At 48.6% G+C, this 56,500-nt stretch carries 60 protein-coding genes, 2 tRNA genes, 1 pseudogene and 1 other annotated feature (1 of these 64 cut by a window edge); of the genes and pseudogenes, 32 read left to right on the top strand and 31 right to left on the bottom strand.

Translation table 11 applies throughout. The features are described from left to right. Positions 1 to 1,845: the 3' portion of a cyclic di-GMP phosphodiesterase gene (pdeR, locus tag AACU19_RS21465; protein WP_000859969.1), read on the top strand. Its footprint begins 141 nt before the window's first position; only the last 1,845 of its 1,986 coding nucleotides appear in the window; its start codon lies off the left edge, out of view; it ends in the stop codon at positions 1,843 to 1,845. On the opposite strand, the gene ymiD is transcribed toward pdeR, so the two are convergent. Then, on the bottom strand, positions 1,827 to 1,955 hold the full coding sequence (gene ymiD, locus AACU19_RS21460; RefSeq protein WP_241957769.1) for a protein YmiD: 129 nt from the start codon (positions 1,953 to 1,955) through the stop codon (positions 1,827 to 1,829). The genes pdeR and ymiD overlap by 19 nt on opposite strands. Positions 1,956 to 1,992: 37 nt before the next feature. Between ymiD and AACU19_RS21455 the strand changes: the two genes are divergently transcribed. The 3 genes from AACU19_RS21455 (at position 1,993) to osmB (ending at position 3,492) form a co-directional block, all read left to right on the top strand. After that, the gene (locus AACU19_RS21455) at positions 1,993 to 2,166 is read left to right on the top strand and encodes a YciZ family protein (RefSeq protein ID WP_001288368.1); all 174 of its coding nucleotides are present in this window, start codon (positions 1,993 to 1,995) and stop codon (positions 2,164 to 2,166) included. Positions 2,167 to 2,255: 89 nt separating this feature from the next. Continuing rightward, on the top strand, positions 2,256 to 3,005 hold the full coding sequence (gene yciT / locus AACU19_RS21450) for a DNA-binding transcriptional regulator YciT (RefSeq protein WP_001088621.1): 750 nt from the start codon (positions 2,256 to 2,258) through the stop codon (positions 3,003 to 3,005). Between the two features lie 268 nt (positions 3,006 to 3,273). Next, the gene (gene osmB / locus AACU19_RS21445; RefSeq protein ID WP_000498253.1) at positions 3,274 to 3,492 is read left to right on the top strand and encodes an osmotically-inducible lipoprotein OsmB; all 219 of its coding nucleotides are present in this window, start codon (positions 3,274 to 3,276) and stop codon (positions 3,490 to 3,492) included. Between the two features lie 125 nt (positions 3,493 to 3,617). On the opposite strand, the gene yciH is transcribed toward osmB, so the two are convergent. From yciH to pgpB, 5 genes are all read right to left on the bottom strand, one after another. Then, on the bottom strand, positions 3,618 to 3,944 hold the full coding sequence (gene yciH / locus AACU19_RS21440) for a stress response translation initiation inhibitor YciH (protein WP_001353236.1): 327 nt from the start codon (positions 3,942 to 3,944) through the stop codon (positions 3,618 to 3,620). Beyond that, on the bottom strand, positions 3,944 to 4,681 hold the full coding sequence (pyrF, locus tag AACU19_RS21435) for an orotidine-5'-phosphate decarboxylase (RefSeq protein WP_024218644.1): 738 nt from the start codon (positions 4,679 to 4,681) through the stop codon (positions 3,944 to 3,946). Before pyrF ends, yciH begins: the two co-directional genes overlap by 1 nt. A 191-nt stretch (positions 4,682 to 4,872) precedes the next feature. Next, positions 4,873 to 6,042: a lipopolysaccharide assembly protein LapB gene (lapB, locus tag AACU19_RS21430; RefSeq protein ID WP_000891336.1), complete on the bottom strand. Its 1,170-nt coding sequence runs from the start codon at positions 6,040 to 6,042 to the stop codon at positions 4,873 to 4,875. A gap of 6 nt (positions 6,043 to 6,048) precedes the next feature. Then, the gene (lapA, locus tag AACU19_RS21425) at positions 6,049 to 6,357 is read right to left on the bottom strand and encodes a lipopolysaccharide assembly protein LapA (RefSeq protein WP_000876284.1); all 309 of its coding nucleotides are present in this window, start codon (positions 6,355 to 6,357) and stop codon (positions 6,049 to 6,051) included. A gap of 148 nt (positions 6,358 to 6,505) precedes the next feature. After that, positions 6,506 to 7,270, bottom strand: coding sequence for a phosphatidylglycerophosphatase B (pgpB, locus tag AACU19_RS21420; RefSeq protein WP_001256529.1), 765 nt, complete (start codon positions 7,268 to 7,270; stop codon positions 6,506 to 6,508). Positions 7,271 to 7,439: 169 nt separating this feature from the next. Between pgpB and ribA the strand changes: the two genes are divergently transcribed. Next, positions 7,440 to 8,030: a GTP cyclohydrolase II gene (gene ribA, locus AACU19_RS21415; RefSeq protein WP_001176295.1), complete on the top strand. Its 591-nt coding sequence runs from the start codon at positions 7,440 to 7,442 to the stop codon at positions 8,028 to 8,030. A gap of 63 nt (positions 8,031 to 8,093) precedes the next feature. Here ribA and acnA read toward each other — a convergent pair whose 3' ends face one another. The 6 genes from acnA to topA form a co-directional block, all read right to left on the bottom strand. Next, complete coding sequence (gene acnA, locus AACU19_RS21410) at positions 8,094 to 10,769, bottom strand: aconitate hydratase AcnA (protein WP_105278509.1); 2,676 nt, start codon at positions 10,767 to 10,769, stop codon at positions 8,094 to 8,096. A 163-nt stretch (positions 10,770 to 10,932) separates the two neighbouring features. Then, positions 10,933 to 11,028, bottom strand: a complete 96-nt coding sequence (ymiC, locus tag AACU19_RS21405; RefSeq protein WP_001310756.1) for a small membrane protein YmiC — start codon at positions 11,026 to 11,028, stop codon at positions 10,933 to 10,935. A 113-nt stretch (positions 11,029 to 11,141) separates the two neighbouring features. Further along, positions 11,142 to 11,309 (bottom strand): protein YciX, encoded by a 168-nt coding sequence (gene yciX, locus AACU19_RS21400; RefSeq protein ID WP_001353237.1) that lies wholly within the window; start codon positions 11,307 to 11,309, stop codon positions 11,142 to 11,144. Positions 11,310 to 11,311: 2 nt separating this feature from the next. After that, positions 11,312 to 11,452: a YmiA family putative membrane protein gene (locus tag AACU19_RS21395; protein ID WP_241957768.1), complete on the bottom strand. Its 141-nt coding sequence runs from the start codon at positions 11,450 to 11,452 to the stop codon at positions 11,312 to 11,314. Positions 11,453 to 11,770: 318 nt separating this feature from the next. Continuing rightward, positions 11,771 to 12,745 carry an HTH-type transcriptional regulator CysB gene (gene cysB, locus AACU19_RS21390; protein WP_000776253.1) on the bottom strand — a complete coding sequence of 325 codons (975 nt, stop codon included), beginning with the start codon at positions 12,743 to 12,745 and terminating at the stop codon, positions 11,771 to 11,773. 209 nt (positions 12,746 to 12,954) lie between these two features. Then, positions 12,955 to 15,552, bottom strand: a complete 2,598-nt coding sequence (topA, locus tag AACU19_RS21385) for a type I DNA topoisomerase (protein ID WP_001309471.1) — start codon at positions 15,550 to 15,552, stop codon at positions 12,955 to 12,957. A 379-nt stretch (positions 15,553 to 15,931) separates the two neighbouring features. Here topA and AACU19_RS21380 point away from each other — a divergent pair, with 379 nt between their 5' ends. Next, positions 15,932 to 16,183 (top strand): YciN family protein, encoded by a 252-nt coding sequence (locus AACU19_RS21380; RefSeq protein WP_001031530.1) that lies wholly within the window; start codon positions 15,932 to 15,934, stop codon positions 16,181 to 16,183. A gap of 35 nt (positions 16,184 to 16,218) precedes the next feature. Here AACU19_RS21380 and sohB read toward each other — a convergent pair whose 3' ends face one another. After that, a complete protein-coding gene (gene sohB / locus AACU19_RS21375) occupies positions 16,219 to 17,268 on the bottom strand; it encodes a protease SohB (protein ID WP_000422059.1) in 1,050 nt (349 codons plus the stop codon). Between the two features lie 219 nt (positions 17,269 to 17,487). Here sohB and AACU19_RS21370 point away from each other — a divergent pair, with 219 nt between their 5' ends. Both AACU19_RS21370 and cobO read left to right on the top strand, forming a co-directional pair. After that, positions 17,488 to 18,246: a YciK family oxidoreductase gene (locus AACU19_RS21370; RefSeq protein ID WP_000559303.1), complete on the top strand. Its 759-nt coding sequence runs from the start codon at positions 17,488 to 17,490 to the stop codon at positions 18,244 to 18,246. Beyond that, positions 18,243 to 18,833 carry a cob(I)yrinic acid a,c-diamide adenosyltransferase gene (gene cobO, locus AACU19_RS21365; protein WP_039020810.1) on the top strand — a complete coding sequence of 197 codons (591 nt, stop codon included), beginning with the start codon at positions 18,243 to 18,245 and terminating at the stop codon, positions 18,831 to 18,833. The genes AACU19_RS21370 and cobO overlap by 4 nt, the downstream gene beginning before the upstream one ends. A gap of 56 nt (positions 18,834 to 18,889) precedes the next feature. Here cobO and AACU19_RS21360 read toward each other — a convergent pair whose 3' ends face one another. From AACU19_RS21360 to rnm, 5 genes are all read right to left on the bottom strand, one after another. Then, a complete protein-coding gene (locus AACU19_RS21360) occupies positions 18,890 to 19,198 on the bottom strand; it encodes a hypothetical protein (RefSeq protein WP_105278507.1) in 309 nt (102 codons plus the stop codon). Positions 19,199 to 19,207: 9 nt separating this feature from the next. Beyond that, on the bottom strand, positions 19,208 to 20,230 hold the full coding sequence (locus AACU19_RS21355; RefSeq protein ID WP_198599084.1) for a hypothetical protein: 1,023 nt from the start codon (positions 20,228 to 20,230) through the stop codon (positions 19,208 to 19,210). A 169-nt stretch (positions 20,231 to 20,399) separates the two neighbouring features. Next, a complete protein-coding gene (gene rluB, locus AACU19_RS21350; RefSeq protein ID WP_001291206.1) occupies positions 20,400 to 21,275 on the bottom strand; it encodes a 23S rRNA pseudouridine(2605) synthase RluB in 876 nt (291 codons plus the stop codon). Positions 21,276 to 21,375: 100 nt separating this feature from the next. Continuing rightward, entirely contained in the window at positions 21,376 to 21,996 is a 621-nt protein-coding gene (locus AACU19_RS21345; protein ID WP_001295575.1) for an L-threonylcarbamoyladenylate synthase, read from the bottom strand. Then, positions 21,993 to 22,874, bottom strand: coding sequence for an RNase RNM (gene rnm / locus AACU19_RS21340; protein WP_105278537.1), 882 nt, complete (start codon positions 22,872 to 22,874; stop codon positions 21,993 to 21,995). The genes AACU19_RS21345 and rnm overlap by 4 nt, the downstream gene beginning before the upstream one ends. Before the next feature lie 136 nt (positions 22,875 to 23,010). On the opposite strand from rnm, the gene trpL reads away from it, so the two are divergent. The 9 genes from trpL (at position 23,011) to AACU19_RS21295 (ending at position 31,375) form a co-directional block, all read left to right on the top strand. Beyond that, positions 23,011 to 23,055 (top strand): trp operon leader peptide, encoded by a 45-nt coding sequence (gene trpL, locus AACU19_RS21335; protein ID WP_001700591.1) that lies wholly within the window; start codon positions 23,011 to 23,013, stop codon positions 23,053 to 23,055. Then, positions 23,032 to 23,125 (top strand) — a sequence feature (Trp leader region). It overlaps the preceding gene by 24 nt. Before the next feature lie 21 nt (positions 23,126 to 23,146). Continuing rightward, positions 23,147 to 24,709: an anthranilate synthase component I gene (gene trpE, locus AACU19_RS21330; protein WP_105278506.1), complete on the top strand. Its 1,563-nt coding sequence runs from the start codon at positions 23,147 to 23,149 to the stop codon at positions 24,707 to 24,709. Beyond that, entirely contained in the window at positions 24,709 to 26,304 is a 1,596-nt protein-coding gene (gene trpD / locus AACU19_RS21325) for a bifunctional anthranilate synthase glutamate amidotransferase component TrpG/anthranilate phosphoribosyltransferase TrpD (RefSeq protein ID WP_000763525.1), read from the top strand. The genes trpE and trpD overlap by 1 nt, the downstream gene beginning before the upstream one ends. Then, on the top strand, positions 26,305 to 27,666 hold the full coding sequence (trpCF, locus tag AACU19_RS21320) for a bifunctional indole-3-glycerol-phosphate synthase TrpC/phosphoribosylanthranilate isomerase TrpF (RefSeq protein ID WP_198599083.1): 1,362 nt from the start codon (positions 26,305 to 26,307) through the stop codon (positions 27,664 to 27,666). 11 nt (positions 27,667 to 27,677) lie between these two features. Beyond that, on the top strand, positions 27,678 to 28,871 hold the full coding sequence (gene trpB / locus AACU19_RS21315; RefSeq protein ID WP_000209509.1) for a tryptophan synthase subunit beta: 1,194 nt from the start codon (positions 27,678 to 27,680) through the stop codon (positions 28,869 to 28,871). Further along, positions 28,871 to 29,677: a tryptophan synthase subunit alpha gene (gene trpA, locus AACU19_RS21310; RefSeq protein ID WP_105278505.1), complete on the top strand. Its 807-nt coding sequence runs from the start codon at positions 28,871 to 28,873 to the stop codon at positions 29,675 to 29,677. Before trpB ends, trpA begins: the two co-directional genes overlap by 1 nt. A 380-nt stretch (positions 29,678 to 30,057) precedes the next feature. Continuing rightward, complete coding sequence (locus tag AACU19_RS21305) at positions 30,058 to 30,237, top strand: general stress protein (RefSeq protein ID WP_000807647.1); 180 nt, start codon at positions 30,058 to 30,060, stop codon at positions 30,235 to 30,237. An 85-nt stretch (positions 30,238 to 30,322) separates the two neighbouring features. Beyond that, positions 30,323 to 30,823 carry a YciE/YciF ferroxidase family protein gene (locus AACU19_RS21300; protein WP_001056440.1) on the top strand — a complete coding sequence of 167 codons (501 nt, stop codon included), beginning with the start codon at positions 30,323 to 30,325 and terminating at the stop codon, positions 30,821 to 30,823. Positions 30,824 to 30,868: 45 nt separating this feature from the next. Further along, a complete protein-coding gene (locus AACU19_RS21295; RefSeq protein WP_105278504.1) occupies positions 30,869 to 31,375 on the top strand; it encodes a ferritin-like domain-containing protein in 507 nt (168 codons plus the stop codon). 59 nt (positions 31,376 to 31,434) lie between these two features. Here AACU19_RS21295 and ompW read toward each other — a convergent pair whose 3' ends face one another. Then, on the bottom strand, positions 31,435 to 32,073 hold the full coding sequence (ompW, locus tag AACU19_RS21290) for an outer membrane protein OmpW (protein WP_000737226.1): 639 nt from the start codon (positions 32,071 to 32,073) through the stop codon (positions 31,435 to 31,437). Positions 32,074 to 32,312: 239 nt separating this feature from the next. Between ompW and AACU19_RS21285 the strand changes: the two are divergent. The 4 genes and pseudogenes from AACU19_RS21285 to yciA all read left to right on the top strand — a co-directional run. Next, positions 32,313 to 32,402, top strand: a pseudogene (locus AACU19_RS21285) (YkgJ family cysteine cluster protein); the annotation flags it as partial. A 27-nt stretch (positions 32,403 to 32,429) separates the two neighbouring features. After that, complete coding sequence (locus AACU19_RS21280; RefSeq protein WP_000028541.1) at positions 32,430 to 33,173, top strand: YciC family protein; 744 nt, start codon at positions 32,430 to 32,432, stop codon at positions 33,171 to 33,173. A 29-nt stretch (positions 33,174 to 33,202) separates the two neighbouring features. Then, on the top strand, positions 33,203 to 33,742 hold the full coding sequence (locus AACU19_RS21275; RefSeq protein ID WP_000808667.1) for a septation protein A: 540 nt from the start codon (positions 33,203 to 33,205) through the stop codon (positions 33,740 to 33,742). Positions 33,743 to 33,846: 104 nt separating this feature from the next. Further along, complete coding sequence (gene yciA / locus AACU19_RS21270) at positions 33,847 to 34,245, top strand: acyl-CoA thioester hydrolase YciA (protein WP_000108160.1); 399 nt, start codon at positions 33,847 to 33,849, stop codon at positions 34,243 to 34,245. Positions 34,246 to 34,284: 39 nt separating this feature from the next. Here yciA and tonB read toward each other — a convergent pair whose 3' ends face one another. Next, positions 34,285 to 35,004: a TonB system transport protein TonB gene (tonB, locus tag AACU19_RS21265; RefSeq protein ID WP_000171276.1), complete on the bottom strand. Its 720-nt coding sequence runs from the start codon at positions 35,002 to 35,004 to the stop codon at positions 34,285 to 34,287. A gap of 223 nt (positions 35,005 to 35,227) precedes the next feature. Between tonB and AACU19_RS21260 the strand changes: the two genes are divergently transcribed. Next, on the top strand, positions 35,228 to 35,524 hold the full coding sequence (locus tag AACU19_RS21260) for a YciI family protein (RefSeq protein ID WP_000967595.1): 297 nt from the start codon (positions 35,228 to 35,230) through the stop codon (positions 35,522 to 35,524). Between the two features lie 300 nt (positions 35,525 to 35,824). Beyond that, positions 35,825 to 37,078 (top strand): voltage-gated potassium channel protein, encoded by a 1,254-nt coding sequence (gene kch, locus AACU19_RS21255; protein ID WP_105278503.1) that lies wholly within the window; start codon positions 35,825 to 35,827, stop codon positions 37,076 to 37,078. Between the two features lie 54 nt (positions 37,079 to 37,132). Here kch and AACU19_RS21250 read toward each other — a convergent pair whose 3' ends face one another. Further along, positions 37,133 to 37,306, bottom strand: a complete 174-nt coding sequence (locus tag AACU19_RS21250) for a YciY family protein (protein ID WP_001309467.1) — start codon at positions 37,304 to 37,306, stop codon at positions 37,133 to 37,135. Positions 37,307 to 37,448: 142 nt separating this feature from the next. Here AACU19_RS21250 and cls point away from each other — a divergent pair, with 142 nt between their 5' ends. Continuing rightward, complete coding sequence (gene cls, locus AACU19_RS21245; RefSeq protein ID WP_000214516.1) at positions 37,449 to 38,909, top strand: cardiolipin synthase; 1,461 nt, start codon at positions 37,449 to 37,451, stop codon at positions 38,907 to 38,909. Between the two features lie 34 nt (positions 38,910 to 38,943). Further along, on the top strand, positions 38,944 to 39,273 hold the full coding sequence (locus AACU19_RS21240; protein WP_000366959.1) for an HI1450 family dsDNA-mimic protein: 330 nt from the start codon (positions 38,944 to 38,946) through the stop codon (positions 39,271 to 39,273). A 52-nt stretch (positions 39,274 to 39,325) separates the two neighbouring features. On the opposite strand, the gene oppF is transcribed toward AACU19_RS21240, so the two are convergent. The 5 genes from oppF to oppA all read right to left on the bottom strand — a co-directional run bounded on the left by oppF (position 39,326) and on the right by oppA (position 44,912). After that, positions 39,326 to 40,330 (bottom strand): murein tripeptide/oligopeptide ABC transporter ATP-binding protein OppF, encoded by a 1,005-nt coding sequence (oppF, locus tag AACU19_RS21235; RefSeq protein ID WP_000994905.1) that lies wholly within the window; start codon positions 40,328 to 40,330, stop codon positions 39,326 to 39,328. After that, a complete protein-coding gene (gene oppD, locus AACU19_RS21230) occupies positions 40,327 to 41,340 on the bottom strand; it encodes a murein tripeptide/oligopeptide ABC transporter ATP-binding protein OppD (protein ID WP_032184011.1) in 1,014 nt (337 codons plus the stop codon). The genes oppF and oppD overlap by 4 nt, the downstream gene beginning before the upstream one ends. 11 nt (positions 41,341 to 41,351) lie before the next feature. Continuing rightward, the gene (oppC, locus tag AACU19_RS21225) at positions 41,352 to 42,260 is read right to left on the bottom strand and encodes an oligopeptide ABC transporter permease OppC (protein ID WP_000979659.1); all 909 of its coding nucleotides are present in this window, start codon (positions 42,258 to 42,260) and stop codon (positions 41,352 to 41,354) included. Positions 42,261 to 42,274: 14 nt separating this feature from the next. Further along, entirely contained in the window at positions 42,275 to 43,195 is a 921-nt protein-coding gene (gene oppB / locus AACU19_RS21220) for an oligopeptide ABC transporter permease OppB (RefSeq protein WP_000911112.1), read from the bottom strand. Between the two features lie 85 nt (positions 43,196 to 43,280). After that, positions 43,281 to 44,912, bottom strand: coding sequence for an oligopeptide ABC transporter substrate-binding protein OppA (oppA, locus tag AACU19_RS21215; protein ID WP_001317786.1), 1,632 nt, complete (start codon positions 44,910 to 44,912; stop codon positions 43,281 to 43,283). Between the two features lie 417 nt (positions 44,913 to 45,329). On the opposite strand from oppA, the gene AACU19_RS21210 reads away from it, so the two are divergent. After that, positions 45,330 to 45,491, top strand: a complete 162-nt coding sequence (locus AACU19_RS21210) for a hypothetical protein (protein ID WP_157945113.1) — start codon at positions 45,330 to 45,332, stop codon at positions 45,489 to 45,491. A gap of 156 nt (positions 45,492 to 45,647) precedes the next feature. On the opposite strand, the gene ychE is transcribed toward AACU19_RS21210, so the two are convergent. Beyond that, the gene (gene ychE, locus AACU19_RS21205) at positions 45,648 to 46,295 is read right to left on the bottom strand and encodes an NAAT family transporter YchE (protein ID WP_000616773.1); all 648 of its coding nucleotides are present in this window, start codon (positions 46,293 to 46,295) and stop codon (positions 45,648 to 45,650) included. Positions 46,296 to 46,771: 476 nt separating this feature from the next. On the opposite strand from ychE, the gene adhE reads away from it, so the two are divergent. Beyond that, positions 46,772 to 49,447, top strand: coding sequence for a bifunctional acetaldehyde-CoA/alcohol dehydrogenase (gene adhE / locus AACU19_RS21200; protein WP_000301634.1), 2,676 nt, complete (start codon positions 46,772 to 46,774; stop codon positions 49,445 to 49,447). Positions 49,448 to 49,749: 302 nt separating this feature from the next. Here adhE and tdk read toward each other — a convergent pair whose 3' ends face one another. Further along, the gene (tdk, locus tag AACU19_RS21195) at positions 49,750 to 50,367 is read right to left on the bottom strand and encodes a thymidine kinase (protein WP_000068076.1); all 618 of its coding nucleotides are present in this window, start codon (positions 50,365 to 50,367) and stop codon (positions 49,750 to 49,752) included. 603 nt (positions 50,368 to 50,970) lie between these two features. Here tdk and hns point away from each other — a divergent pair. Then, on the top strand, positions 50,971 to 51,384 hold the full coding sequence (hns, locus tag AACU19_RS21190; protein WP_001287378.1) for a histone-like nucleoid-structuring protein H-NS: 414 nt from the start codon (positions 50,971 to 50,973) through the stop codon (positions 51,382 to 51,384). Positions 51,385 to 51,527: 143 nt separating this feature from the next. Here the strand turns inward: hns and galU are convergent, their stop codons facing one another. The 3 genes from galU to rssA all read right to left on the bottom strand — a co-directional run bounded on the left by galU (position 51,528) and on the right by rssA (position 54,648). Further along, positions 51,528 to 52,436, bottom strand: a complete 909-nt coding sequence (gene galU / locus AACU19_RS21185; protein ID WP_000718995.1) for a UTP--glucose-1-phosphate uridylyltransferase GalU — start codon at positions 52,434 to 52,436, stop codon at positions 51,528 to 51,530. Between the two features lie 201 nt (positions 52,437 to 52,637). Then, a complete protein-coding gene (gene rssB, locus AACU19_RS21180; RefSeq protein ID WP_000193447.1) occupies positions 52,638 to 53,651 on the bottom strand; it encodes a two-component system response regulator RssB in 1,014 nt (337 codons plus the stop codon). 91 nt (positions 53,652 to 53,742) lie between these two features. Beyond that, positions 53,743 to 54,648: a patatin-like phospholipase RssA gene (gene rssA / locus AACU19_RS21175; protein WP_105278501.1), complete on the bottom strand. Its 906-nt coding sequence runs from the start codon at positions 54,646 to 54,648 to the stop codon at positions 53,743 to 53,745. Between the two features lie 112 nt (positions 54,649 to 54,760). Between rssA and AACU19_RS21170 the strand changes: the two genes are divergently transcribed. The 4 genes from AACU19_RS21170 (at position 54,761) to AACU19_RS21155 (ending at position 56,475) form a co-directional block, all read left to right on the top strand. Then, complete coding sequence (locus tag AACU19_RS21170; protein WP_001602321.1) at positions 54,761 to 55,219, top strand: YchJ family protein; 459 nt, start codon at positions 54,761 to 54,763, stop codon at positions 55,217 to 55,219. 49 nt (positions 55,220 to 55,268) lie between these two features. Beyond that, entirely contained in the window at positions 55,269 to 56,111 is an 843-nt protein-coding gene (gene purU / locus AACU19_RS21165) for a formyltetrahydrofolate deformylase (RefSeq protein WP_000555849.1), read from the top strand. Between the two features lie 160 nt (positions 56,112 to 56,271). Further along, positions 56,272 to 56,356, top strand: a tRNA-Tyr gene (locus AACU19_RS21160). 34 nt (positions 56,357 to 56,390) lie between these two features. Next, positions 56,391 to 56,475 (top strand) — tRNA-Tyr (locus AACU19_RS21155). Positions 56,476 to 56,500: the final 25 nt, after the last annotated feature.

Below are 56,500 nucleotides of genomic sequence, written 5' to 3'. Positions count from 1 at the left end.
GCCGAACAGGCTGCTCGCATCAGGGAAATGACGGTCATCACTTCCAGCCTGATGATGAGTCTGACCGTCGATGAAAGCGATCTTTCTGTGCATCTGGTAGGACGAAAAATCAATAAACGGGAATGGGCTGGCAACGCGTCGGCATGGCATGACACACCGGCGGTTGCTCGTGATTTATCACACGGGCTTTCCTTTGCTGAGCAGGTAGTTTCTGAAGCACATTCCGCAATAGTGATTCTCGACAGTCGGGGGAATATCCAACGCTTCAATCGGTTATGTGAAGATTACACAGGGTTGAAAGAACACGACGTCATTGGGCAAAGCGTGTTTAAACTGTTTATGAGCCGACGTGAAGCTGCGGCATCCAGGCGCAATAACCGTGTATTTTTTCGAAGCGGCAATGCATATGAAGTCGAACTGTGGATACCAACACGTAAAGGCCAGCGGCTGTTTCTGTTTCGCAATAAATTTGTCCACAGCGGCAGTGGCAAGAACGAGATTTTTTTAATCTGTTCCGGCACCGACATTACCGAAGAGCGCCGCGCTCAGGAGCGACTGCGTATTCTGGCAAATACCGACAGTATCACCGGACTGCCGAATCGTAACGCAATGCAGGAGTTAATCGATCACGCCATTAATCAGGCAGATAACAATAAAGTTGGGGTTGTGTATCTTGATTTGGATAATTTTAAAAAGGTCAACGACGCTTATGGGCATTTGTTTGGTGACCAGCTATTACGCGAAGTGTCATTGGCCATTTTAAGCTGTCTCGAACATGATCAGGTGTTGGCGCGTCCAGGTGGCGATGAGTTTCTGGTACTGGCATCCAATACCTCACAAAGCGCGCTGGAAGCAATGGCATCACGAATTTTGACCCGCTTACGACTCCCCTTCCGCATTGGTTTAATTGAAGTTTATACCAGCTGTTCAGTGGGTATTTCACTCTCTCCCGAACATGGTTCGGACAGCGCGGCTATTATTCGTCACGCCGACACAGCAATGTACACAGCGAAGGAAGGCGGACGAGGACAATTTTGCGTTTTTACCCCAGAAATGAATCAGCGGGTATTTGAATATCTCTGGCTGGATACCAACTTGCGTAAAGCACTGGAAAACGATCAGTTGGTTATTCACTATCAACCGAAAATCACCTGGCGTGGCGAAGTACGCAGTCTGGAAGCTTTAGTACGTTGGCAGTCACCTGAACGTGGGTTGATTCCACCGTTGGACTTTATTTCCTACGCCGAAGAGTCAGGGCTAATTGTGCCTTTAGGCCGTTGGGTGATTCTCGATGTCGTACGCCAGGTGGCGAAGTGGCGGGATAAAGGCATTAACCTGCGAGTGGCGGTAAACATTTCTGCACGTCAGCTCGCCGATCAAACCATTTTCACCGCCCTGAAACAGGTTCTCCAGGAACTCAATTTTGAATACTGCCCTATTGATGTTGAACTGACGGAGAGCTGCCTGATTGAGAATGATGAACTGGCACTGTCTGTTATTCAACAATTTAGCCAACTAGGTGCGCAAGTGCATCTGGACGATTTTGGTACCGGCTACTCTTCACTTTCGCAACTGGCGCGCTTTCCGATCGATGCGATTAAACTTGACCAGGTTTTTGTTCGAGATATTCACAAACAACCTGTATCGCAGTCGCTGGTCCGGGCGATCGTCGCTGTGGCCCAGGCATTGAATCTTCAGGTGATCGCTGAAGGAGTGGAGAGTAAAAAGGAAGATGCTTTTTTAACCAAGAACGGGATCAATGAGCGGCAAGGATTTTTGTTTGCCAAACCGATGCCCGCCGTCGCCTTCGAACGCTGGTATAAACGCTATCTGAAGCGCTCATAAGCAGATGAATATATATACTTAGCGATATATTCCGTCATTATATATCGTATTCCCGGATGATAATTAGCCGTTGCCGTTAAACACTTCTCTTTTAGCGGCAATTTTTGCATTATTCATTTTCCCCCTTTTGCTAAAAGGATGTCCTTGATGTCTGAATTTGATGCCCAGCGCGTTGCCGAACGTATTGATATTGTGTTAGATATCCTTGTGGCAGGCGATTACCACTCTGCGATCCATAATCTCGAGATACTTAAAGCAGAACTCTTGCGCCAGGTTGCTGAATCTACGCCAGACATCCCGAAGGCACCGTGGGAGATTTAACAATCGTGCCTTCAGGTTTTCCTATTTGAGGATGCCCGGCGCGTCAGTATTTTTTTATTAAGTATTATAACGTTATAAGAATTACAGCGATGAATTCCCGACAACAAACTATTCTACAGATGGTCATTGACCAGGGTCAGGTTAGCGTAACCGATCTGGCAAAAGCCACTGGAGTTTCTGAAGTTACCATTCGCCAGGATCTCAACACCCTCGAAAAACTGAGTTACCTCCGCCGTGCACATGGTTTTGCAGTTTCGCTTGATAGTGATGACGTCGAAACCCGTATGATGAGCAACTATACACTGAAGCGTGAACTCGCCGAGTTTGCCGCGTCACTGGTTCAACCGGGCGAAACCATCTTTATCGAAAATGGCAGCAGCAATGCCCTGCTCGCCCGGACTCTGGGCGAGCAGAAGAAAAATGTCACGATCATCACGGTCAGCAGCTACATCGCGCATTTGCTGAAAGACGCGCCTTGTGAAGTCATTTTGCTCGGTGGCGTGTACCAGAAAAAAAGCGAAAGTATGGTTGGTCCTTTGACACGCCAGTGCATCCAACAGGTGCATTTCAGCAAGGCATTTATTGGTATTGATGGCTGGCAGCCTGAAACTGGGTTTACCGGTCGCGATATGATGCGTACCGATGTGGTCAATGCCGTGCTGGAAAAAGAGTGCGAAGCGATAGTCCTGACTGACAGTTCGAAATTTGGTGCTGTACATTCATACTCCATCGGCCCCGTTGAGCGATTCAATCGCGTGATTACCGATTCGAAAATACGCGCCAGCGATCTGATGCATCTTGAGCACAGTAAACTCACCGTTCACGTCGTTGACATTTAACCATTTCCCTTCTCTACGGATGATTTGCTGTTTTGCAAATCATCCGCTCTAAGATGATTCCTGGTTGATAATTAAGACTATTTACCTGTTATTAACACTCTCAAGATATAAAATTATTATCAGCGATATAACAGGAAGTCATTATCACCTGCGTGATATAACCCTGCGCGCGAGCGGATTTCACGGAATAATTTCACCAGGCTTATTCTTAGCTATTATAGTTATAGAGAGCTTACTTCCGTGAATCATAAATTCAGGAGAGAGTATTATGTTTGTAACGAGCAAAAAAATGACCGCGGCTGTTCTGGCAATTACCCTGGCAATGTCTCTGAGTGCCTGTTCTAACTGGTCTAAACGAGACCGTAACACCGCAATTGGCGCGGGCGCAGGTGCATTAGGCGGTGCAGTACTGACCGATGGCAGTACGCTGGGTACATTAGGTGGTGCAGCCGTCGGTGGTGTTATTGGTCACCAGGTCGGTAAATAATCGTAAATAAATGTCGATTATCGACTCGCAATTATAATACGCTTGATTCTGTTCAGTACGAAATAACTGAATAATACACACAGTAAAATATTCTAAAGCCACGGATATATCCGTGGCTTTTTATGTTAACCGCCGGCGAGTTTTACCTTCATCCCTTTCGCTTCAAGCAGTGATTTTAATAAATCGCGCTTATCACCCTGGATTTCAATAATTCCATCTTTAACTGCCCCGCCGCAGCCGCATTTTTTCTTCAGTTCCGCTGCCAGTTTTGTCAGTTCGGCATCATCGAGATCGACACCGGTAATCAAGCAAACGCCCTTACCTTTACGTCCACTAGTCTGACGCTGAATACGCACCACACCGTCGCCTTTAGGGCGTACAGGGGCCGCTTTTGGCTCATCAATACGTCCGGTTTCCGTTGAGTAGACCAGACGGCTGTTGGAATCACTCATCATGCACTCCGCTGTAAAGAGGCGTTGATCGCTTTCAGCGTTTGCGCTGGATCTACCGATTGCGTTACCGGGCGACCAATCACCATATAATCAACACCAGCCGCCAACGCCTGTTCTGGCGTCATAATGCGGCGCTGGTCACCAGCTTCACTCCCCTGCGGACGAATGCCCGGCGTAACCAGTTTGAACTCCTGACCGAATACCTGTTTAAAGCGCACAGCTTCCTGAGCAGAACACACCACACCATCAAGGCCACATTTTTGCGTCAGTGCCGCCAGACGTTCTGCATAATCTGCAGGTGACAGCGTCACGCCAAGATCGGCCAGGTCGCTGGCTTCCATGCTCGTCAACACCGTCACAGCAATCAAAAGCGGTGCATCTTTGCCAAACGGGACGAGTGCCTCACGCGCTGCGGTCATCATACGCACCCCACCGGAGGCGTGAACATTCACCATCCACACGCCTAAGTCAGCTGCAGCAGCGACAGCGTGCGCTGCAGTGTTGGGAATATCGTGAAATTTCAGGTCGAGGAAGATATCAAAACCACGCTGTTGAAGTTCGCGTACAAATTGAGGTCCAAACAGCGTAAACATCTCTTTGCCGACTTTCAGACGACAATCGCGTGGGTCGATCTTGTCGACAAAGGCCAGCGCGGCATCACGATTATGATAATCAAGGGCAACAACCACAGGAGAATTCGTAACAGCGCGGGAAGAAGATGAAGCAGTTAACGTCATGACCAGACCTTCTTGATGATGGGCACCGGAAGTGGCGCGAAACAGGTAAACGGCGAGCATTCTACCCGTGGAAATAAAAAATTAACAGTTGCGATTTCTCCCCTGGCAGGCTTTTCTGCGCCCGAGTTACCGGAGCACAATGGAACATCAATAATTAGTATGTTGTAACTAAAGTCGGATTTTTTTAAAAATTACAGGCCATCAAGACCGCGAATCGGTTTAATGGTTGACCAGGCCCGACAAGATGGACAATGCCAGTAGAGGGTGTATGCGGTAAAACCACATTTCTGGCAGCGATAACGAGGCTTACTACGCACCTTCTCGCCAACCATGTCACGCAGCACCATCAGACTCTCTTTGGCACGCCCTTCTTCCGCTTCATTTAAGTGGTAATCCATTAGCTTATGGAACACACGCATGGTCGGATGACGCTGAAGCTGACGCGTAATATAGACCTGTGCGGCCTCACTACCGTCGCGCGCTTCGATGATGTCCGCAAGCATTAGTTCAGCATCGGCACCGGTGTTCTCTTCCACCGCGCGCTGCAGGAACTCTGCCCATTCGGCAGTTTTACCCAACTGCTGGTAGCAGGTTTGCAGCATTTCCAGCGTTTCGCTGACCAGTTCTCTGTCCTGGGATATCACGCGTTGCAAACTTTCGACGGCTTTGGCGTATTCTCCTTTCGCCATAAATACGCGCCCCATCATGATGGATACGCGGGCGCTGTTTTTATCTGCCGCCGCACCTTTTTTTAACAAGGCCATGGCACGATCGAGATCGTCGCTGGCCATATGCTGTAGGGCTATCTCGCAGTAGAAATGAGCAATTTCGACGCGCTGCTTATCTTTACCCAGCTTCACCAGGCGTTCGGCAACATCAATTGCTTTCTGCCACTCGCTGGTAGCCTGATAGATTTGTAGCAACTGTTGCAGCGCGCCAATGCGGAAGTCAGTTTCATCGGTCAGTTGATTGAACATGTCTTCCGCGCGGTCGTATAACCCGGCGGCCATGTAATCACGCCCCAGTTGTTGAATCGCCAACAGACGCTGTTCATAGGTCAGCGAGGCGCTTTCCATTAGGGTCTGATGGATGCGAATAGCGCGATCAACTTCGCCACGCGAACGGAACAGGTTTCCGAGCGTAAGGTGGGCTTCAACGGTACCCGTATCCTCTTTAAGCATATCGAGAAACAGGTCTACCGCTTTATCCTGTTGATTACTAAGCAGAAAGTTAACCCCCGCTACGTAATCACGCGACAAGCGGTTGGCTTCATCTTGCTTGTTTTGTTGCGCACTTCTGCGGCCCATATACCAGCCATAGGCAGCGGCTACAGGCAAAAGCAGAAACAACAACTCCAGCATAGAAAGTTATTCCTTCGCCGCTGACGAATGCGGCGCTACAGCCACGTCAGTCGCGGGTGAAAGCTGGTTTTCCAGTCGCTTTATTTTACGTTCAGCGCGCGCCAGGGAAACACGAACTCGCAGCCAGAACAGGCCGCAAATCAGCCAACCGATAGCAAACCCCGCAGCAAACAATACCGCCAGCAATGTGGAAATACGGTACTCCCCTTGCGCTAACAGATAATTAAACGTCACCTGTTGATCGTTCTGCGCACCCAACGTGACCGAAATCACGAAGATCGCTAACACCAGTAAGAAAATGAGTAAATATTTCACATTACTTCCCGTTATGTGGTTAGAGCGAATAAATTATGGTCAACTTACCGCAATAGCCCTTTAAAGTACCATTTTCGCGCCGTCTGCGAAATGGCAACCACGCGCATTGTTGATGATTTAAGGGCTAAATTCGGAAAATCAACCAGCGTTAACTTTCTTGTTCTCGTTGCGCAATTTCGCGATTTTCTTCCGCAGGTGGTGTTAATGGCCCACAAATTCGTTGTGCAAGCCACGTTGCTATCGCCACCAGCGCCCACGAAATCAACGTAGCTACCACCAGATCGCGCGGCCAATGCATCCCGAGTAGCAGGCGGCTTCCCATGACTCCTGTTGCCCAGACCAGCAAGATAGCAATGGTTAACGTTCGCCGACGCGGCCACAGCAACCCAACGGCCAACAGCGCCCAACTGGCAGCAAACATCGTGTGACCCGAAGGAAAGGCAAACCCCGTCTCTTTCTGCCAGTGTGAACGCAAATATTGCGGGATATTTTTCTCTTCAGCCAACTGTTCTTTCACTATATTTCCGCGTTCTGCTCGCTTTAAAGTGTAGAACTCATCAACCGGAATATGATGTGTTTTTTCCAGCCAGATAACAAAAGGTCGTGGTTCCTGAACTTTGTCTTTGATCCAGGATTTAACACCTTGTCCCACAAGGATCGCCGCCGCCAGAATGGCAAATAACATAATGGCGGCCTTAATGCGAAAACGCAGACACCAGAGAAACCAGCCGAATAAAATCAGATGCGTGATGATACCCCAGGGTTGGGTAACGGTTTCAGTAACCCAAAAAGCCGCTTTTAACAGCCAACTTTGTTCTCCTGGTTGCCAACGCCAGCCAGAAATCCATACAGCTACTGGCATAACAAGCAATAGTGCAGCTCCCACTGCGGTACGTCTGGCAATTGAACGCATGGCCTCTCCTTTTTGATAAGTCCCACAATCATAACTGAAAATGCCAGTTCCGGGAAAAATTGACAGATTTGTGCCATTCCGTGAATGATCGACGCGTCGTGATTAGGTGAACCCCTTCTCGTTATGGCAAAATAAGCCAATACAGAACCAGCATTATCTGGAGAATTTCATGCAGCTTAAACGTGTGGCAGAAGCCAAACTGCCAACCCCATGGGGCGATTTCCTGATGGTGGGATTTGAAGAACTGGCAACCGGACACGATCATGTCGCGCTAGTCTATGGCGATATTTCCGGGCATACCCCGGTACTTGCGCGCGTCCATTCCGAATGTCTGACCGGTGACGCCCTGTTCAGCTTGCGCTGCGATTGTGGCTTCCAGCTCGAAGCGGCACTGACGCAAATTGCCGAAGAAGGCCGTGGTATTTTGCTGTATCACCGTCAGGAAGGTCGTAACATTGGTCTGCTGAATAAAATCCGCGCTTATGCACTGCAGGATCAAGGTTACGATACTGTAGAGGCTAACCACCAGTTAGGCTTCGCCGCTGATGAGCGCGACTTCACTCTTTGCGCTGATATGTTCAAACTCCTTGGCGTCAATGAAGTCCGCTTGTTAACCAACAACCCGAAAAAAGTCGAAATTCTGACCGAAGCAGGGATTAATATTGTTGAACGCGTACCGTTGATTGTAGGTCGTAACCCCAATAACGAACATTATCTCGATACCAAAGCCGAGAAAATGGGTCATTTGCTGAACAAATAACCCTCTTGCATTGTGTAATTCATTTGCTTGCCGGAAGCAAAATAACCGGCAAGCAAATACTCGTTACTTCAACATATTACGAATGACATAATGCAAAATGCCGTCGTTCTGGTAGTAGGTCAACTCCGTCGCGGTGTCGATACGACAACGGCAGGGTACGACTTCCTGGCTACCATCCGCGCGCGTAAACGTCACCGGAACCGTCGCACCGGGTTGTAGACTTTGCAGATCGACAATATCAATCTTCTCTTCCCCGATTAGCCCTAACGTTTTACGCGTCACGCCTTGCGGAAATTCCAGCGGCAGGATGCCCATGCCAATTAAATTCGAGCGGTGAATTCGTTCAAACGATTCGGCAATCACAACACGAATGCCAAGCAGACGCGGACCTTTTGCCGCCCAGTCACGGCTGGAGCCTGATCCATACTCTTTCCCGGCAATCACCGCCAGCGGCGTTTGTTCCTGCTTATAGCGCATCGCGGCATCATAAATAGAGATGACCTCGCTGTCAGGTAAATGCCGCGTCATCCCCCCTTCAACGCCAGGCACCATTTCATTACGGATGCGAATATTGGCGAAGGTGCCGCGCATCATCACTTCATGGTTACCACGCCGCGAACCGTAGGAGTTAAAGTCTTTGCGCTCAACACCCCGACCTTGTAGATATCGCCCCGCCGGGCTATCGGGCTTAATGCTGCCCGCCGGAGAAATGTGGTCAGTGGTAACCGAATCCCCCAGCATTGCGAGGATCCGCGCACCGTGAATATCTTCCACAGGTGCTGGTGTTGCCTGCATTTCATCAAAGAAAGGCGATAAGCGAATATAGGTTGAATCCTCCTGCCAACCGTAGGTATCGGATCGCGCAACGTTAATCTCTTTCCATTCCGCCGTGCCTTCAAAAACTTCTGCGTACTCTTTGCGGAACATTTCTGTGGAGACTTGTTCTACCGCACGGGCAATTTCTTGTGCCGATGGCCAGATATCTTTCAGATATACCGGATCGCCTTTACGATCGTGACCAATAGGCTCAGAAGCGAGGTTAATATTCATATTTCCCGCCAGCGCATAGGCAACCACCAGCGGCGGCGAGGCCAGCCAGTTAGTTTTAACCAGCGGATGGATACGGCCTTCAAAGTTACGGTTGCCGGACAGCACCGCACCGACGGTTAAATCGCCTTTTTTGATTGCCGTTTCGATAGGATCGGGCAATGGACCAGAGTTACCAATACAGGTGGTACAACCGTATCCCACAAGGTTAAATCCCAGTTCATCCAGATACGGTGTCAGTTTCGCTTTTGCCAGATAATCAGAAACGACTTTCGAGCCTGGTGCCAGCGACGCTTTGACCCACGGTTGCCGCTTGAGGCCCAGAGTTACAGCTTTTTTCGCCAGCAAACCAGCGGCCATCAGCACACTTGGGTTAGAGGTGTTGGTGCACGACGTTATCGCAGCAATGACCACCGCGCCATCAGGTAACTGATACTGATGTCCGTTCATAACATAATCGACCGGCTGGCGATCTTTATGCGTGGCATTTACTTCCAGTTCGTTACTGGCGGCAAATGCTTTTGGTACATCGGGCAGTGAAACGCGATCCTGTGGGCGTTTTGGCCCTGCCAGGCTCGCTTCAACGTCATTCATATCCAGTTCTAACGTACTGGTAAAAATCGGTTCATCGCCCGGGTTACGCCACATGCCCTGCGCTTTGGCATATTTTTCGACCAACTCGACCTGATCTTCGCTGCGCCCGCTTAAACGCATGTAATCGAGGGTGACAGCATCGATTGGGAAGAAGCCACAGGTGGCACCATATTCTGGCGACATATTGGCAATGGTGGCGCGATCCGCCAGCGGTAGTGAATCCAGCCCATCACCATAAAATTCGACGAATTTCCCCACCACGCCATGTTTGCGCAGCATTTGGGTAACGGTGAGAACCAGGTCTGTGGCGGTAATACCTTCACGTAATTTTCCGGTGAGTTTAAAGCCCACTACGTCCGGGATAAGCATGGAAACCGGCTGGCCTAACATTGCGGCTTCGGCTTCGATCCCACCAACGCCCCACCCCAGCACGCCAAGGCCGTTGATCATGGTGGTGTGCGAGTCAGTACCAACGAGTGTATCCGGATAGGCAATCCATTCACCGTCCTGCAATTCGCTCCACACTGCTTTGCCGAGATATTCGAGGTTAACCTGATGGCAAATGCCTGTGCCTGGCGGCACGACGCTAAAACGACTGAACGCCTGCTTTCCCCATTTCAGGAACACATAACGTTCGTGGTTGCGCTCCATTTCCAGGCGCACGTTTTCTTCAAATGCCTCATCATCACCAAAACGATCGACGGTCACCGAGTGGTCAATGACCAGGTCGACCGGTGAGAGCGGGTTAACCTTTGCAGTATCGCCGCCGAGGCGTTTAACCGCTTCGCGCATTGCCGCCAGATCAACAACGGCAGGTACGCCGGTAAAGTCCTGCATCAGCACCCTTGCCGGGCGGTAGGCAATTTCACGGTCAGCATGGGCATTTTTCAGCCATCCCACCAGCGCGTAGATATCCTCTTCGGTAACCGAGTTACCATCCTGCCAGCGCAGCAGGTTTTCGAGCAAAACTTTGAGTGACTTAGGCAGACGGGTGATATCGCCCAGTGATTTGGCAGCAAGCGGCAGGCTGTAGTAGTGGTAAGTTTTATCTTTGGCCTGCAACGTGTCCTTACTGGCTTCTCGTAGGGTTGACGACATAGCTCCTCCTTAATGACAGGGTTGCGAAGCCCTGATTCTCTTCAGGGTGAATATTAAAGATAACACAAACATTGCGTAACGATTTGATAACAACCCAAATTGATAAAAGAGGAGAAACCTTGTGGCAAAGCAAATGAAAACCCCGCCGCAGCGGGGTCAGGGATCAGTGAGTAATGATCCAGAGGAGTTCGGCCCAGAAGAGCATCGACAGAGAAAATGCGCCCATCCAGGACCAATATTTCATATTTGTGTTGATCATAGGCTACACCCTTAACGGTTATTACTTTGTGTTGAGATAACTTAACCTGTTATTGCTGCGGTGTATTAAAAGCCCTTTAATTCATTAAAAATGGGTAATAAGAATGATGATAATTATTGTTTCGGCTGATCATCTTCAGCAAACAGTTCTATAAAGGCTTGCTGCTGCGTTGTTAGTTGCCAGTCGTCTGGAATAACGACGGAACATTCCCGTTTCGTTACTGGTTCATTGTCACTATGCTGACATAATGGTGACGACTCCAGTTGCTCCTGACCGACCATAGTTATCCCCACACTTTCCAAATCAGCAGTACGACAACCACCCAGAAAAGTGCAGAACCAAGAAATACCGCTAGCCAGGCTTTGCGTTTTAATTCAGGGTCCCGGCGGGGTTCCTGATTTCCAGAAGGCATTGCTAACCTCATATAATCGCCATCACTTATCAGCAAGACGTTGAACGATTGGTGTAATTAATCATACGATGAGACAAATCCTAAAGAAACTTTAGTCAAAAATCCAGCGAATTTACGAATCGTCTCCAGTGAATAATTCAATCTTTTGACCTGAAATAGATATTTGAAAACTGGAGTTTGCGAGGCGGGTAATTAGACACTACTTTACAGGTAATTTACCCTATAAATATGAGGGATAAAAATATTGTGCACGGTATACAAATAAGCAACAAAAGAGAATATATTCCGGCACCTTCGCTACATAAAAGGTGCCGAAAATAACGCAAGAAATTATTTTTCCGGCAGTTTTATATCTTTAAACATGACCTCAATTTCTTCATTAGAGCGCAATGCGACAGCCGCATCAACGACATCACGCGTTAAATGCGGTGCAAAACGCTGAATGAAATCATACATATAACTGCGCAAAAAAGTACTACGGCGAAAACCAATTTTGGTTGTACTGTGGCTGAAGATATCGTGAGCATCAACGCGCACCAGGTCGGGATCGGCGACCGGATCCACCGCCATGCTGGCAATAACCCCTACCCCCAACCCTAACCGGACGTAAGTTTTAATGACGTCAGCATCCGTTGCCGTGAAGACGATACGCGGCGTTAACCCTGCGCGGTTAAAGGCAGTATCCAGTTCTGAGCGTCCGGTAAAGCCGAAGGTATATGTCACCAACGGATATTGCGCCAGTTCTTCAATGGTAATGGCTTTTTTGCCTGCCAGCGGGTGATCCGGAGTGACTACAATAGCCCGATTCCAGTGGTAGCACGGTAACATCACTAAATCTTCATACAGATGCAGCGCTTCTGTGGCGATAGCGAAATCGGCATTGCCTTTAGAGACAGCATCAGCAATTTGTGTCGGCGAGCCCTGGTGCATATGCAAAGAAACGCGAGGATAACGCTCAATAAAGCCTTTGATGACGTTTGGTAACGCATAGCGTGCCTGGGTATGCGTGGTGGCGATATACAGCGAGCCTTTATCCGGCCAGGTGTGCTCTCCGGCGACCGATTTTATGGCATCGACTTTCGACAGGACTTCACGAGCGATACGAATTATTTCTTGTCCTGCTGGCGTTACCTGCGTCAGGTGCTTGCCGCTTCGGGAAAAAATTTGAATGCCTAGCTCGTCTTCCAGCATTCTGACTTGTTTACTGATCCCGGGTTGTGATGTGTAAAGTCCTTCCGCCGTTGATGAGACATTCAGGTTATGATTGACCACCTCAACAATATAGCGAAGTTGTTGTAATTTCATGTTAAACCATCCACTTAGACGCCATCAGAACATCGTTTTTTCGTCACACCTGGCGGGTGACTAATACGATTTAATAATAAAAAAGGTGCTAACTATAACCACTATATCATTTATAGCCTTAGTGTATAGGTGTGAAGAAAAAATAATATGCAATAAAAAAGGGCCGCTTTCGCGACCCTTTGTTTATAATAACCTGACAGAATTAAAGGTTATTTTTTCCCTTCAACCCATTTGCCATCAACATAAAATGCTGACCAGCCAGTCGCCTTTCCGTCTTTTTCCGAAGAGACATATTGCTGTTTGGTTTTACGGCTAAAGCGAACCATGGTCTTATTACCTTCCGGATCCTGCTGTGGCGCATCGGCCAGATAACGCAGTTTTTCCGGCAGACGGTCGCGGAAGCGATAAAGCTCTTCCACCAGTGGCGCACGTGTTTCACGCGATTTCGGGAAGGTATTGGCCGCCAGGAACACACCGGCAGCACCGTCACGCAGCACGAAATAAGCATCTGATTTTTCGCACGGCAGCTCCGGTAATGGCACCGGATCTTCCTTCGGTGGTGCCACTTCGCCGTTACGTAAAATCTTACGTGTGTTTTTACACTCTTCGTTAGTGCAGGCCATGTATTTACCGAAACGCCCCATTTTCAGGTGCATTTCAGATCCACATTTTTCACACTCAACGATCGGGCCGTCATAACCCTTAATGCGGAATTCGCCCTCTTCGATCTCGTAACCGTCGCAGGTTGGGTTATTACCACAGACATGCAACTTACGTTTCGGATCGATGAGATAGCTGTCCATCGCCGTGCCGCATTTCGGGCAACGACGTTTTGCGCGCAGCGCGTTGGTTTCAGCGTCTTCACCTTCCAGCACGTTCAGCACTTCGTTTTCCGGCACCAGGTTGATGGTGGTTTTGCAACGCTCTTTCGGTGGCAGAGCGTAGCCGGAACAGCCAAGGAATACCCCGGTGCTCGCTGTGCGAATACCCATTTTGCGACCACAGGTCGGGCAGTCGATGCTGGTCAGAACCATCTGGTTCGGGCGCATACCCCCCTCTTCGGGATCTTTTTCAGCTTTATCTAACTGCTGGGTGAAATCCGAGAAGAAGTGATCCAGTACAGCTTTCCACTCTGCTTCGTGATTTGCCACCTGGTCGAGGCTGTTTTCCATCTGTGCGGTGAAGTCGTAGTTCATTAACTCACGGAAATTCTCTTCCAGGCGATCGGTGACGATTTCGCCCATTTTTTCCGCATAGAAACGACGATTTTCTACTCGCACATAGCCACGATCCTGAATGGTCGAAATGATCGACGCGTAGGTAGACGGACGACCGATACCGCGTTTTTCCAGCTCTTTAACCAGCGATGCTTCACTGAAACGGGCTGGCGGCTTGGTAAAGTGCTGGGCTGGTGTCAGTTCAACGAGCGTCAGAGCATCGCCTTTATCGACTGCCGGTAAGATACGATCTTCATCGCCTTTACGCAGCGCAGGCATCACTTTCGTCCAGCCATCAAAGCGCAAAATACGACCGCGTGCTTTCAGGCGGAAATCGCCCGCACCAACGGTCAGCGTCGTGGAGTCATATTTCGCTGGGGTCATCTGGCAGGCAACGAACTGACGCCAGATTAACTGGTACAGTTTCTGCGCATCTGCTTCCATATCCTTCAACGATTCCGCCATCACATTGACGTCAGAAGGACGAATCGCTTCGTGCGCTTCCTGTGAGTTTTCTTTGCTGGCGTACTGATTCGGACTTTCCGGCAAGTATTTCTTACCAAAATTATCGCTGATATAACCGCGAACCATATTTACTGCGTCCTGACTCAGGTTGGTGGAGTCGGTACGCATGTAAGTGATATAGCCCGCTTCATACAGACGCTGCGCCATCATCATGGTTTTTTTAACGCCAAAACCAAGACGGGTGCTGGCAGCTTGTTGCAGCGTAGAGGTAATAAAAGGAGCGCCAGGTTTACTGGTTGTCGGTTTGTCTTCACGTTCCAGCACGCTGTAGCGCGCTTTTTCCAGCAGACTTACCGCAGCCTGAGTTTGTTCTTTGTTGACCGGGCGGAACGGTTTGTCGTTCTGATGAGTCACCTGCAACGCCAACGCATCACCAGATGGCGTGGTCGTGCTGGCATCGACTTCCCAGAACTCTTCCGGTACGAACGCTTTAATTTCACGCTCACGCTCGACCACCAGGCGGACCGCCACCGACTGCACACGACCTGCAGACAGACCACGAGCGATCTTTTTCCACAGCAGCGGCGAAACCATATATCCCACCACGCGGTCCATAAAGCGACGCGCCTGCTGGGCATTAACACGATCAATATTCAGCTCACCTGGTTTGTTAAATGCCTGGCGGATCGCGTTTTTAGTAATTTCGTTAAACACCACTCGGCTATAGCGCGCATCATCACCACCAATCACTTCCCGCAGGTGCCATGCAATGGCTTCCCCTTCGCGGTCAAGGTCGGTTGCGAGATAGATGTGGTCTGCTTTTTCAGCCAGTTGTTTCAGTTCAGAGACGACCTTCTCTTTACCAGGCAGCACTTCATAGTGCGCCTCCCAATTGTGCCACGGGTCAACCCCCATACGGTTGACGAGAGCGCCACGTTCATCCTTTTTAGGCTTTTTAGCCGTCTTGGTGGAGGTAGAGTCGGCACTCTTTTTGGCAGCTGAGCCACTGGTCGGCAAATCGCGGATGTGACCGACGCTGGATTTCACCACGTAGTCACTACCCAGATACTTGTTGATCGTTTTGGCTTTTGCCGGGGACTCAACGATGACAAGAGCTTTACCCATATTCACCTTACCTAATTTGATTCTTCCAGGAATGCGTCGCACGTTGATAAACCTTCCACTGGCAACGAGTTACCGATATGGACTCGTTCTCTGCGGATATCAACCCCTTGTCGTGACTCTGTTCACGAAAATTCAGGTGACTGAGTTAACAGGTCTTGGCCTACAGGCGCTATAGCACGACGGAATTTTGGTCGAATGTCAAGCAAATCTATTGCCAGATTGACGAAAGCGTCACACTGTACCTGATAAAATCCGATACGCAACTTTATTAGCATGCAAAATCCAAAGTTACCAGTAAGGCGCTCTTGCCACCAGCGTGGTATATTTGTCTGCAAGCCATGCCTGGCGTAGACTAATGTCCTTGTTTAAGGAGTAAATAATGAACAAAGAGACACAACCCATCGACCGCGAAACGCTGTTGAAAGAGGCCAATAAAATCATTCGTGAGCATGAGGATACGCTCGCAGGGATTGAAGCCACCGGCGTCACGCAGCGTAATGGCGTGCTGGTATTTACCGGCGACTACTTTTTAGATGAACAAGGATTGCCAACAGCCAAAAGCACCGCGGTGTTTAATATGTTCAAACACCTGGCCCATGTGCTTTCAGAAAAATATCACCTGGTTGATTAAAGCAAAACGCGAGGTCTTACCCTCGCGTTTGTCTTTTACATCAATGGCTTTTGCCCCCGCTGCCACCAGCGTAGCAACAATCGATCAGCGCTCTCTGCCGCGCTGCCGGTGAATCGGTCAATGAGTCGTTTACGCTGCATATAGCGTACATTGACCACTTCACGGCCTTCCATCAGGCTAAGAATAACTTCATCACTGGTGTTGATTTCATCAACCAGGCCTTTCTCTACCGCCTGTTGTCCGTACCAGTGTTCACCCGTTGCCACCTGTTCAATATCCAGAGACGGACGCATACGCTTCACAAAATCTTTAAATAACTGATGCGTTTCGTTCAGCTCTTCGCGGAATTTCTCCCGCCCTTCTTCGGTGTTTTCACCCAGCAAGGTCAGCGTGCGCTTATACTGCCCGGCGGTGTGCAGTTCGATATCAATATCTTTGCTTTTCAGGAAGCGGTTAAAGTTGGGCATTTGCGCCACCACCCCAATGGAACCCACAATAGCAAACGGTGCGGAAACAATTTTGTCCGCCACACAGGCCATCATGTAACCGCCGCTGGCAGCAACTTTGTCTACCGTAACAGTTAAAGGAATGTTTTTATCACGCAGACGCTGCAGCTGCGAAGCCGCCAGCCCGTAACCATGCACCATGCCACCAGGGCTTTCCAGACGTAGCACAACCTGATCCTGCGGTTTAAATGCTGCGAGTACCGCCGTTATCTCTTCACGTAGCGAGTTCACTTCATGGGCGTCCATGCTGCCTTTAAAATCCAGCACCCAGACGCGAGGTTTACTGTCAGTTGCCACCTCGCCCAGTTTGGCTTTCGCTTTTGCGGCTTTCGCTTCTTGCTTGTGCTTTTTCTTCTGCGCTTTATGCCACTGTTTTTGCTGATGAGTGTCCATCAGCGCCGCGGCCAGTTCTTCTTTCATCTCCTTATACTGTTCGCTGAGATTGTTGACCCGTAACTCGCCACGCTGGCGTTTATTACGTTGAGCAACATTGACAATAATGGCGGCAATCGCCGCAATCGCTAGCACAACGGTAACGATTTTCGCCAAAAACAAACCATATTCAGACAACAATTCCACGAGTCCCCACCTTGGTTAAACAACGCTTTGGCTCACAGTTTACAACAGGCATGTTAAGCCGTCTCGCAGAGATGTTATTGCAGCGAAAGTATGACAAAGTATCCATTTTGCGGTGTTATCGCCCCAGGCTGATTGAAATGCCCTTCTGTTTCAGGCATAAAGCCCCAAAGTCTTAAAGTACACTGGCAGCGCGACAGACAACGTCGTTGAGGAGTAGCCATGCATTACCAGCCAAAACAAGATTTACTCAATGATCGCATTATCCTGGTGACGGGAGCCAGCAATGGTATTGGTCGTGAAGCCGCGATGACGTATGCACGCTATGGTGCGACAGTGATTCTGTTGGGCCGTAATGAAGAAAAATTACGTCAGGTAGCCAGCCACATAAACGAAGAAACTGGGCGTCAGCCACAGTGGTTTATTCTCGATTTGCTGACCTGCACGTCCGAAGATTGCCAACAACTGGCACAGCGCATTGCCGTTAATTATCCGCGTCTGGATGGTGTTTTGCATAATGCCGGATTGCTCGGCGATGTTTGCCCAATGAGCGAACAAAATCCGCAGGTCTGGCAGGACGTCATGCAGGTCAACGTTAATGCCACCTTTATGCTCACCCAGGCACTGCTTCCTTTATTACTCAAATCGGACGCCGGTTCACTGGTCTTTACTTCATCAAGCGTTGGACGTCAGGGGCGTGCAAACTGGGGCGCTTATGCAGCGTCGAAATTTGCCACCGAAGGGATGATGCAGGTACTGGCCGATGAATATCAGCAGCGCCTGCGCGTCAACTGCATTAACCCAGGTGGTACGCGCACCGCAATGCGCGCAAGCGCCTTCCCGACCGAAGATCCACAGAAACTTAAAACACCCGCTGATATCATGCCGCTCTACCTCTGGCTGATGGGCGATGACAGCCGCCGTAAAACCGGCATGACCTTTGACGCCCAACCGGGCCGTAAACCAGGAATATCCCAATGAGTGATGAACGCTACCAACAGCGTCAGCAGCGTGTAAAAGATAAAGTGGATGCCCGTGTGGCCCAGGCCCAGGATGAACGCGGTATTATCATCGTCTTTACCGGCAATGGAAAAGGCAAAACCACCGCAGCATTTGGTACGGCAACACGCGCAGTTGGTCACGGAAAAAAAGTGGGCGTCGTGCAGTTTATTAAAGGCACCTGGCCTAATGGCGAACGAAATCTGCTGGAACCACACGGCGTTGAATTTCAGGTGATGGCAACGGGCTTTACCTGGGATACGCAAAACCGCGAATCTGATACCGCGGCCTGCCGTGAAGTCTGGCAACATGCCAAACGAATGCTGGCAGATGCTTCACTGGATATGGTTTTGCTCGATGAGCTGACTTATATGGTGGCGTATGACTATTTGCCACTGGAAGAAGTGGTGCAGGCGTTAAATGAACGTCCACATCAACAGACGGTGATTATCACGGGGCGTGGTTGTCATCGGGATATTCTTGAACTGGCGGATACGGTAAGTGAATTACGCCCCGTCAAACATGCGTTTGATGCTGGTGTTAAGGCGCAAATCGGGATTGATTATTAAGTGAAAGCACCTCAAAAGTTCGCCTCTTGAGGTGCTAATTTTAGATACTGAATGGCTTAATTAGCCACGGCAAAATTAAGAAGAGCTTGAATTTTATTCAAGTGTGCGGGATATACCATGTCATTATCCGCATTGACGTCTTCAATAAACAGTATTAATTCAGTGATCAAATCATTAGCATCTTCATAACTAATACCAGTCAGTTCTGGTGACGTTTGCGAGCCATAATTAATTGTCAGATTATTCATTACCGACAAAACCAGAATAAAATATTTGTGACATATATCGCAAGTTGTTCGGTTTCCTAAGGCATAGTACAGCATATTGAGCAATGCCAGTATTCGTCGATTTTGCACATCGTTCATAATGACCTCCTATAACATAACTCCGCTGGCAATAAGAAGTTTTGCCAGCTCCTCTGACGCCTGTAGACCACTAATAACTTGAGAACGCAGGATCTCATTCCTACGCTCTAAATCCGCTTTAGAAAGAGATTTATTAGAGTATAAATCTTGTAGATGATTTCCTTTATCCATGAAGGCATTAATAGCTTGTATTGCTGGAGCCGCCGGATCAGATGAACGCAATCTGCTTTCATTAAGATTAATTACTGCACTCAAAAATTCCTGTCTACTCTTTAATGTTTTAAATTCTATGTTTTTAGTATTTGCTCGGGCCTTATTATAGTAATAAAAATTATTGCTGATGTTCGCAAAATTATTCCAATCCATTTGCTGCTGTTTCGTTGCTATATCATCGAGTAAATCTTGTAAATTTCTTTGAAGTCGTGGCCAGTCACTACCTACCGTTTTACCAACATTTTCTGATTTAATCTTCTCTTTATATAATCCATTGAAATATTGAACTAAATCTTTAACAGCTACAGCTGACTTAGTCAGTTCTTCACCTTCTGAAAGGCCAAATAGTTTTTGGGCGTTGTTTGCATGATCGAGCGCCTGATTAAGTAATATAATTTGTTTACTATCGTCAACATCCATATCCACCGTCAACAACTCCACATAGGAGCTCATACTGTTAACGACCTCAAGTGAAGCCAGTAGCTTTTGTTTTTCTGTGGTTGCCAATTGAACTTTAGTAACGTCTTTATACGATGTTTTGTCCCCTTTCTCTGATTGCATACATAAGGACTCTTTATTAGTATTATTTTCCATAATCGTTTCATAATCAGGTCGCAATGCACAATCCGGATTAGTCGCATAAAAATTAACAAGAAAGTTTTCACGAGAAGCATAGTATTGTTTAAAGAAACTTGCATTCGCCGCAACCGCCTTGTTACCCGCAGTAATAACAGTTTCAGCTTGTTCATTTTTCAATGCTTCAGTTGCACAACCTGAAAGCATTAACAGCGATAGAAATAATCCACTATATCTAATCATAACCCACCTCTTGACGTTGAGTTTATCTCAGATAATTAAATAGTAATGTGGCTATTCCCTGGCATTATTCATAAGCAAGTATGAAATTAAATTAAAATACTGCGACTATTTATCATGCTTCAAATGAAGAAAAGGCCCCGCAGGGCCTTTATTTAATACTTAACTTAAATTAACCGTTATTATTACGTCCACCAGAACGACGACCGCCGCTGACCTGGCTGTGACGTTTCACCGCACGACGAATTTGATTCGCCTTCATACGACGACGGTCTTTTTCTACAGCAACTTTAGAGCTGGTTTCTGGCGGTAGTTCCACCAGCTCACGCAGATAGTTAGTCTGGGCAAGATCCAGCTCAGTCCAGCCACCGCGTGGCAGACCTTTCGGCAGTGGGATATCACCGTAACGCACGCGGATCAGACGGCTCACCTGCACACCAACAGCTTCCCAAAGACGACGAACTTCACGGTTACGGCCTTCGGTCAGAGTAACGTTGTACCACTGGTTGATCCCTTCGCCGCCGCTGAACTTAATGGTTTTAAAGGCTGCCGGACCATCTTCCAGCTGCACGCCACGACTCAAATCACGCAGTTTCGCGTCGTCAACCTGACCAAATACACGCACGGCATATTCACGTTCAACTTCACGGCTTGGATGCATTAAACGGTTTGCCAGCTCACCGTCGGTGGTGAACAGCAGCAGACCACAGGTGTTAACGTCCAGACGACCTACGGCAATCCAGCGTGCGCCACGCAGCTTTGGCAGACGGTCAAATACCGTTGGACGCCCTTCCGGATCGTTACGGGTACACAACTCACCTTCCGGTTTGTAATAGGCCAGAACGCGACAAATTTGTTCAGCGGACTCACGTACCGAAATCAGGTGACCATCGATACGGATTTTCAATCCAGGGGTAATTTCAACGCGATCACCGAGCTTAGCAATTTTGCCATCTACACTCACACGACCGGCTTCAATAATAGATTCGATTTCACGGCGAGAACCGTGGCCGGCACGCGCCAGCACTTTCTGTAGCTTTTCGCTCATAGAGCTTCCTTTTGGTGTCGCCTTCCCAGGCGTCGAACAGGAGAATCAATGGCGCAGTAGAGCGCCATTTTAAGGCCGCGTAGTATACAGAGTTAAGCACTTATAAAAAAGGCTTCACATCACCTACGCCTTCACGCACCACGACCGGCGTATCATCGGTGAGATCAATAACCGTTGTCGGTTTCTGCCCGAGATAGCCGCCGTGAATAATCAAATCCACCTGTTTTTCCAGACGGTCTTTAATTTCTTCCGGATCAGACTCGGTAAATTCGCTGCCTGGTAGCATCAGTGATGTGGAAAGCATCGGTTCGCCCAATGCTTCAAGCAACGCCTGCGCAATCGGGTTAGAAGGCACACGCATACCGATGGTTTTGCGTTTTTCCTGCAACAGACGGCGTGGCACTTCCTTCGTCCCCTTCAGGATGAAAGTGTAGTTACCCGGCGTATTGTTTTTCATCAAACGAAACGCAACGTTATCGACAAATGAATAGGTCGAGAGTTCAGAAAGATCGCGACACATCAGGGTAAAGTTGTGACCGTCCGGCAGCTGGCGAATACGACAAATACGCTCCATGGCGTTTTTATCTTCAATTTTACAGCCGAGCGCATAGCCGGAATCAGTTGGATAAACAATCACCCCGCCTTTACGCACGATTTCCACCGCCTGGTTGATCAGACGTTGCTGCGGGTTATCAGGATGAATATAAAAAAACTGGCTCATAATTCCCTCTCTGTGGTGTTCTGCGGCTGTTCCCATAGCTGCCAGACGCCTTCAACGCCTGCGGGCAGCCAGAGTTTACGACCCAGTTCGATCCACGGGCATGGCTGATGAAAATCAGATCCTTGTGATGCCCATAAATGATGCTGACGCGCAAGTGTCGCCAGCTGGGTGCGTTCATTGGGCGATTGCTGGCATTGCGCGACTTCCATCGCGTCGCCGTGGTGTTCGGCAAAATGCGCAACCAATCTTTTCAGCCATTTAGCACTAAGATTGTACCGCCCAGGATGAGCAAGCACTGCCTTACCGCCAGAATGATGAATGACATCAATAGCTTGTTCTATTGTACACCACTGTGGTGGAACGTATCCGGTTTTCCCGCGTGTCAGATATTTTTTAAAGACATCCGCCATTGAACTGGCTTTGCCACATTCAACCAAGAAACGAGCAAAATGACCGCGCGTCACCGCACCGCCCTGCGCCAGTCGTTGCGCGCCTTCCAGCGCCCCAGGTATTTGCGCTTTTTCCAGTCTTTCGGCAATTAACTTCGCCCGCTGATTGCGCCGTTCTGTCTGCTGCGCGAGGAACTCACACATTAGCGGATGAGTAATATCAATATTCAGCCCGACAATATGAATTTCATGATTTTCCCAGACGGTGGATATTTCCACGCCAGGAATAAGATTCAGTGCCAGTCCTGAACGTGAAATTTCTTCTCTTGCTGGCGCGATTGCCGCTGTGGTGTCATGGTCGGTGATCGCCAGGGTGCCGACGCGCATCTCGACTGCACGGTGCACCAATGCTTCTGGCGTCAGGCAGCCATCGGAAGCTGTGGTATGGCTGTGCAGGTCATAAATCACTGCGTAATTCGTGTCGCTCAAGGCGCACTCCCGTTTTGGATAATGTTTTTGCGCCGACATCATAACGGTTCTGGCAAATATTCTGAAATGAGCTGTTGACAATTAATCATCGAACTAGTTAACTAGTACGCAAGTTCACGTAAAAAGGGTATCGACAATGAAAGCGATTTTCGTACTGAAAGGTTGGTGGCGCACTTCCTGAAACGGGCAGTGTATTCACCATGCGTAAAGCAATCAGATACCCAGCCCGCCTAATGAGCGGGCTTTTTTTTGAACAAAATTAGAGAATAACAATGCAAACACAAAAACCGACTCTCGAACTGTTAACCTGCGAAGGTGCTTATCGCGATAATCCGACCGCGCTTTTTCATCAGTTGTGTGGGGATCGTCCGGCGACGCTGCTGCTGGAATCCGCAGATATCGACAGCAAGGATGATTTAAAAAGCCTGCTGCTAGTGGACAGTGCGCTGCGCATTACAGCATTAGGTGACACTGTCACAATTAAGGCGCTCTCCGGCAATGGCGAAGCTCTGCTGGCATTACTGGATAACGCCCTGCCCGCGGGTGTGGAAAATGAACAATCACCAAACTGCCGCGTGCTGCGCTTCCCTCCTGTCAGTCCATTGCTGGATGAAGACGCCCGCTTATGCTCTCTTTCGGTTTTTGACGCTTTCCGCTTATTGCAGAATCTGTTGAATGTACCGAAGGAAGAACGAGAAGCAATGTTCTTCGGCGGCCTGTTCTCTTATGACCTTGTGGCGGGGTTTGAAGATTTACCGCAACTGGCAGCGGAAAATAACTGCCCTGATTTCTGTTTTTATCTCGCTGAAACGCTGATGGTTATCGATCATCAGAAAAAAAGTACCCGTATTCAGGCCAGCCTGTTTGGTCAAAATGAAGAAGAAAAACAACGTCTCACTGCTCGCCTGAACGAACTTCGCCAGCAACTGACCGAAACCGCGCCACCGCTGCCGGTAGTTTCCGTGCCGCATATGCGTTGTGAATGTAATCAGAGCGATGAAGAGTTCGGTGGCGTAGTGCGTTCGTTGCAAAAAGCGATTCGCGCCGGAGAAATTTTCCAGGTCGTGCCATCTCGCCGTTTCTCGCTGCCCTGTCCGTCACCGCTGGCGGCCTATTACGTGCTGAAAAAGAGTAATCCCAGCCCGTACATGTTTTTTATGCAGGATAATGATTTCACCCTGTTCGGTGCGTCGCCAGAAAGTTCGCTCAAGTATGACGCCTCCAGCCGCCAGATTGAGATCTACCCGATTGCCGGAACACGCCCACGAGGACGTCGCGCCGATGGTTCACTGGACAGAGACCTGGACAGCCGCATTGAACTGGAGATGCGTACCGACCATAAAGAGCTTTCTGAACATCTGATGCTGGTGGATCTCGCCCGAAATGACCTTGCGCGCATTTGCACTCCTGGCAGCCGCTACGTAGCCGATCTCACCAAAGTTGACCGTTACTCTTACGTGATGCATCTCGTCTCCCGCGTGGTCGGTGAGCTGCGCCACGATCTTGACGCCCTGCACGCTTACCGCGCCTGTATGAATATGGGCACGTTAAGCGGTGCCCCGAAAGTGCGCGCCATGCAGTTAATTGCCGAAGCGGAAGGTCGTCGACGCGGCAGCTACGGCGGCGCGGTAGGTTATTTCACCGCACATGGCGATCTCGACACCTGCATTGTCATCCGTTCGGCGCTGGTGGAAAACGGTATCGCCACCGTGCAAGCCGGTGCTGGCGTAGTCCTTGATTCTGTTCCGCAGTCGGAAGCCGACGAAACCCGTAATAAAGCCCGCGCTGTACTGCGCGCTATCGCCACCGCGCATCATGCACAGGAGACTTTCTGATGGCTGACATTCTGCTGCTCGATAATATCGACTCTTTTACTTATAACCTGGCAGATCAGTTGCGCAGCAATGGTCATAACGTGGTGATTTACCGCAACCATATTCCGGCGCAAACCTTAATTGAACGTCTTGCGACCATGAGCAATCCGGTGCTGATGCTTTCTCCTGGCCCCGGAGTGCCGAGTGAAGCGGGTTGTATGCCGGAACTCCTCACCCGACTGCGCGGCAAGCTGCCAATTATCGGCATTTGCCTCGGTCATCAGGCGATTGTCGAAGCTTACGGGGGGTATGTCGGTCAGGCGGGCGAAATTCTGCACGGTAAAGCATCCAGCATTGAACACGACGGTCAGGCGATGTTTGCCGGATTAACAAATCCATTGCCGGTAGCGCGTTATCACTCGTTGGTTGGCAGTAACATTCCGGCAGGTTTAACCATCAATGCCCATTTTAACGGCATGGTGATGGCGGTGCGTCATGATGCGGATCGTGTTTGCGGATTCCAGTTCCATCCGGAATCCATTCTCACCACCCAGGGGGCTCGCCTGCTGGAACAAACGCTGGCCTGGGCACAACAGAAACTGGAGCCGACCAACACACTGCAACCAATTCTGGAAAAACTGTATCAGGCGCAGACGCTTAGCCAGCAGGAAAGCCACCAGCTTTTTTCTGCGGTGGTGCGTGGTGAACTGAAGCCGGAACAACTGGCGGCAGCACTGGTCAGCATGAAAATTCGCGGCGAGCACCCGAACGAAATCGCCGGAGCAGCAACGGCGCTACTGGAAAACGCCGCGCCGTTCCCGCGCCCGGATTATCTGTTTGCTGATATCGTCGGCACCGGTGGTGACGGCAGCAACAGCATCAACATTTCTACCGCCAGTGCGTTTGTCGCCGCGGCCTGTGGGCTGAAAGTGGCGAAACACGGTAACCGCAGCGTCTCCAGTAAATCCGGCTCGTCGGATCTGCTGGCGGCATTCGGTATTAATCTTGATATGAACGCCGATAAATCGCGCCAGGCGCTGGATGAGTTAGGCGTCTGTTTCCTCTTTGCGCCGAAATATCACACCGGATTTCGCCATGCGATGCCGGTTCGCCAGCAACTGAAAACCCGCACCCTGTTCAACGTGCTGGGGCCACTGATTAACCCGGCGCATCCGCCGCTGGCGCTAATTGGTGTCTACAGCCCGGAACTGGTGCTGCCAATTGCCGAAACCTTGCGCGTGCTGGGGTATCAACGCGCAGCGGTGGTGCACAGCGGGGGGATGGATGAAGTTTCATTACACGCGCCGACAATCGTTGCCGAACTGCATGACGGCGAAATTAAGAGCTATCAGTTGACCGCTGAAGATTTTGGCCTGACACCCTACCATCAGGAGCAACTGGCAGGCGGAACACCGGAAGAAAACCGTGACATTTTAACACGCTTGTTACAAGGTAAAGGCGACGCCGCCCATGAAGCAGCTGTCGCGGCGAATGTCGCCATGTTAATGCGCCTGCATGGCCAGGAAGATCTGCAAACCAATGCGCAAACCGTTCTTGAGGTACTGCGCAGTGGTTCCGCTTACGACAGAGTCACCGCACTGGCGGCACGAGGGTAAATGATGCAAACCGTTTTAGCGAAAATCGTCGCAGACAAGGCGATTTGGGTAGAAGCCCGCAAACAGCAGCAACCGCTGGCCAGTTTTCAGAATAAGGTTCAGCCGAGCACGCGACATTTTTATGATGCGCTACAGGGTGCACGCACGGCGTTTATTCTGGAGTGCAAGAAAGCGTCGCCGTCAAAAGGCGTGATACGTGATGATTTCGATCCGGCACGCATTGCCGCCATTTATAAGCATTACGCTTCGGCAATTTCTGTACTGACTGATGAGAAATATTTCCAGGGGAGCTTTGATTTCCTCCCCATCGTCAGCCAAATCGCCCCGCAACCGATTTTATGTAAAGACTTTATTATCGACCCTTACCAGATCTATCTGGCGCGCTATTACCAGGCCGATGCCTGTTTATTAATGCTGTCGGTGCTGGACGACGATCAGTATCGCCAGCTTGCTGCTGTAGCCCACAGTCTGGAGATGGGCGTGCTGACCGAAGTCAGTAATGAAGAGGAACTGGAGCGCGCCATTGCATTGGGAGCAAAAGTCGTTGGCATCAACAACCGCGATCTGCGTGATTTGTCGATTGATCTTAACCATACCCGCGAGCTTGCACCGAAACTGGGGCACAACGTGACGGTAATCAGCGAATCCGGCATCAATACTTACGCCCAGGTGCGTGAGTTAAGCCACTTCGCTAACGGCTTTCTGATTGGTTCGGCGCTAATGGCCCATGATGATTTGAACGCCGCCGTGCGCCGGGTGTTGCTGGGTGATAATAAAGTATGTGGTCTGACGCGTGGGCAAGATGCTAAAGCAGCTCATGACGCGGGCGCGATTTACGGTGGATTGATATTTGTTACAACGTCACCCCGTTGCGTCAGCGTTGAACAGGCGCAGGAAGTGATGGCTGCGGCACCGTTGCAATACGTTGGCGTGTTCCGCAATCACGATATTGCCGATGTGGTGGACAAAGCTAAGGTGTTATCGCTGGCGGCAGTGCAACTGCATGGTAATGAAGATCAGCTGTATATCGACACTCTGCGTGAGGCTCTGCCAGCAAACGTCGCCATCTGGAAGGCTTTAAGTGTCGGTGAAACTCTTCCCGCGCGCGATTTTCAGCACATCGATAAATATGTATTCGACAACGGTCAGGGCGGGAGCGGACAACGTTTCGACTGGTCACTGTTAAACGGTCAATCGCTTGGCAACGTTCTGCTGGCGGGTGGCTTAGGCGCAGATAACTGCGTGGAAGCGGCACAAACCGGCTGCGCCGGGCTTGATTTTAATTCTGCTGTAGAGTCGCAACCGGGCATCAAAGACGCACGTCTTTTGGCCTCGGTTTTCCAGACGCTGCGCGCATATTAAGGAAAGGAACAATGACAACATTACTTAACCCGTATTTTGGTGAGTTTGGCGGCATGTACGTGCCACAAATCCTGATGCCTGCTCTGCGCCAGCTGGAAGAAGCTTTTGTCAGCGCGCAAAAAGATCCTGAATTTCAGGCCCAGTTCAACGACCTGCTGAAAAACTATGCCGGGCGCCCAACCGCGCTGACCAAATGTCAGAACATTACAGCCGGGACGAACACCACGCTGTATCTGAAGCGTGAAGATTTGCTGCACGGCGGCGCGCATAAAACTAACCAGGTTCTGGGCCAGGCTTTGCTGGCGAAGCGGATGGGTAAAACTGAAATCATTGCCGAAACCGGTGCAGGTCAGCATGGCGTGGCTTCTGCGCTTGCCAGCGCCCTGCTCGGCCTGAAATGCCGTATTTATATGGGTGCCAAAGACGTTGAACGCCAGTCGCCTAACGTTTTTCGTATGCGCTTAATGGGTGCGGAAGTGATCCCGGTGCATAGCGGTTCCGCGACGCTGAAAGATGCCTGTAATGAGGCGCTACGCGACTGGTCCGGCAGTTATGAAACCGCGCACTATATGCTGGGCACTGCAGCTGGCCCGCATCCTTACCCGACCATTGTGCGTGAGTTTCAGCGGATGATTGGCGAAGAAACGAAAGCGCAGATTCTGGAAAGAGAAGGTCGTCTGCCGGATGCCGTTATTGCTTGTGTTGGCGGCGGTTCGAATGCCATCGGCATGTTTGCTGATTTCATCAACGAAACCGACGTCGGCCTGATTGGTGTAGAGCCTGGTGGTCACGGTATCGAAACTGGCGAGCACGGCGCACCGTTAAAACATGGTCGCGTGGGCATCTATTTCGGTATGAAAGCGCCAATGATGCAAACCGAAGACGGGCAGATTGAAGAATCTTACTCGATTTCTGCCGGACTGGATTTCCCGTCAGTCGGCCCGCAACACGCTTATCTCAACAGCATTGGACGCGCTGATTATGTGTCAATCACCGATGATGAAGCTCTGGAAGCCTTCAAAACGCTGTGCCTGCACGAAGGGATTATCCCGGCGCTGGAATCCTCACATGCGCTGGCTCACGCACTGAAAATGATGCGCGAAAACCCGGAAAAAGAGCAGTTGCTGGTGGTTAACCTTTCCGGTCGCGGCGATAAAGACATCTTCACCGTTCACGATATTTTGAAAGCTCGAGGGGAAATCTGATGGAACGCTATGAAACTCTGTTTGCCCAGTTGAAGGAACGCAAAGAAGGCGCATTTGTTCCTTTCGTCACCCTCGGTGATCCGGGCGTAGAGCAGTCGCTGAAAATTATCGATGCTTTGATCGAAGCTGGTGCCGACGCGCTGGAGTTAGGCATCCCCTTCTCCGACCCACTGGCAGATGGCCCGACGATTCAAAACGCCACACTGCGTGCCTTTGCGGCAGGTGTGACCCCGGCGCAGTGCTTTGAGATGCTGGCACTCATTCGCCAGAAGTACCCGACCATTCCCATCGGCCTTTTGATGTATGCCAACCTGGTGTTTAACAAAGGCATTGATGAGTTTTATGCCGAGTGCGAGAAAGTCGGCGTCGATTCGGTGCTGGTTGCCGATGTGCCCGTGGAAGAGTCTGCGCCCTTCCGCCAGGCCGCGTTGCGCCATAATGTCGCACCTATCTTCATCTGCCCGCCGAATGCTGATGATGATTTACTGCGCCAGATTGCCTCATACGGTCGTGGTTACACCTATTTATTGTCGCGTGCGGGTGTGACCGGAGCTGAAAACAGTGCCGCGTTACCTCTCAATCATCTGGTTGCGAAGCTGAAGGAGTACAACGCGGCGCCTCCACTGCAAGGATTTGGTATTTCCGCCCCGGATCAGGTAAAAGCAGCGATTGATGCAGGAGCTGCGGGCGCGATTTCTGGTTCGGCAATTGTTAAAATCATCGAGCAACATATTAATGAGCCAGAGAAAATGCTGGCGGCACTGAAAGCTTTTGTACAACCGATGAAAGCAGCGACGCGCAGTTAATCCCACAGCCGCCAGTTCCGCTGGCGGCATTTTAACTATCTTTAATGAAGCAGGAAAAATCCTAAATTCATTTATTATTTATCCTTTTACCGTTCCGCTTACAACAGAGGTACGTCAACTTACGTCATTTTTCCGCCCAAAAGTAATATAATCAAACAAATTAATCCCGCAACAAAACACTACTAAAATCAATAATTTTCTCTAACCCACTTATTTCTTGGGTATTTATGAATATATCGAAAGCCTTTTTCAAAATATATTTTTCACATTCCTTCTCACTTTGCTCAATTTGACTAATTCTCATTACCGACTAATTTTAATGAGTGTCGACACACAACACTCATATTTATGAAACAATACAACGTAACGGGAGAAATAACATGGCCGAACATCGTGGTGGTTCAGGAAATTTCGCCGAAGATCGTGAGAAGGCATCCGACGCAGGCCGTAAAGGCGGTCAACACAGCGGCGGTAATTTTAAAAATGATCCGCAACGTGCATCCGAAGCGGGTAAAAAAGGCGGTCAGCACAGCGGTGGAAATAAATCAGGAAAATCCTGATTCACCGTTAATTATTAATATCAGCTGAGAAAGATAATTGCATCTGCGGGCCGTATGGCTCGCAGTGATTTCACTGGAGAAAAATATGAATATGAAGTCCATTGAAGATGTATTTATTCACCTGCTTTCAGACACCTACAGTGCAGAAAAACAATTAACACGGGCACTAGCAAAACTCGCCAGAGCAACATCAAACGAAAAATTAAGTCAGGCTTTTCATGCACACCTCGAGGAAACTCATGGACAGATTGAACGTATTGATCAAGTTGTGGAATCTGAACCGAATCTGAAAATTAAGCGCATGAAATGTGTGGCAATGGAAGGTCTCATTGAAGAAGCTAATGAGGTCATCGAAAGTACCGAGAAAAACGAAGTACGTGATGCCGCACTAATTGCCGCTGCACAGAAAGTTGAGCACTATGAGATCGCCAGTTATGGGACATTAGCGACACTGGCTGAGCAATTAGGTTATCGTAAAGCAGCGAAGCTTCTGAAAGAAACTCTGGAAGAAGAAAAGGCCACCGACATGAAACTAACTGATCTGGCCCTTAATAACGTAAATAAGAAAGCAGAAAATAAAGCCTGAAATATGAACTTTAACTTTTAGTCATTTTATAAAGAGGACATTTTCATGAATCGTATTGAACATTATCACGACTGGTTACGTGACGCCCACGCAATGGAAAAGCAAGCCGAATCTATGCTTGAATCCATGGCCAGTCGTATAGATAATTATCCTGAACTACGCGCTCGTATTGAACAACATCTTAGTGAAACCAAAAACCAGATTGTTCAACTGGAAACTATTCTTGACCGTAATGACATTTCACGTTCAGTCATTAAAGATTCCATGAGTAAAATGGCTGCGCTTGGGCAGTCAATCGGTGGTATATTCCCTTCTGATGAAATAGTCAAAGGCTCTATTAGCGGATATGTCTTCGAGCAATTTGAAATCGCCTGTTACACCTCACTATTAGCAGCAGCAAAAAATGCCGGTGATACAGCTTCAATTCCAACCATCGAAGCGATTTTAAATGAGGAAAAAGAAATGGCCGAGTGGCTGCTTCAGCATATTCCGCAAACAACTGAGAAATTTTTAATTCGCTCTGAAACTGATGGCGTAGAAGCGAAGAAATAATACCCTTTATACCATGTCCTTATTGACCCCGTATATTACGGGGTCGTTTTTGTGCGGAATTAAAAACGATATCCTGCTGAGAACATAAACACCCACGGATCGAGGCGTACGCTATCGTGTTGCTGTGCACCGCCCAGTTTATAATTGGCGGTGGTATCGATATCCATGTACCACACTGACATGTTAACCAACCAGTCACGGTTAATCAGATAATCAACCCCCACCTGCCCGGCAGCTCCCCAGGAGTCTTTCAGACTGAGATCGGAAAGCCCCGCCTCTTTGCCATGATCGTTAAATCCATTATCAAAGAAGGTGGTGTAGTTAATACCTGCCCCGACGTAAGGACGGAATTTGCTGCTGGCATCACCAAAATACCACTGCGCCATCAGTGTTGGTGGCAGATGATGAACGGTTGCAATATCGCCGGTCGCCCGGGTGCCGATTTTATGGCGGAACGGCGTCGCTGCCAGTAATTCCACACCAATGTTGTCGGTCGCCATATAAGTAAACGTCAGGCCCAGTTGCGTGTTATTGGTCACGCTGAATCCACCCAGACTTCCTAACGTACCACCAGCACCTTCTGTTGGACGTACGGTTGCAGAACCTGCACGCATAAAAAATTCGCCTGCTTCATGCGCAAAGGCACTGCCAGAGAGAAGAGTTGTTACTGCCAAAGCCGCCACTGTTAACTTTTTCATATCCGCTCCGTCGTTATGGTTATAAAAACGTGACGAATATACCCACATTGGAGTAACAAATGATCCTACATAGATCACATTACATATGATAATTCACCATTTATTGATCTGGATTAATTTAGAAGTTGCACTGGAAATCCTGGTTAATGTGATTTAAATCAATTTTTAAATATTTTCGCTACGCAAATATTAACTCGCTCGCCACTTGCAGCGGTTTGCCCACGCCTGAAGGCCAGCAATTACCTCCGCTTTACAAAGATATGCTTTTCCATACAAGACCTGATGCTGCCACCCGAGGCTTAACCAGGGTACAATTGCCCGCTAATTAACACCTGCATAAAACTCAAGGAGAGTGCATGTCTATCACGGCGCAGTCCGTATACCGTGACACCGGAAATTTCTTCCGTAATCAATTTATGACCATTCTGTTGGTATCGTTGCTATGTGCGTTTATCACAGTGGTGTTAGGGCATGTTTTCTCACCCAGTGATGCACAGCTTGCTCAGCTCAATGACGGCGTGCCCGTTAGCGGCAGTAGTGGATTGTTCGACCTGGTTCAGAATATGTCACCTGAACAGCAACAAATTTTGCTGCAGGCTTCAGCGGCGTCCACTTTTTCAGGATTAATCGGTAACGCCATTCTCGCCGGAGGCGTAATATTAATTATCCAACTGGTGTCTGCGGGTCAGAGAGTCAGTGCGCTTCGAGCTATTGGTGCCAGTGCGCCGATATTGCCAAAGTTATTTATTCTGATTTTTCTGACTACCCTTTTAGTACAGATTGGCATCATGCTGGTGGTCGTTCCGGGAATTATCATGGCCATTTTACTGGCTCTGGCACCGGTGATGTTGGTACAGGACAAAATGGGCATTTTTGCCTCGATGCGCAGCAGTATGCGGCTGACATGGGCGAATATGCGTCTGGTGGCACCCGCGGTACTGAGCTGGTTGCTGGCAAAAACACTATTGCTACTTTTTGCCTCTTCTTTTGCCGCATTAACCCCGGAAATTGGTGCCGTACTGGCGAACACCTTGAGCAATCTGATTTCAGCCGTACTGCTCATCTATCTGTTCCGCCTGTATATGTTGATTCGCCAATAACCTTAAGCATTTGATTACGGAATCGTAAAATGAAGCAGTTTCTTGATTTTTTACCGCTGGTTGTCTTTTTCGCGTTTTACAAGATTTATGACATCTATGCGGCTACTGCGGCGCTGATCGTCGCCACGGCGATTGTGCTTATATATAGCTGGGTTCGCTTTCGTAAGGTTGAGAAGATGGCCCTGATCACTTTTGTTCTGGTGGTCGTCTTCGGTGGCTTGACGCTGTTCTTCCACAATGATGAGTTTATTAAATGGAAGGTTACTGTCATTTATGCCCTGTTTGCAGGTGCCCTGTTAGTCAGCCAATGGGTGATGAAAAAGCCGCTAATTCAGCGGATGCTGGGTAAAGAACTCACGCTGCCGCAACCGGTATGGTCGAAGCTGAATCTGGCCTGGGCTGTTTTCTTTATCCTTTGCGGTCTGGCAAACATCTACATCGCATTCTGGCTGCCGCAAAATATTTGGGTCAACTTTAAAGTGTTTGGCCTGACCGCTCTTACCTTAATCTTCACATTGTTAAGCGGTATCTATATCTACCGCCACATGCCGCAGGAAGATAAATCCTAACCAGACTGCCAGTCCTTCGGGGCTGGCACTGTATCTCCTCTGTTCTCCTCAGGAAAATCATAGTAGCATCGCGCCTGTGATTTTCCTTTTAAGTCGGTTTTACCATGTCTACAACACATAACGTCCCTCAGGGCGATCTTGTTTTACGTACTTTAGCCATGCCCGCCGATACCAATGCCAATGGTGACATCTTTGGTGGTTGGTTAATGTCACAAATGGATATTGGCGGCGCTATTCTGGCGAAAGAAATTGCGCACGGTCGCGTAGTGACCGTGCGGGTTGAAGGAATGACTTTCTTACGACCGGTTGCGGTCGGCGATGTGGTGTGCTGCTATGCACGCTGTGTCCAGAAAGGGACGACATCGGTCAGCATTAATATTGAAGTGTGGGTGAAAAAAGTCGCGTCTGAACCCATCGGGCAACGCTATAAAGCGACAGAAGCATTATTTAAGTATGTCGCGGTTGATCCTGAAGGAAAACCTCGCGCCTTACCTGTTGAGTAATAGTCAAAAGCCTCCGGTCGGAGGCTTTTGACTTTCTGCTTACTGAATTTCGGTGGTGCCGTTAATTTTAAACAGGATATTCACCACAATCCCACTGCCTGGCTTACCCGGCTCATAACGCCATCTGCGCATCGCATTTTTCACCTCACGCTCAAACATGTTCGCAGGCTTGGCTGAGAGGATTTGCACGTTATCCACGCGACCATCCGGCGTGACATCAAATTTAACTTTAACCTGCCCTTCAATGCGCAATGCCTGTGCTCGTGCCGGATACTGCGGCTGATTGCGACTTAATGCGCGTGGTCCTGAAGCCACACTTGTAACCGGCTTGCTGGTTGCAGCCGTCGCCGTACTTGATGTCGGGCGCGCGGGTGCCGTATTTTCAAACGGTGATGCCGGACGCGACTCTACGGGTTTGACATCGCGTTTTGGCTGCTCCTGTACCTTTTTCACCGGCTTCGGTTTTGGCTTAGGTTTCGGCTTAGGCTTTTCAATGACCACCGGTGCTTCTTTTGGCGGTTCAGGGATCGGCTCAGGTTCCGGTTCTGGCTCTACCACCGGCTCCGGTGGCGGCTGAACGGCTTGTGGCGGTTCGAGATCCGCAGGCGCAACCATCGTGACAGAAATTGGCTGCGCAGGCGCAGGTAGTTCAATAACCTGATGTACCGAGGTATAGAGCAGACCCGCCACAACAGCACCATGAATGCAGACCGAAAGTAACGTCGGCCAGGGGAAGCGGCGAGGTAAATCAAGGGTCATTGAAGTCATAATCATTTCAGTAGAAAAACCAGGCCTCGATTTTAAATGCAAATAGCAATCATATTCAATAAGGCAAGACGATCAGGATCAGTGAAAATGTCATTTTTGGCGTAATTGACCTTACTTTATGCATGGTCTTAACAAAGACATCATCTTTCCGTTGCAGATCTTCGCCCTTTCAAATAACGTACTTTACAACTTTCCCGAACAAGGAGTTGTGCCCGTGTTGTATGTTATTTACGCTCAAGACAAAGCTGATAGCCTCGAAAAACGCCTTTCCGTTCGTCCGGCACATTTAGCACGTTTACAGTTACTGCATGATGAAGGTCGATTGTTGACCGCAGGTCCAATGCCAGCAGTAGACAGTAACGATCCAGGGGCTGCGGGATTTACTGGCTCAACCGTTATTGCTGAATTTGAATCGCTGGAAGCAGCTCAGGCCTGGGCCGATGCTGACCCGTACGTAGCGGCAGGAGTCTATGAACACGTTTCAGTGAAACCATTTAAGAAAGTGTTCTGAATAGAGATTCAATATTTAAGGGCACGGTTTTAGCAACCGTGTTCTAGTTTGGCCTTTCCTTATAGGTCGGTCAGTGCATTCACCCCCACAAGCAGATAATAACTTTATCTGTATTTCTTTATATGATGTGAGCATATTCAGGAAAAATGCCCTTTCCTGACGCAGAGTTGCTCACTCAAAACCTTTGATTACTTCAGATAAAGTCATCTACTATTGTTTAACACATTCACGTGCTGCATGTATGTTCAGAAAATGTGCACGTTGAGATAATTAAACAAAATTGTGGTTACAGAGGTATCAGTGAGTCACTGGACTACATTCAAACAAACAGCAACAAATTTATGGGTGACCCTACGGCACGACATTCTCGCGCTGGCCGTCTTTTTAAATGGATTGCTTATTTTTAAAACAATCTATGGTATGTCGGTCAATTTGCTTGATATTTTCCATATCAAAGCCTTTTCAGAGTTAGATCTCTCCTTGCTGGCAAATGCCCCACTCTTTATGCTCGGCGTCTTTCTTGTCCTGAACTCCATTGGCTTACTGTTCCGGGCAAAGCTCGCATGGGCAATCAGTATCATTTTGTTGTTGATAGCGCTAATTTACACCCTGCATTTTTATCCCTGGCTGAAATTTAGTATTGGATTTTGCATTTTTACGCTGGTGTTTTTGCTGATACTGCGCAAAGACTTCTCCCACAGTAGCGCTGCAGCCGGGACAATTTTCGCATTTATTAGTTTCACGACGTTACTGTTTTACTCCACCTACGGTGCGCTTTATTTAAGCGAAGGTTTTAATCCGCGAATAGAAAGTTTGATGACCGCGTTCTATTTTTCGATAGAAACCATGTCAACCGTCGGCTATGGCGATATTGTCCCTGTTTCTGAATCAGCACGATTATTCACTATTTCGGTCATTATTTCCGGCATTACCGTTTTTGCCACCTCCATGACTTCAATTTTTGGTCCGCTTATCCGCGGGGGATTCAACAAACTTGTAAAAGGAAAAAATCATACAATGCATCGTAAAGATCATTTTATTGTTTGCGGGCATTCGATTCTCGCCATCAATACGATTCTGCAACTGAATCAACGCGGACAAAATGTAACGGTTATCAGCAACTTGCCTGAAGATGATATCAAGCAACTTGAGCAACGCTTAGGTGATAACGCTGATGTTATCCCCGGTGACAGTAATGACAGTTCAGTATTAAAGAAAGCAGGAATCGATCGATGCCGGGCCATTCTGGCGCTGAGTGATAACGACGCAGATAACGCGTTTGTTGTGCTCTCGGCAAAAGATATGAGCAATGATGTCAAAACAGTTCTCGCCGTCAGTGATAGCAAAAACCTTAATAAGATTAAGATGGTACATCCGGATATTATTCTCTCGCCGCAACTGTTTGGCAGCGAAATTCTGGCGCGGGTCTTAAATGGTGAAGAGATTAATAATGATATGCTCGTTTCAATGTTGTTGAACTCCGGTCATGGCATTTTCAGCGATAACGATGAACAAGAAACGAAAACTGACAGCAAAGAATCGGCGCAAAAATAGAGTTTGAAGACGAAAGGGCAAACTTATTGGGCACCGCAATGGTGCCCAGAACATTTAGATATTGTAGATCGCAAACAATAACGAGTTACGCTGTTTGTTTAGAATGCACTTCCTGATGCTGTGGATACGCATATTTCGGCGCGACTGCCCCTCAAGCCAACGCGATTTACGTCGGCTAGCCTGACGCTGCATGCGCCAGCGCCCCACTTCCGTTCTACTCCGCTTCATGTTAACTACTCTATGCAATAACAGAATGGTCATTATACCCCCGCCCCCGATGCTGACCAGTGCTTTTCCCGCGTTTTTATTTGCCAGATGAATCCATATGCGTAAACTCATAACAATGCGCTTTCAAAAGGATTTCTAATCTATGACAACCGTTTATACGTTGGTGAGTTGGTTGGCCATTCTGGGATACTGGTTGCTCATTGCAGGCGTAACTTTACGCATTCTAATGAAACGACGCGCAGTTCCCTCCGCGATGGCCTGGCTGTTGATCATTTACATTCTGCCCTTAGTCGGAATTATTGCCTATCTTGCCGTTGGCGAGCTCCATTTAGGCAAACGCCGCGCTGAGCGCGCCAGAGCGATGTGGCCTTCCACCGCAAAATGGCTTAACGACCTTAAAGCCTGTAAGCATATCTTCGCCGAAGAAAACAGCAGTGTCGCAGCGCCATTATTCAAGCTCTGTGAACGTCGTCAGGGTATCGCTGGGGTTAAAGGGAATCAGCTACAACTGATGACCGAGTCAGATGATGTGATGCAGGCGTTAATCCGCGATATCCAACTCGCTCGCCATAATATTGAGATGGTGTTTTATATCTGGCAACCCGGCGGCATGGCGGACCAGGTGGCAGAATCATTAATGGCCGCTGCACGTCGTGGTATTCATTGCCGACTAATGCTCGACTCTGCCGGAAGTGTGGCTTTTTTCCGCAGCCCGTGGCCAGAGCTAATGCGTAATGCCGGCATTGAAGTGGTCGAAGCATTAAAGGTCAATCTGATGCGTGTGTTTTTACGCCGTATGGATCTGCGCCAACATCGCAAGATGATCATGATCGATAATTACATCGCGTACACCGGCAGCATGAATATGGTCGACCCTCGCTACTTCAAACAGGATGCGGGTGTAGGGCAATGGATTGATCTGATGGCGCGTATGGAAGGTCCGATCGCCACCGCGATGGGGATTATATATTCCTGCGACTGGGAGATTGAAACCGGGAAACGAATTCTGCCGCCACCACCAGATGTCAATATTATGCCGTTTGAGCAGGCCAGCGGTCACACCATTCACACAATTGCTTCTGGCCCCGGCTTTCCGGAAGATCTCATTCACCAGGCATTACTGACTGCGGCTTATTCGGCACGTGAATATTTGATCATGACAACGCCCTACTTTGTGCCCAGCGATGATTTACTTCATGCGATTTGCACGGCGGCGCAGCGCGGGGTGGATGTCAGTATTATCCTTCCGCGAAAAAATGATTCAATGCTGGTTGGCTGGGCCAGTCGCGCGTTCTTTACGGAACTGCTGGCTGCTGGGGTTAAAATTTATCAGTTTGAAGGCGGGTTATTGCATACCAAGAGCGTGCTGGTCGATGGCGAATTAAGTCTGGTTGGTACCGTTAACCTTGATATGCGTAGTCTGTGGCTGAATTTCGAGATTACCCTGGCAATCGACGATAAAGGGTTTGGTGCTGACCTCGCCGCCGTTCAGGACGATTATATTTCGCGTTCTCGTCTGCTCGATGCCCGTTTATGGCTAAAACGCCCATTATGGCAACGTGTCGCCGAGCGACTGTTTTACTTCTTCAGCCCGTTGCTGTAAAACGTCGCCAACAGAGGTTAAACAGGTAGTGACTATGGATATGGATCTAAACAATCGCCTGACTGAAGATGAAACGCTTGAGCAGGCCTACGATATTTTTCTCGAACTGGCTGCCGACAATCTCGATCCAGCGGATGTTCTGCTGTTCAATCTTCAGTTTGAAGAGCGCGGCGGCGCGGAGTTATTCGATCCGGCAGAAGACTGGCAGGAACATGTTGATTTCGATTTGAACCCGGACTTTTTTGCCGAAGTGGTGATTGGTCTGGCGGACAGTGAAGATGGTGAAATCAACGATGTTTTCGCCCGCATTCTGTTATGCCGCGAAAAAGATCACAAACTGTGCCATATCATCTGGCGGGAATAAATAATCGCTTTCGGCGTGAAAAAGGGCTGACAATTGTCAGCCCTTATTTTGTTTAAAGCGGATCGACTTTCAGGCAAGACACGGCGTGTCTGAAACTCCCCTCCAGCACAGGACGTGTTTTGGCACACTCTGGACCGGCAATCGGGCAACGGGTACGGAAAACACAACCGGAAGGCGGGTTGATCGGCGACGGTAATTCCCCTTCCAGTAACTGGATAGTTTTGTTCTTCTCCAGATCCGGATCAGGTATGGGGACTGCCGACATCAATGCCCTGGTGTAAGGATGTAGCGGATTGTGGTAGACCTCATCATAGGTCCCCAGTTCTACCGCATGGCCGAGATACATCACCAGCACACGATCGGAAATGTGTTTTACCACGGCCAGGTCGTGAGCGATAAAAATTAATGACAATCCCATCTCGCGTTGCAGCTGCTGGAGCAGGTTGACCACCTGCGCCTGAATTGACACGTCCAGCGCCGACACCGGCTCATCACAGATAATCAGCTTCGGTTCAAGAATAAGAGCACGAGCAATCCCGATACGCTGGCACTGCCCACCAGAGAACTCATGCGGATAGCGGTTAATCAGGTTAGGCAATAACCCGACTTTCAGCATCATCGCCTTCACGCGCTCGCGAACTTCCTGGCGTGACATTTTCGGATGATAAGTACGCAGTGGTTCAGCGATGATCTCGCCGATGGTCATACGCGGGTTAAGCGATGCCAATGGATCCTGGAAAATCATCTGAATATCACTGCGAACGGCACGCCATTCATCGGGCTTCATGCCCAGCAACTCTTTACCTAACCAGGCAACATGACCGTCGGTCGCTTTAACCAGGCCAATGATGGCGCGAGCAAAGGTGGACTTACCGCATCCCGACTCCCCTACCACACCTAATGTTTCCCCTTCATACAGGCGAAGAGTTACACCATCTACGGCTTTGAGCGTTTTCGGCGGTTGCCAGAACCACTGTTTGCCATCTTTGATTTCAAAGTGCACTTTCAGATCGGCGATTTCGAGGAGGACTTTTCTTCCTTCGGTTACAGCATTCATAACAGTTCCTCCACCGGTTTAAAGCAAGCACGCAGACGGCCAGGTGTAAACTCTTCCAGCGGCGGTGCGCTACTACAAATTTCCATCGCATGCGGACAACGTGGCTGGAACGGGCAACCTTTCGGTAATCGCAACAGGTTTGGCGGATTACCCGGGATGGTCAACATTGTTTCACCTTCCGCATCGAGACGCGGCACCGCGTTGAGTAAACCGATAGAATAAGGATGAACGGGTTGATAAAAGACATCGCGCGCGTTGCCATATTCCATCGTGCGCCCGGCGTACATTACCAGCACTTTGTCGCAGATCCCTGCCACCACGCCAAGATCGTGGGTGATCATAATGATGGCGGTATTAAATTCCCGCTTCAGTTCATTCAATAGCGTCATGATCTGCGCCTGTACGGTGACGTCCAGCGCAGTAGTGGGTTCATCAGCAATCAGCAGCTTAGGTCGACATAGCAATGCCATCGCAATCATGACTCTTTGACGCATGCCGCCAGAAAATTCATGCGGAAACATCTTCATGCGTTTACGCGCTTCCGGCATTTTTACCGCATCGAGCATCCGCACCGACTCTTCAAACGCCTCAGATTTGCTCATGTTCTTATGCAACATCAGCACTTCCATCAACTGCTCACCGACGCGCATATAGGGATTCAACGAAGTCATCGGATCCTGAAAAATCATTGAGATTTGTTCAGCACGCAGTTTATTGAGTTCACGCTCTGGCAAATTGAGGATTTCACGCCCATTGAAGGTTGCCGATCCGCCAATACGTCCGTTGGCAGCCAGCAGGCCCATCAACGCAAATGCAGTTTGCGATTTACCCGAACCAGACTCACCTACAATGCCCAGCGTTTCCCCGGCACGTAGAGAAAAATTCAAATCATTGACCGCCGTGACGTCGCCATCCGGGGTACTAAAGGTGACACGCAAATCTTTCACGTTCAGCAGTGCGTCAGCCTGTTGTTGTGCGAGCGGCACAGTTGCAGTTTCAATTACGCTCATGGCTGCACTCCTTAACGATCTTTCGGGTCGAGGGCATCACGCAAGCCATCGCCGATAAAGTTGAAACAAAACAGCGTCACCACGAGGAATCCCGCTGGGAACAACAGTAACCATGGAGAGACTTCCATCGAGTTCGCGCCATCGCTCAGCAATGCGCCCCAGCTGCTTAACGGCTCTTGCGTCCCCAACCCCAGGAAGCTAAGGAAAGATTCAAAGAGGATCATGCTGGGCACCAGTAGCGATGCGTAGACCACCACCACACCGAGTACGTTCGGTACAATGTGGCGAATAACAATGCCTGGCGTCGATACACCGCCAACTTGTGCCGCCTCAATAAACTCTTTACGCTTCAGACTCAGGGTTTGCCCACGCACAATACGAGCCATATCCAGCCAGGAAACCATGCCAATCGCCACGAAAATCAGCAGGATGTTTTGACCGAAAAAGGTCACCAGCAAAATGACGAAGAACATGAATGGGAAGGAGTTGAGGATTTCCAGCAGACGCATCATTACCGAATCCACTTTACCGCCCAGATAACCGGAAAGCGAACCATAAAGTGTCCCCACGACCACTGCCACCAGTGCCGCAGCAACACCGACCATGAGTGAGATACGCCCGCCAATCGCAACACGCACAAGCAGGTCGCGACCGGATGAGTCAGTACCAAAGTAGTGACCGGACTCCATATCTGGGGCGCTGGACATCATCGCCCAGTCAGTATCGTCATAGGCAAACTGCGAAAGCATCGGTGCCAGGATTACAAATAACGCGATTAGCACCAGCACTATCAGACTGGCAACCGCCGCACGGTTATGCATAAAACGTCGACGTGCGTCCTGCCACAAGCTGCGCCCTTCGACCTCCAGCTTTTCACTGAAATTTTCCAGCGTCTCGCTGTTTTTCTTACTTAACATCATCGCGAGCTCCAGTATCAGTAACGGATTTTCGGGTCGATAACCGCATATAGCACATCGACAATGGCATTAAACAAAATGGTTAACGCGCCAACCAGAATGGTCAGACTTAACACTAAGGAATAGTCACGATTCAATGCGCCATTAACGAACAATTGCCCAATCCCCGGTAAACCATAAATGGTTTCGATGACCATAGAACCGGTAATAATGCCGACAAATGCAGGGCCCATATAGGAGAGCACGGGTAACAGAGCAGGTTTTAATGCGTGGCGTAAAATGATCCGCCGCATAGGTAACCCTTTCGCCCGGGCAGTACGAATAAAGTTGGAGTGTAATACTTCAATCATAGAGCCACGGGTAATACGCGCAATACTGGCGATATAGGCGAGTGACAACGCCACCATTGGCAGTATCATGAATTTAAGCGCACCACCATTCCAGCCACCGCCCGGCAGCCAATGCAAAATGATCGCAAATATCATGACTAATAATGGTGCAACCACAAAACTGGGGATAACAACCCCGGTCATTGCCAGCCCCATCACGGTATAGTCCCATTTGGTGTTTTGTTTTAATGCGGCAATAACGCCAGCACTAACACCCAGTATTACCGCAAGGAAAAATGCTGCGGCTCCCAGTTTGGCAGAAACGGGAAAACTGGATGCAACCAGGTCGTTGACCGAATAATCTTTATATTTAAACGATGGACCGAAATCGCCATGCGCCAGTTGTTTCAGGTAGCTGAAATACTGTGTCATGATCGGATCATTAAGATGATATTTCGCTTCGATATTGGCCATCACTTCTGGCGGTAAAGTACGTTCGCCGGTAAAAGGGCTTCCCGGCGCGAGGCGCATCATGAAGAACGAAATAGTAATAAGAATAAATAGCGTCGGAATCGCTTCCAGACAGCGACGTAGAATAAATTTTAACATTGCCCTACCTTCTGGCCTGTGCCTTCTGTAATGCGATAAAAATCAGACACCGTGGAGCAGGACACTCCTGCCCCACGTATTGCCATTAGTGCTTCACAATGTACATATTCCGGGTGTAGGTATTATCCAGCGGATCTTTGCCGGTATAGCCACCAACCCACGGTTTCACCAGACGCGCATTCACGTAGTAATAAACAGGAACAATGGCCGAATCCTTATCCAGCTGTTGTTCTGCTTTAGTGTACAGAGCTGTGCGCTGCGCCTCGTCAGTCGCTTTCAGCGTTTCCGCCATAATGCTGTCAAAGGCCGGGCTCTTATAATGCGCGGTATTCATCGAGCTGTTCGACAGCATGGTGTTCAGGAAGGAGGTTGGTTCGTTGTAGTCTGCGCACCAGCCTGCACGGGCCACATCAAAAGTGCCCTGGTGACGGGTGTCGAGGAACGTTTTCCACTCCTGGTTAACCAGTTTGACGTTTACACCAATGTTTTTCTTCCACAATGAAGAGGCAGCAATCGCCAGCTTTTTATGCAGATCGGAGGTGTTATACAACAGGTTGATGGTCAACGGTTTGTCTGCGGTATAACCCGCTTCAGCCAGCAGTTTTTTCGCTTCTTCGTTACGTTTTTCCTGGCTCCAGCCAAACCATTCCGGCTGAGTCAATTTTGCGCCATCAGTATACGGTGGAGTGTAACCATAGGCGGGCATGTCGCCCTGCGCTTTCACTTTATTAACAATGATATCGCGGTCCATACCCAGTTTCAGTGCGGTACGCACACGTACATCGTTGAATGGCGGTTTCTGGTTGTTAATTTCGTAATAATAAGTGCACAGGTATGGATCAACGTGAACTTCGTCCGGGATCTCTTTTTTCAGCTTCTGGAACAATTCGATCGGCATGTTGTTATAAGTCATGTCGATTTCACCACTACGGTAGCGGTTGACATCGGTAACTTCAGAAGCAATAGGCAAATAGGTTACCTGGTTAATAACGGTTTTCGCGTTGTTCCAGTAGGTTGGGCTGCGTTCAAGAACGATTCGTTCGTTTACGACCCAATCTTTTAAGGTATAGGCACCGTTGGTGATGATATTACCAGGCTGGGTCCATTTTTCGCCGAATTTCTCGATAGCGGCTTTTGGCACCGGTGAAGTTGATGGGTGAACAAGTAATTTATAGAAGTACGGAACAGGTTCACTTAAGGTGACTTCTAATGTGTGATCATCAATAGCTTTCACGCCGAGATCGGTAATCGGTTTTTTCCCTTCAAGAATTTCATCAATACCGGCGATATGCCCATATTGCAGATAACTGGCATACGGAGAAGCGGTGTTTGGATCAACAGAACGTTGCCAGCTATACACAAAGTCTTGTGCTGTGACTGGCGTGCCATCAGACCATTTCGCATCTTTACGCAAATGGAAGGTCCAGACTTTCGCGTCTTTATTATCCCAGGATTCAGCGACGCCAGGAGCCGGATGACCGTCAAGATCGCTGACCAGTAAGCCTTCAAACAGGTCTCGGCTGATATTAGACTCCGGAACACCTTCAATTTTGTGCGGATCTAATGACTGAACTTCTGAACCATTGTTACGTACCAGCGTTTGTTTTTCCGCCAGTGTGACGCCTGCGGGTACATCAGCTGCCAGCGCGACATTCCCTGCCATAAGCGCAGCCAGAACGCCAGCTGCTACTAAACTTCTCTTGGTGATGTTGGTCATTGTTTTTTGGACTCCCTCATTATAATTACTGGTATTAACCAGCATGTGTAATCCCGGATTGGGACCCTGCACAGGCTCGGAGACTTTCTGCTGTCAGGTTACTTTATCGTTACGGATTGCTATCACCGACTTTATTTATTCTGGTGATTCAGACGATCACCTTATGTCGATTCGTACTGTGTCTCCCCTGTCGAGACACATTATTCTTTTGCGACGCTCTTTAATTGTTAATTATTCTCATTACCAATAAAAATCGCCTGGCGGTTGGTCGGAAAGTACCAAATGCGCTTCTTACTCGCCAATACATTTTGCAAAATTGTTAAGCAATTCTCTTTTATTGACAGTGTCAGAATCTACAGCGCGCGTCCATGCTTTAACAAACATCTTTCAATTCAATCAAATAGAGAACTGTTAAGCATGTCTATCTTTTCTAGCTATAGATTAAGCCGTGAAATACACAATAATTTAACAAATGATTATTATTTAGCACTTTCCTCTACCAAAGGCAGTGGAATTACTAATATCATTTCAATTATTCTTCAGCAAGCCCAGGATTATGATGTGGCGAAAATAACATGATGGTGAGGCGAAGCAGTTAAGGAAATCCTTATAACTAACTGTAATTTCAGAGGAATATTCTTACCTATTCCTTTTGCTTTTGATAACTGCGCGGGAACAAAGTAAAAATAATGACGAAAAAACGGAGCATGTCAGCTCCGTTTCATTTGAAAGGAATTAATTAAGCAGGCCGGGGAAAATCCCCTTAATACCAGTAACGATAAATTCAATCCCCAACGCCATCAGCAATAGCCCCATAATACGCGTAATCACGTTGATGCCGGTCTGGCGTAAAACCCGTACCAGCCACGGTGCCATGCGGAACAATCCCCAGCAGCATAAAGCAAACAATGCAATAGCCACAAAGAAACCAAATAGATAGCTAATACTGTGATAACGCGTACCCCAGACGATGGTGGAACTAATCGCCCCTGGCCCCGCCATCAACGGCAACGCCAATGGCACTACACCAATGCTTTCACGTACCGCGGTTTCTGATTTTTCTTGCTTGTTCTGTTTATCCTCGCCGAGCTTGCCGCTGATCATCGACATCGCAATCGTCACCACCAGGATGCCACCGGCGATACGGAACGAATCAATTGATATACCAAAAAGCTGTAGAATCGTGTCGCCGAGAAAAAGCGAGATCCACAAGATAATGGCCACAGACAAGTTGGCTGTAAGGTTCGTTTTGTTTCGCGCTGCCGCTGTCTGATAACTGGTCATGCTGATAAAGACGGGAATAATCCCAACCGGGTTGACCAGCGCAAATAACCCGATGAAAAATTTGAAGTAAACGGGAAAATCAAAAAGGGTCTGAATCACGGTTAGCTCCGAAGCAAAAGCCGGATAATGTTAGCCATAAAAAGGTTAAAAAGACGCGCTGACAATACGCCTTTTAACCGCATTTTTCACCTCCTAACTACTTAAAATTGCTATCATTCGTTATTGTTATCTAGTTGTACAAAACATGCTAATGTAACCAACAAACCATACTACAATTTATTAACTGTTAGCTATAATGGCGAAAAGCGATGCTGAAAGGTGTCAGCTTCGCAAAAATTTGATTTGGATCACGTAATCAGTACCCAGAAGTGAGTAATCTTGCTTACGCCACCTGGAAGTGACGCATTAGAGATAAATAGCTCTAATGTTTAAACTCTTTTAGTAAATCACAGTGAGTGTGAGCGCGAGTAAGCTTTTGATTTTCATCGGTTAAGCAAATCATCACCGCACTGACTATACTCTCGTATTCGAGCAGATGATTTACTAAAAAAGTTTAACATTATCAGGAGAGCATTATGGCTGTTACTAATGTCGCTGAACTTAACGCACTCGTAGAGCGTGTAAAAAAAGCCCAGCGTGAATATGCCAGTTTCACTCAAGAGCAAGTAGACAAAATCTTCCGCGCCGCCGCCCTGGCAGCTGCAGATGCTCGAATCCCACTCGCGAAAATGGCCGTTGCCGAATCCGGCATGGGTATCGTCGAAGATAAAGTAATCAAAAACCACTTTGCTTCTGAATATATCTACAACGCCTATAAAGATGAAAAAACCTGTGGTGTTCTGTCTGAAGACGACACTTTTGGTACCATCACTATCGCTGAACCAATCGGTATTATTTGCGGTATCGTTCCGACTACTAACCCGACTTCAACGGCTATCTTCAAATCGCTGATCAGCTTGAAGACCCGTAACGCCATTATCTTCTCCCCGCACCCGCGTGCTAAAGATGCAACCAACAAAGCTGCAGATATTGTTCTGCAGGCTGCTATCGCTGCTGGTGCGCCGAAAGACCTGATTGGCTGGATCGATCAACCTTCTGTTGAACTGTCTAACGCGCTGATGCACCACCCAGACATCAACCTGATCCTCGCGACCGGTGGTCCGGGTATGGTTAAAGCCGCATACAGCTCCGGTAAACCAGCTATCGGCGTAGGCGCGGGTAACACTCCAGTCGTTATCGATGAAACTGCTGATATCAAACGTGCAGTTGCATCTGTACTGATGTCTAAAACCTTCGACAACGGCGTAATCTGTGCTTCTGAACAATCTGTTGTTGTAGTTGACTCTGTTTATGACGCGGTACGTGAGCGTTTCGCTACCCACGGCGGTTACATACTGCAGGGCAAAGAGCTGAAAGCAGTTCAGGACGTTATCCTGAAAAACGGCGCACTGAACGCAGCTATCGTTGGTCAGCCAGCCTATAAAATTGCTGAACTGGCAGGCTTCTCTGTACCAGAAAATACCAAGATTCTGATCGGTGAAGTGACCGTTGTTGATGAAAGCGAACCGTTCGCACATGAAAAACTGTCCCCGACTCTGGCAATGTACCGTGCTAAAGATTTCGAAGACGCGGTAGAAAAAGCAGAGAAACTGGTTGCTATGGGCGGCATCGGTCATACCTCTTGCCTGTACACTGACCAGGATAACCAACCGGCTCGCGTTGCCTACTTCGGTCAGAAAATGAAAACGGCCCGTATTCTGATCAACACCCCGGCGTCTCAGGGTGGTATCGGTGACCTGTATAACTTCAAACTCGCACCTTCCCTGACTCTGGGTTGTGGTTCCTGGGGTGGTAACTCCATCTCTGAAAACGTTGGTCCGAAACACCTGATCAACAAGAAAACCGTTGCTAAGCGAGCTGAAAACATGTTGTGGCACAAACTTCCGAAATCTATCTACTTCCGCCGTGGCTCTCTGCCAATCGCGCTGGATGAAGTGATTACTGATGGCCACAAACGTGCGCTCATCGTGACTGACCGCTTCCTGTTCAACAATGGTTATGCTGATCAGATCACTTCCGTACTGAAAGCAGCAGGCGTTGAAACTGAAGTCTTCTTCGAAGTAGAAGCTGACCCGACCCTGAGCATCGTTCGTAAAGGTGCAGAACTGGCAAACTCCTTCAAACCAGACGTGATTATCGCGCTGGGTGGTGGTTCCCCGATGGACGCCGCGAAGATCATGTGGGTCATGTACGAACATCCGGAAACTCACTTCGAAGAACTGGCGCTGCGCTTTATGGATATCCGTAAACGTATCTACAAGTTCCCGAAAATGGGCGTGAAAGCGAAAATGATCGCTGTCACCACCACTTCTGGTACAGGTTCTGAAGTCACTCCGTTTGCGGTTGTAACTGACGACGCTACTGGTCAGAAATATCCGCTGGCAGACTATGCGCTGACCCCGGATATGGCGATTGTCGATGCCAACCTGGTTATGGACATGCCGAAGTCCCTGTGTGCTTTCGGTGGTCTGGACGCAGTAACTCACGCCATGGAAGCTTATGTTTCTGTACTGGCATCTGAGTTCTCTGATGGTCAGGCACTGCAGGCACTGAAACTGCTGAAAGAATATCTGCCAGCGTCCTACCACGAAGGATCTAAAAATCCGGTAGCGCGTGAACGTGTTCACAGTGCAGCAACTATCGCGGGTATCGCGTTTGCGAACGCCTTCCTGGGTGTATGTCACTCAATGGCGCACAAACTGGGTTCCCAGTTCCATATTCCGCACGGTCTGGCAAACGCCCTGCTGATTTGTAACGTTATTCGCTACAACGCGAATGACAACCCGACCAAGCAGACTGCATTCAGCCAGTATGACCGTCCGCAGGCTCGCCGTCGTTATGCTGAAATTGCTGACCACCTGGGTCTGAGCGCACCGGGCGACCGTACTGCTGCTAAGATCGAGAAACTGCTGGCATGGCTGGAAACGCTGAAAGCTGAACTGGGTATTCCGAAATCTATCCGTGAAGCTGGCGTTCAGGAAGCAGACTTCCTGGCGAATGTGGATAAACTGTCTGAAGATGCATTCGATGACCAGTGCACCGGCGCTAACCCGCGTTACCCACTGATCTCCGAGCTGAAACAGATTCTGCTGGATACCTACTACGGTCGTGATTATGTAGAAGGTGAAACTGCAGCGAAAAAAGAAGCCGCTCCGGCTAAAGCTGAGAAAAAAGCGAAGAAATCCGCTTAATAAGTAGCGCTGTCTGGCAACATAAACGGTCCCTTCTGGGGCCGTTTTTTTGTTTTACCCAAAACAACTTTCCCATAAACCGACAGCATTTGCCTTCATCATATTTACGGCGATGTATAACGCCTACACACAGCGATATTGTACTTTACAGGTCACAAGTCAACGTCACTGTAAAAGCGATCTGTGAGGGGTATAGTGGCGTTAAAGAACTGTCGAGAAGGGTATATACACCGGATGAAGTGCGTAAAATGAACTGACAGGATAAAAGCGCCCTGCTCACCCTGTCAGTAAAGAAATTCTTATTAATCGTGGCGATGCCTTTCCTGAATAGCCGTTAATGAGCCGACTTCTAACGCCTCTTTATAGTGTTTGCGGCATACAGAAACGTAGCGTTCATTACCACCAATAACCACCTGCTCACCTTCGTTATAAGGTCTGCCTGCTTGATCAAGACGCAGCACCATGCTTGCTTTACGGCCACAAAAACAGATGGTTTTTAATTCAACCAGTTTGTCGGACCATGCCAGTAAGTATTGGCTGCCAATAAATAATTCACCTCGAAAATCGGTACGTAAACCATAACAAAGTACGGGTATATCGAGTTGATCTACAACCTCCGATAATTCATATACTTGTTGTCTGGTTAAAAACTGGCATTCATCAACCAGTACGCAATGAATTGCCTGCTGTTCATGTTCCGCACGAATCTCATCAAATAATGATGAATTTTGGTTAAATAATTTTGCAGGCGATGACAAACCTATACGCGAGCTGACTTTCCCGGCACCAAAGCGATCATCAATTTCTGCCGTATATACGACAGTGCGCATGCCGCGTTCCTGGTAATTGTATGAAGATTGCAACAATGCTGTAGACTTACCCGCATTCATTGCGGAATAGTAGAAATATAGCTGTGCCATCAGCCACAGGCCCTCAATGATATGAATTAAAGTTGGCTGGAGTTTATCATAATTCGTCAGTTTTTCAGCTCAACAGTATGCATAGAAGTGGTATATGCGTTCTCCCTTACGAAGCCTTGCATAATCCTTCTGAGCTATCATTACAACTGCCTCGCTTGTTATAAGCGGGTAAATGACTGCTGGTAACTATTCACAATCTTTAACCTGTTGCGCAAGTAATAGCCCTCTGTTGACCTCCTGGAGATAGTGCAATACTAAGTCCCTGCTCTTATTGCGACTGTTCTACTTTTCATCATTCGCTTAATAGGGAATTCACGTAAACACGACTAATACAGAAGACTGAAAGGTCGTCAGCCTACGATAATCTCCCCATAAAATGTGACATGAATCAGGAAGTTTTAACCTCATGTGCTGCGAAATCATCGGCGCAAATAGGGCTATATGCCGCGTCTTTTCTGGCTAATTTTATGAAAAGATATTTATTGGCGGCACAAAATAAAGAACAATTTTGAATTCCTTACATTCCTGGCTATTGCACAACTGAATTTAAGGCTCTATTATTACCTCAACAAACCACCCCAATATAAGTTTGAGATTACTACAATGAGCGAAGCACTTAAAATTCTGAACAACATCCGTACTCTTCGTGCGCAGGCAAGAGAATGTACACTTGAAACGCTGGAAGAAATGCTGGAAAAATTAGAAGTTGTTGTTAACGAACGTCGCGAAGAAGAAAGCGCGGCTGCTGCTGAAGTTGAAGAGCGCACTCGTAAACTGCAACAATATCGCGAAATGCTGATCGCTGACGGTATTGACCCGAACGAACTGCTGAATAGCCTTGCTGCCGTTAAATCTGGCACCAAAGCTAAACGCGCTCAGCGTCCGGCAAAATACAGCTACGTTGACGAAAACGGCGAAACTAAAACCTGGACTGGCCAGGGTCGTACTCCAGCTGTAATCAAAAAAGCAATGGATGAGCAAGGTAAATCCCTCGACGATTTCCTGATCAAGCAATAATCTTTTGTAGATGACACTTGCTTAAAATCCCGCCATTGGCGGGATTTTTTATTGTCCGGTTTAAGACAATTTAATAAGAATAAGCTATAAAAAAACGGCGTCGATTGCTCAACGCCGTTTCGTGGATAACACCGATACGGAAGTTACTTCTTAATGCCCATCTCTTCTTCAAGCCAGGCTTTAAATTCCGTGCCAAGGGTGTTATGACGAATACCGTATTCAACGAAGGCCTGCATGTAACCTAATTTATTACCGCAGTCATGGCTCTTCCCTTTCATATGATAGGCTTCCACCGTTTCTTTTTCGATCAGCATATCAATTGCGTCGGTGAGCTGAATTTCATCACCAGCACCCGGAGGGGTTTTTGCCAGCAACGGCCAAATATCCGCGCTAAGAACGTAACGACCCACAATAGCGAGATTAGACGGCGCAACATCCGCTTTTGGTTTTTCAACCACGCCAACCATCGGTACGCTTTCACCCGGCGCTAATTCAACGCCTTTGCAATCCACAACGCCATATGCGGTCACATCAGCAACCGGTTCAACCATGATCTGGCTATGACCCGTTTCATCAAAGCGGCGGATCATCTCTGCCAGGTTATCCTGTGACAAATCGGATTCATATTCATCCAGAATAACGTCAGGCAAAATAACAGCCACAGGTTCATCACCCACTACCGGGTGAGCACACAATACCGCGTGTCCCAGGCCTTTCGCCAGCCCCTGACGAACTTGCATAATAGTCACGTGCGGCGGACAAATAGACTGCACTTCATCAAGCAGTTGACGTTTTACACGTTTTTCCAGCATTGCTTCCAGTTCAAAACTGGTATCAAAGTGGTTTTCAATAGAGTTTTTAGATGAGTGAGTAACCAGCACAATTTCAGTAATGCCAGCCGCAATACATTCATTCACGACGTATTGAATTAATGGCTTATCGACAAGTGGCAGCATCTCTTTCGGGATGGCTTTCGTCGCCGGCAACATCCTGGTTCCTAATCCCGCAACGGGGATAACGGCTTTTTTGACTTTCGTATTAATGGCAGCCATTTAAATTCTCCTGGACTGTTCGTGTTTTGAACGTGTTCATATTTCTGTATCGCATCCCAGTATATCAGCACCCCGAAGGGGCTAAGTTCTGAAAAGGAGGCGAGTTAGCATAATTAAGACAATTACTTATACGAATGGCGACGATAGTACCACCAGCCGACATTAGCAGGTAATGCAAATTTAGCCCGCGTTATCGTTTGCTCATTCTGCAGACAACATCAAGCGAAGCCGACCACCGGTTCCCCATATTTGGCATTGCCAGGCATCGCATCGCTGGCTCAATTGATTCAAATAAGCGTTACCTAAAGTGCCTAACGGAACACCATTACTGATTTGCACCTGGTGTTCGCCAGTATTTAACGTCGCATTCAGACCCGCAGAAACCAGAATGAGATTTTTCAGTTCGCGATGATAATAGCCAACTAATAGCGGAAACTGCCCCGGCAGATTGGCCTGACGGAGTAAATGGTTTACCTGCTTCAATAACGCGCCCAACTCTGGCAACCGTTGATTTTGATGTGCAAGCTGTTCCTGTAATAATCCGTTAAACAATGCGCGTAATAACAAGGCAGCAAGTACGCCATTATGTCCAGCTCTGGTGACATCAAGGCAATAAAATGCAAGATCGTTTTCCGAAAGTGCGGCAATATCAAGCACCAGGCCGGGTTTGTCCGCGGCAACCAATTGACGATAATTAACCCGGCAATGGGAAATCACCTGCTGAACCGGCGGTTGCAATTCCTGTAATAATTTCGCCGCTGCGGCAGGGTTATCAACCATTGCATCCCAGTCGCGAAAAAGCCTCTCCTCTTCCTCAACGCGGGAATTAAACATGCTGGGATAGAGACAGGCAAAAACCATCTCGCGCAAGCGATTCAGATCTTTAACTGGTTTCAGCAAAACATCTTCAACGCCCAGACGTAACGCTTTGGCAATATCTGCCATATTTTCAGTGGCAGATATCACCAGAACCGGTGTCTGGTCACCTCTGTTGCGTATATGTTCCAGCAGTTTAAGCCCGTTCATTCGTGGCATCGCGATATCACATATCATCAGGTCTGGAGTGAAACCTCCCAGCAACTCAAGGGCATCCACCCCATCAGCCGCCAGTACCGTTGTCGCTCCCAATGAGGAAAACCACGAATCCAGAAGCGAGCGAAATACCTGCTCATCTTCAACAATGAGAATCTGTTTTCCGACCAATGGCTGCGTCATGTTCTCTCCCCTGACTGGCTTTACTCAATAGTGGCATGCTATTGCCACCTGCGCCTGTCAGAATTAACTTAAGTGTAGATAAAAATTCTGGTCAAATGTTGGTGCGTACCAACGGCAAAAGTTCGTCCATTTTCTTTTCCACTGCCAGCTGCCCAGCCGCAATGGCAGCGTGCGCGCGATGGAAATCAAGCGTAGATATTTGCGGGCAAACAGGTTGAATCAGAATATCGGGCGGATCACCTGCCATGCGGTTCCTTTTAAGGCGGTTCTCCAGCACCTGGATAGAAGTGGTCATAATCTCTGTTGCCGTTGGCGCTGTCACCGCCCGACGTGTCGTTATGCTGCCCAACCTTTCTTTCAGACGCGCATGCCACGGCAGAGAATCACCATTCTCGCTATTTTCTTCACTGACATTAAAGGAGAGCAGATCTTGTTGCATCAAATGAGCATCGTGCTGCAGGTCGACCGCTATCACAATATCAGCACCCAATGCACGCGTGAGCGAAATAGGAATTGGGTTAACTACTGCCCCATCAACCAGCCAGTAGCCGTTATGCGCAACGGGTGCCATTAGTCCTGGAATACTGCATGATGCACGAATAGCAAGATGGAGATCGCCTTCAGTAAACCATAATTCGCGCCCAGTACTTAAATTGGTGGCAACAGCCGCGAAGCGACGGGAACAATTTTCGATCTCTGTTTCCGGCATTATTTCGCGATATTGATTGAAGACACGCTCGCCGCGCAGTAACCCACCGCGCTGCCAGGAGAGATCCATCAGGCGTAAAACATCCCAATAACTGAAAGAGGTTACCCAATCTTCCAGCGCAGATAATCGATCGCATGCATAGGCCGCGCCCACCAGCGAACCAATTGAGCATCCTGCAACGATATCAATTTCAATACCCACTTTTTTTAGCGCATTAATAACGCCAATATGCGACCAACCTCTCGCCGCGCCAGATCCCAGCGCCAGCCCTATTTTTATCTTTATCATTATTCCCGCAAGATTCCCCTGGAATGCAATCGTAGCAACATCGCTACTGCTCGGTTAACATAGTGCTACTCAGGCGGTTAATACGCCGTTATTGTTTCCAGGGAGATTATTTGTGTCTCAGCTTTGTCCCTGTGGTAGTGCTGTCGAGTATAGCCTATGTTGCCACCCTTATGTGTCTGGTGAAAAGGTTGCACCTGATCCAGAACATCTCATGCGTTCGCGTTACTGCGCTTTTGTGATGCAAGACGCAGATTATTTAATAAAGACCTGGCATCCATCTTGTGGAGCGGCGGCGTTACGTGCCGAATTGATTGCCGGATTTGCGCATACTGAATGGTTGGGATTGACCGTATTTGAACATTGTTGGCAGGACGGCGACAATATCGGATTTGTCAGTTTTGTTGCTCGATTTACCGAAGGTGGCAAAACAGGTGCAATAATTGAACGTTCGCGATTTTTGAAAGAAAACGGTCAATGGTACTATATTGACGGTACACGTCCGCAGTTTGGCCGCAACGATCCCTGCCCTTGTGGTTCAGGTAAAAAATTTAAAAAGTGCTGCGGCCAATAATGGTTGACGGTACGGTTTAGCAAACACTCTCAACAAGGTTTTTCCAGCAATGCATTCACTCCAACGTAAAGTTCTGCGTACTATTTGTCCGGACCAAAAAGGTCTGATCGCACGTATTACCAATATTTGCTACAAGCACGAGTTAAATATCGTGCAGAACAATGAATTTGTTGATCACCGTACCGGGCGCTTTTTTATGCGCACGGAACTGGAAGGAATTTTTAATGATTCCACCCTGCTGGCGGATCTCGACAGCGCATTGCCAGAAGGCTCCGTACGTGAGCTGAATCCTGCCGGTCGTCGCCGGATAGTGATTCTGGTCACTAAAGAGGCGCATTGCCTTGGCGATTTGTTGATGAAAGCCAATTACGGCGGCCTGGATGTCGAAATCGCGGCAGTTATTGGTAACCACGATACTTTACGTTCTCTGGTTGAGCGTTTTGATATTCCGTTTGAGCTGGTAAGTCATGAAGGATTAAGTCGCAACGAGCACGATCAAAAGATGGCGGATGCCATTGATGCTTATCAGCCTGACTACGTGGTGCTGGCGAAGTATATGCGGGTATTAACGCCAGAATTTGTGGCACGCTTCCCGAATAAGATCATCAATATTCACCATTCATTCCTGCCAGCGTTTATCGGCGCACGTCCTTATCACCAGGCCTATGAACGTGGCGTGAAGATTATTGGCGCAACCGCTCACTATGTGAATGACAATCTGGACGAAGGTCCAATCATCATGCAGGACGTTATTCATGTCGATCATACCTACACAGCTGAAGATATGATGCGCGCAGGTCGTGACGTCGAGAAAAACGTCTTAAGTCGCGCACTCTACAAAGTACTGGCGCAGCGCGTCTTTGTTTACGGTAATCGGACGATTATTCTTTAATCGCCAGCAAAATAGAACTGGTTGCCTTTAATCCGTTACGGATGAAAATTACGCAACCAGTTCATTTTTCTCAACGTAACCCTTTACAGCGGCGTGTCATTTGATATGATGCGCCCCGCTTCCCCACAAGGGAGCAGGCCAGTAAAAAGCATTACCCCGTGGTGGGGTTCCCGAGCGGCCAAAGGGAGCAGACTGTAAATCTGCCGTCATCGACTTCGAAGGTTCGAATCCTTCCCCCACCACCATCTCAAGCATTACATCAAAATTTGAATTATCCCTGGTGGGGTTCCCGAGCGGCCAAAGGGAGCAGACTGTAAATCTGCCGTCATCGACTTCGAAGGTTCGAATCCTTCCCCCACCACCATCACTTTCAAAAACCCCTGTATTCT

This window comes from Escherichia sp. MOD1-EC4550, from assembly GCF_963876935.1.
GTDB classification, from domain to species: Bacteria; Pseudomonadota; Gammaproteobacteria; order Enterobacterales; family Enterobacteriaceae; genus Escherichia; species Escherichia coli_F.
The sequence above is the reverse complement of the archived record's forward strand: the minus strand, read 5'-3'. Positions and strand labels throughout refer to the sequence as shown.

Coding starts and splice junctions, on each gene's coding strand:
- ymiD (WP_241957769.1), bottom strand. CDS start 1,955: ATGCAAAAATTGCCGCTAAAAGAGAAGTGTTTAACGGCAACGGCTAAT.
- AACU19_RS21455 (WP_001288368.1), top strand. CDS start 1,993: ATGTCTGAATTTGATGCCCAGCGCGTTGCCGAACGTATTGATATTGTG.
- yciT (WP_001088621.1), top strand. CDS start 2,256: ATGAATTCCCGACAACAAACTATTCTACAGATGGTCATTGACCAGGGT.
- osmB (WP_000498253.1), top strand. CDS start 3,274: ATGTTTGTAACGAGCAAAAAAATGACCGCGGCTGTTCTGGCAATTACC.
- yciH (WP_001353236.1), bottom strand. CDS start 3,944: ATGAGTGATTCCAACAGCCGTCTGGTCTACTCAACGGAAACCGGACGT.
- pyrF (WP_024218644.1), bottom strand. CDS start 4,681: ATGACGTTAACTGCTTCATCTTCTTCCCGCGCTGTTACGAATTCTCCT.
- lapB (WP_000891336.1), bottom strand. CDS start 6,042: ATGCTGGAGTTGTTGTTTCTGCTTTTGCCTGTAGCCGCTGCCTATGGC.
- pgpB (WP_001256529.1), bottom strand. CDS start 7,270: ATGCGTTCAATTGCCAGACGTACCGCAGTGGGAGCTGCACTATTGCTT.
- ribA (WP_001176295.1), top strand. CDS start 7,440: ATGCAGCTTAAACGTGTGGCAGAAGCCAAACTGCCAACCCCATGGGGC.
- acnA (WP_105278509.1), bottom strand. CDS start 10,769: ATGTCGTCAACCCTACGAGAAGCCAGTAAGGACACGTTGCAGGCCAAA.
- ymiC (WP_001310756.1), bottom strand. CDS start 11,028: ATGATCAACACAAATATGAAATATTGGTCCTGGATGGGCGCATTTTCT.
- yciX (WP_001353237.1), bottom strand. CDS start 11,309: ATGGTCGGTCAGGAGCAACTGGAGTCGTCACCATTATGTCAGCATAGT.
- AACU19_RS21395 (WP_241957768.1), bottom strand. CDS start 11,452: ATGAGGTTAGCAATGCCTTCTGGAAATCAGGAACCCCGCCGGGACCCT.
- cysB (WP_000776253.1), bottom strand. CDS start 12,745: ATGAAATTACAACAACTTCGCTATATTGTTGAGGTGGTCAATCATAAC.
- topA (WP_001309471.1), bottom strand. CDS start 15,552: ATGGGTAAAGCTCTTGTCATCGTTGAGTCCCCGGCAAAAGCCAAAACG.
- AACU19_RS21380 (WP_001031530.1), top strand. CDS start 15,932: ATGAACAAAGAGACACAACCCATCGACCGCGAAACGCTGTTGAAAGAG.
- AACU19_RS21370 (WP_000559303.1), top strand. CDS start 17,488: ATGCATTACCAGCCAAAACAAGATTTACTCAATGATCGCATTATCCTG.
- cobO (WP_039020810.1), top strand. CDS start 18,243: ATGAGTGATGAACGCTACCAACAGCGTCAGCAGCGTGTAAAAGATAAA.
- AACU19_RS21360 (WP_105278507.1), bottom strand. CDS start 19,198: ATGAACGATGTGCAAAATCGACGAATACTGGCATTGCTCAATATGCTG.
- AACU19_RS21355 (WP_198599084.1), bottom strand. CDS start 20,230: ATGATTAGATATAGTGGATTATTTCTATCGCTGTTAATGCTTTCAGGT.
- rluB (WP_001291206.1), bottom strand. CDS start 21,275: ATGAGCGAAAAGCTACAGAAAGTGCTGGCGCGTGCCGGCCACGGTTCT.
- AACU19_RS21345 (WP_001295575.1), bottom strand. CDS start 21,996: ATGAGCCAGTTTTTTTATATTCATCCTGATAACCCGCAGCAACGTCTG.
- trpE (WP_105278506.1), top strand. CDS start 23,147: ATGCAAACACAAAAACCGACTCTCGAACTGTTAACCTGCGAAGGTGCT.
- trpD (WP_000763525.1), top strand. CDS start 24,709: ATGGCTGACATTCTGCTGCTCGATAATATCGACTCTTTTACTTATAAC.
- trpCF (WP_198599083.1), top strand. CDS start 26,305: ATGATGCAAACCGTTTTAGCGAAAATCGTCGCAGACAAGGCGATTTGG.
- trpB (WP_000209509.1), top strand. CDS start 27,678: ATGACAACATTACTTAACCCGTATTTTGGTGAGTTTGGCGGCATGTAC.
- trpA (WP_105278505.1), top strand. CDS start 28,871: ATGGAACGCTATGAAACTCTGTTTGCCCAGTTGAAGGAACGCAAAGAA.
- AACU19_RS21305 (WP_000807647.1), top strand. CDS start 30,058: ATGGCCGAACATCGTGGTGGTTCAGGAAATTTCGCCGAAGATCGTGAG.
- AACU19_RS21300 (WP_001056440.1), top strand. CDS start 30,323: ATGAATATGAAGTCCATTGAAGATGTATTTATTCACCTGCTTTCAGAC.
- AACU19_RS21295 (WP_105278504.1), top strand. CDS start 30,869: ATGAATCGTATTGAACATTATCACGACTGGTTACGTGACGCCCACGCA.
- ompW (WP_000737226.1), bottom strand. CDS start 32,073: ATGAAAAAGTTAACAGTGGCGGCTTTGGCAGTAACAACTCTTCTCTCT.
- AACU19_RS21280 (WP_000028541.1), top strand. CDS start 32,430: ATGTCTATCACGGCGCAGTCCGTATACCGTGACACCGGAAATTTCTTC.
- AACU19_RS21275 (WP_000808667.1), top strand. CDS start 33,203: ATGAAGCAGTTTCTTGATTTTTTACCGCTGGTTGTCTTTTTCGCGTTT.
- yciA (WP_000108160.1), top strand. CDS start 33,847: ATGTCTACAACACATAACGTCCCTCAGGGCGATCTTGTTTTACGTACT.
- tonB (WP_000171276.1), bottom strand. CDS start 35,004: ATGACCCTTGATTTACCTCGCCGCTTCCCCTGGCCGACGTTACTTTCG.
- AACU19_RS21250 (WP_001309467.1), bottom strand. CDS start 37,306: ATGAAGCGGAGTAGAACGGAAGTGGGGCGCTGGCGCATGCAGCGTCAG.
- cls (WP_000214516.1), top strand. CDS start 37,449: ATGACAACCGTTTATACGTTGGTGAGTTGGTTGGCCATTCTGGGATAC.
- AACU19_RS21240 (WP_000366959.1), top strand. CDS start 38,944: ATGGATATGGATCTAAACAATCGCCTGACTGAAGATGAAACGCTTGAG.
- oppF (WP_000994905.1), bottom strand. CDS start 40,330: ATGAATGCTGTAACCGAAGGAAGAAAAGTCCTCCTCGAAATCGCCGAT.
- oppD (WP_032184011.1), bottom strand. CDS start 41,340: ATGAGCGTAATTGAAACTGCAACTGTGCCGCTCGCACAACAACAGGCT.
- oppC (WP_000979659.1), bottom strand. CDS start 42,260: ATGATGTTAAGTAAGAAAAACAGCGAGACGCTGGAAAATTTCAGTGAA.
- oppB (WP_000911112.1), bottom strand. CDS start 43,195: ATGTTAAAATTTATTCTACGTCGCTGTCTGGAAGCGATTCCGACGCTA.
- oppA (WP_001317786.1), bottom strand. CDS start 44,912: ATGACCAACATCACCAAGAGAAGTTTAGTAGCAGCTGGCGTTCTGGCT.
- AACU19_RS21210 (WP_157945113.1), top strand. CDS start 45,330: ATGTCTATCTTTTCTAGCTATAGATTAAGCCGTGAAATACACAATAAT.
- adhE (WP_000301634.1), top strand. CDS start 46,772: ATGGCTGTTACTAATGTCGCTGAACTTAACGCACTCGTAGAGCGTGTA.
- tdk (WP_000068076.1), bottom strand. CDS start 50,367: ATGGCACAGCTATATTTCTACTATTCCGCAATGAATGCGGGTAAGTCT.
- hns (WP_001287378.1), top strand. CDS start 50,971: ATGAGCGAAGCACTTAAAATTCTGAACAACATCCGTACTCTTCGTGCG.
- galU (WP_000718995.1), bottom strand. CDS start 52,436: ATGGCTGCCATTAATACGAAAGTCAAAAAAGCCGTTATCCCCGTTGCG.
- rssB (WP_000193447.1), bottom strand. CDS start 53,651: ATGACGCAGCCATTGGTCGGAAAACAGATTCTCATTGTTGAAGATGAG.
- rssA (WP_105278501.1), bottom strand. CDS start 54,648: ATGATAAAGATAAAAATAGGGCTGGCGCTGGGATCTGGCGCGGCGAGA.
- purU (WP_000555849.1), top strand. CDS start 55,269: ATGCATTCACTCCAACGTAAAGTTCTGCGTACTATTTGTCCGGACCAA.